We start from the raw sequence: 57,671 nt of genomic DNA on the forward strand, positions 1-57,671 counted from the left end.
CCATGAGCCATGAGCATCTTAAATGCAATAAGAAATAAGATTGCCCTAAGAGTGGTTGCAGTGGTAAGTCATCAGAAACCTTATGTCAGTAATCAATTAATTGCGGCATAAATTATATTAAAAAATACTTGCATGAGTCATAACAATCATCTCGACGATAGGAGAGATCTCTTGGTTATGCTAATTTGATTTATGGTTATTTCTTGATCAAGAGATCTCTCCTATCGTCGAGATGACGGCAGCGGCTCTCTTTTTTTCTTTTTATTCAGGAAACGTTCTAATAAAAACTTTTATATAAGTTTGGGGCATAATTGTATTTGTATGTTAGCTATTAAAAATTGTAAGTTCTTTGCGGATGGGCTGCAAGTTGCAGGTCAGAATGTCTTAATTGAAAATGGTGAGATCGTTAAAATCAGCAGCGAAGAGATTCCAGTCGGATATGAAATTGTAGATGCCGAAGGAAACTATTTAAGTCCTGGTTTTATTGACCTTCAGATTTATGGCAGTGGAAAGGACCTTTTTTCTGCTTACCCAACAGCAGACACGCTAAGTCAAATGGATTTGGATCTGCTAAGTAAAGGAACTACAAGCTTTTTAGCTTGTGTAGCAACTAACACTCCGGAGGTTGTTCATCAATCTATCGCTGCAGCAAAAGCTTATCGTAGCGAAGCCAGGGGTTTTCTGGGCTTACATTTGGAGGGCCCTTATATTAATGCAAAACGCAGAGGAGCCCATATTGAGAAATACATTTGCAAAGCCTCCCTTGATKAGGTAAAAAGGTTACTTGAATATGCAGATGGTACGGTAAAAATGATGACCATTGCTGCCGAACTTCAGGACGATGAGGTTATCAATTACCTGCTAGATAATAATATCGTGTTATCGCTGGGGCATAGTGATGCCAATTTTGAGCAAGCTACTGCAGCTTATGATATGGGCTTTAAAACCACAACGCATTTGTTTAATGCAATGCCTTCTATACATCATAGATCACCGAATTTGCCTGCCGCGGTATTTAGTCACCCTAAGGCAATGGCAAGCATTATTGCAGATGGAAATCATGTGGATTTTGAAATTGTAAAAATGAGCTACAAGCTGCTCCGTGAAAGAATTTTTTTGATAACTGATGCGGTTACTTCATGTAATATCGGGCCTTATCAGCATCAGCTTTCGGGTGAGAAATTCATTACTTCAGATGGAACTTTATCTGGATCTAACATAACAATGTTACAAGCGGTACAAAACTGTGTGGCGTATTGCGACATCCCATTGGCAGCAGCCTTGAATTTAGCCACACTAAACCCGGCAAGGCTGATTGAATTGGATGCTAAACTGGGCGATTTAAAGGTTGGAAATAAGGCGAATTTGGTCCTGCTTTCTGAAAAATTAGAGCTGTTAAAAGTTTTTGCAGAGGGAGTTGAACATTTGAGCCTTATTAATTAAAACAAATAGTTATTTTTGGAGTCATGAAGTATAAACGGATCCTATTGAAATTAAGTGGCGAATCGCTAATGGGCGATAAGCAGTATGGTATTGATAATGAGGTTGTAAAGCAGTATGCTGAAGACATTAAGGCGGTACATGCCAAAGGCCTTGAAATAGCAATTGTTATTGGTGGTGGTAATATTTTTAGAGGTTTAAGTGCTGAAAAATCTGGGATGGACCGTGCTCAAGCCGATTATATGGGTATGCTAGCCACAGTAATTAACAGTATGGCCTTGCAAGATGCGCTTGAAAAAGTAGGTCTTAAAACAAGATTGCTTACTGCAATAAAAATGGAGCAGATTTGTGAGCCTTTTATTCGCAGAAGAGCTGTACGTCACCTTGAAAAAGGACGTGTGGTGATTTTTGGAGCAGGTACTGGTAATCCTTATTTTACTACTGATTCTGCAGCTGCTTTACGCGCAATTGAGATAAAAGCAGATGTTGTTTTAAAAGGAACCCGTGTTGATGGTATTTATACCGCTGATCCGGAGAAAGATCCTGCAGCTACTAAATATTCAGAAATTACTTTTAAAGAAGTTTATGCTAATGGGTTAAACGTAATGGATATGACTGCTTTTACGCTTTGCGAAGAAAATAAACTCCCAATTATTGTTTTTGATATGAACAAAGCAGGTAATTTCATGAAAATCGCAAATGGCGATGGCATTGGTACACTTGTTAAAAACTAATAGCAATATTTTATATAAGTTTGGTTAAATTTTACACATCATGAATGACCTCATAAAGAAACAATTACAAGATGCTCAGGCTACCATGGAAAAAGCCATTTTGCACTGCGAGTCGGAACTGACGAAAATTCGTGCAGGAAAGGCTTCTGCTGGTATGCTGGATGGTATTATGGTTGATTATTACGGAAATCCTACTCCTTTAAGCCAGGTTGCAAGTATCAACACTCCAGATGCTCGTACATTGCTTATACAGCCTTGGGAAAAGGCTTTGCTAGTTCCTATTGAACGTGCAATTATGGAAGCAAACATAGGTATTAACCCTCAAAACGATGGTATTATTATCCGTTTGGTAGTTCCTCCTTTAACTGAAGAGCGTAGAAAGGATTTAGTTAAAAAGGTTAAAGAGGAAGCTGAAAGAGGTCGTATTACCGTTCGTAACATCCGTAAAGATGCCAACGAAAAGGTTAAGAAATTGAAAGGTGAAAGTGTTTCTGATGATGAGATCAAAACAGGTGAGGCTGAAGTTCAAAAAATTACCGATGCTTACATTGTAAAAATCGATAAACATGCCGAAGCAAAAGAAAAGGATATCATGACTGTTTAGGTCAGGATTATAATTTATACGTAAATTAAAGGGAATGGAAGTAATGCTTCATTCCCTTTGTTTATTTTTAACAAATTTTATTTATGAAAATCTTATTCAGCTATTTAAAAAACTATAAAGGTCTGATATTTCTGGCCTTGTTTCTGGCTGCAGTTAATCAGATATTTTCTTTTCTTGATCCCTATGTTTTTCGCCTGATCATTGATAAGTATGTAACGAACTATAAGCATTATACTACTGATGAGTTTATAAAGGGTGCCGGGGTACTTATTTTATTGGCTATGGGAGCAGCAATGGTTTCCCGCATCGCCAAGAATTTTCAGGACTATTATGTAAATGTGATTACGCAAAGACTGGGAGCTAAAATATATTCCGATGGTCTTGCTCATTCTTTGGAACTGCCATATCAGGTTTTTGAAGATCAGCGCAGCGGAGAAACATTAGGTATTTTACAAAAAGTTAGGATTGATACTGAGAAACTGGTTCAGGCGGTAATAAATGTTTTGTTTACAAGTATTATCGGGATCATTTTTGTGACGGTTTATGCCATCTCTGTATATTGGGTTATAGCTGTGGTGTATTTTTCTTCTATTCCTTTACTTGGGTTTTTAAGTTCGTTTTTAAGTAAACGGATTAAAAAAGTTCAAAAGAATATTGTAGCAGAAACAACATCACTTGCAGGTTCTACCACAGAATCGCTGCGTAATATTGAGCTGGTAAAAAGTCTGGGACTTGCCAAACAGGAAATAAACAGGTTAAATACTACAACCACGAAGATTTTAGGACTAGAGCTTAAAAAGGTAAAATACATCCGCAGTTTAAGCTTTATCCAGGGAACGTTTGTGAACCTGTTGCGTAACGGGCTGCTCTTTTTGATGATGTACCTGATCTTTGCAGGAAGAATTACGGTGGGTGAGTTCTTCTCACTATTCATTTACTCGTTCTTTATTTTTGGTCCTTTGCAGGAATTGGGTAATATCATTAATGTTTACAGGGAAACGGAGGTATCGCTAAATAATTTTGAGCGGATCATGTCTATTCCAAAAGATAAGAAACCTGATAATCCGGCATCAATTGCTAAAATCAAAAAATTAGAATTTGATGAGGTTAGCTTTAAGCACCAATCGGCCTCTACTAACGCCTTAAATAGCATTAATTTCGAAACGAACCTTGGAGAAACGATTGCCTTTGTAGGGCCATCGGGCTCTGGTAAAACTACGCTTGTTAAACTTCTGGTAGGGTTGTACGAGCCTAAGGAAGGAGCCATTAAGTACAATGGAGTTACGGCTACGAACATAGATCTAGATGAATTGAGAGAGAAAATAGGCTTTGTAACGCAGGATACGCAATTGTTTTCTGGAACAATAAGAGAGAATTTGCAGTTTGTAAGGCCTGAGGCAACCGATGAGGAGTGTATGAAGGTATTACATCAGGCAGCTTGTCAGAACTTATTGGCCAGAGCGGATAAAGGCTTGGATACCATGATTGGTGAAGGTGGAGTGAAGGTTTCGGGAGGTGAAAAGCAGCGTTTGTCTATTGCCAGAGCACTATTGCGCAAGCCGGATATCCTGGTTTTTGATGAGGCAACCTCATCGTTGGATTCTTTAACGGAAGAAGAAATTACAGCAACAATAAGAGAGGTTTCTGATATAGATAACCACATGACGATATTAATTGCCCACCGCTTATCGACAATTAAACACGCCGATAGGATCTATGTATTGGAAAAAGGGAATGTAATTGAACAGGGAACTCACGATGAGCTTGTGCTTCAGAATGGTTTGTACTATGCGATGTGGAGACAACAGGTGGGTGAAAGGTTCTCTATCGTTTAAGGTTAAACATTCTGCTCGTTTATTTCCTGTAATGTTAACTTGGTTAAGTTTTTTGTTTTGAGGTAGGTAACGCCCGCAACGAGAATGGTCATGCTGCCTCCAAATACTACGGCAGGCACTGTTCTCATCAGTTTTGCAGTTAAACCTGATTCAAAAGCACCTATTTCATTTGAAGAGCCAATAAACATACTGTTTACAGCAGACACACGGCCGCGCATGTCATCTGGAGTTAGCAACTGCATAATGGTAGACCTGATGATTACACTTATGCTATCAAATGCGCCTTCTGCAAAGAGAAGTGCAAGCGTTAAGTAGAAGTTTTTAGATAGACCATAGCAGATGATACTGGTTCCAAAACCGGTTACCGCAATCAAAAGGTTTCTCCATGGCTTGTTCATAGGAGAGAAGCGTGTCATCGCTAACATGGTAATAACAGCCCCGCCAGAAGCAGCAGCACGCATAAATCCCAGGCCTTCTGAGCCTACTTTAAGAATATCATTAGCAAATACAGGTAAAAGGGCCACTGCTCCACCAAAAAATACAGAGAACAGGTCCAGACTCATTGCACCAAGCATCATTTTATTTTTAAATACAAAATGGACACCTTCGGTAAGGCTTTTTACTATGCTTTCTTTTGGTATATAAGTTGGCGGGTGTGGTTTTAAAAAGAAGATACAGATCAGTGAAATAGAGATAAAGATAATAATGACACTGTAAGTTACGGTTATGCCATAGAATCCATAAATTAACCCACCTGCCGCAGGGCCAAGTATAGATGCCAGCTGCCAACTCGAGCTGTTCCAGGTGCTTGAGTTAGGATAAAGCTTTTTAGGAATGATCTGAGCCATTAAAGAGAATGTTGCTGGACTGAAAAAACCTCTTGCTATACCTATTCCAAACACCATCAAATACATGATTGGCACAATATAACTTGTTGGTACGTATGCGTGCATTTGCTTTGTAGTGGCAATTAGCATCACTAAAGAACAAAGGAATACTCCGAAGAATATTTTGAGTAAGAGGCCTCTTTTTTCTGATTTATCTGCAACGTATCCTCCGTACAGTGCAATACCAATTGCGGGTATGGCTTCGCAGAGCCCCACTAGTCCCAAGGCAAGCGGATCCTTAGTTAAATGATAGATGTGAAAGCCGATAATAACAGCTTGCATTTGATATGCGAACGTAAAAAAGAAACGCATTCCGAGGTAAGATCTGAACTCTCTATAACGAAGGGCAGCGTAGGGATCTGGTTTTTCTATGATTTCGGTATTGTCCAAAAGGAAAAATATTTTGAACAAATGTAGTTGATAGACAAATAAATTTTAAGATTATTTTTCTTGCAATTACATAATCTTGTCATAAAATGTAAGATATGCTTCTCTCATATCTTCAGCCTGATTAATTGCGGCTGATGCTGCTATGCCAAAAACACCGGTTTCCATAAGTGCCTCTATATCATCGGCGGTAACACCCCCTACGGCTAAAACAGGTAAGATAATACCATTTTGATTTAAGGTGGCCATTGTTTTTTTATATCCCTCTATACCAATATGAGGAGCATTGTTTGGCTTGGTTGTCGTATCGCGGAAGGGGCCAAAGCCGGCATAGTCTGCTCCCTCTTTTGCAAGTCTGATTAAACCTTCAACTGTGTTTGACGAGCCTCCGATAGTTACTGCTTCCCCTAATTGTTCTCTTAGTTTTGTGAAATCAGCGTCCATATCTTCTATATGGAAACCTTGTATATCGGCTTTGCCATTAAGGTGAATGTGATCTGTAACGATTAAGGTAGCCCCCCAATCGTCACAGATTTCAGCAATCACATTGATATCTACTAAAAGCTCATCGTCGTTTTTAATTAAACAGCGGTATTGAATCCACTTTGCCCCAGCCTCACAAGCTATTTGTGCCTGCTCGATATGGGTTAACGGCTCAATGTCGTGTGTAATAAAATGTAGTCTTTCGATGAACTTCTTCATAGGATTAAAATTTCAAATTTAGCGAAAGTAAGAAATTAGTTCCGGCCTGAGGGAAGTAAAAGTTCTCTGTTGTGGTTCCCCATGGGTAAATTGAACTGTAGGTATAACCATTGCTTTCGTACTTTCTGTTTAGAATGTTATTGGCAAGCAGGCCTATGTTTATGTTTTTGATTCCTTTTAAACTGAAGTCGTAACCAAGCCTTGCATTGTTTACCCAATAAGCATCGAGTTTACGGCTTTCGTTTTGAGTATTGTCCATGTATTGCTTACTCACGTATTTGCTTTGTAAGGCAATAGCAAAGCCAGCCACCAGTTTGTAAACCAGCTCTCCAAATATTACCGAGTTTGGCGAGAAAGAAATATCCGGGTTTGCATAGTTTGTAGCCTGTACATTAATCAGGTTAAAATCGTTATCATATTCTGATACATAGTCTACATAATTCTTGATCTTATTTCTGCTGAACGCTGCGTTTGCATTAACAGCAAAGTGAGAACTGATAATATAAGAAGCGTCTAGCTCCAGGCCAATCCTATAGCTCTTGTCTACATTTTGACGGTAAGCATCAGAATATTCGTTGATTTCGCCGGTAAAGATCAGCTGATCTTTGTAAAACATACCGTACGCATTTACGCCGACATTAAAATCTGTGTTTTTAAAGCGGTAGCCTGCCTCTATATTGTTTAGACGTTCTGGTTTAGGAACAGCCAGACCTTCTTTTAAATTGGTAAAATCATCGCGGTTTGGTTCTTTATTTGCAACACTAAATGAGGCGTAAAAGTTGCTTAACTCGTTTAGGAAATAGGTAGCTCCAACTTTAGGATTAAAGAAATTGTAGTTGTTATTGTAATCTAAACTTTTGCGATTCTTGTCAGTTCCTGAAATATCATATTTCACATTTCTGTACTGTAAGTCTGCAAACAAGCTTAACTGAGTTACCGGATTATAATTTACTTTGAAGTAGCTATTGAAGTCGTCCTTGTCTCCTTTGCCATCATAGTAATGATAATCGTTGGTTGATGTTGATGCATATTGAGCCCATATTACTTGTCCAAAATGTTTGCCTCTATATTGGTTATAAGCCCCACCCAGTGTGAAATTTAAATTAGATTCTGGTTGGTAGTTAAAGGCATAAGTAAGACCATAAAAGTTATTATCTAACCAACGACGACGAACAAGATCCGTTCTTTCAATAGTTGAACCGCCTGCTATAACATTTGGCAAACCATAGTTTTTAAGTTTCTGGTTGTTTTTATACTCTTCAAAATATCCTTCGCCCTGGGTTAGGTGTAATGCCCCGTTGAACGACAATTGTTCGTTGAACTGTTTTGCGTATAAAGCTTGATAATGGTTTTGTTTGTAGTTATCGTTCTGATCCTTATAAAGGAACTGATTGTATTTTCTGTTATCGGAATTGAAAAGGTTTAAAGAATCTGCCTGGGTGTTGTACAGATAGCCGAGATTATTGTTGTAATGTTCTTTTAAGCCCTCAATGTCGCCTCTAAGTTTAGCTTCAGGAACACCGTTCCAGGCTTGGTAAGTTTCTTCAGTTCCTGAAAATACGTTTACACGTAGTATATCGGTTTTTCCATGATATGCACCTGATAAGAAGTATGATTTAAGATTAGAGGCCGCACGGTCGATAAATCCATCAGATTTGATTCTTGATAAACGACCGTCAAAGCTCCATTTTCCATCAATAAGACCGGTACCTACTTTGACAGTATTTTTAAGGGTGTTGTAGCTTCCATAAGTGTTGTTTATTTCTGCGTAAGGGACTTCTGAGCTTGATGAAGTTTGGATGTTTAAACTTCCGCCAAATGCCCCAGCTCCGTTTGTTGAAGTTCCAACCCCGCGTTGGATTTGTACGTTGTCGACAGATGAAGCAAAATCAGGCATGTTTACCCAGAATGTACCTTGGCTTTCACTGTCATTATATGGGATCCCGTTTACAGTAACGTTTATCCTGCTCGCATCGCTGCCTCTTATTCTAATGCCTGTATATCCTACACCTGCACCGGCATCGGAGGTAACAACCACACCTGGTGTGTTGTTTAGGATGAAAGGAAGATCTTGTCCGAAGTTGTTTTGTTCAATGTCTGTTTTGCTAATGTTTTTATAAGTGGTTGCAGACTTTTCATTTGCACGGGTTGCGTTTACAATAACTTCGTCGGCAAGAAAAGCCGATTGAACTAATACAAAATCGAGCGTTTGATCGGCATTAATTGTGATGCTCTTTTCTATTGTTTGATAGCCAAGATAGCTTACTAATAACGTATAATTACCTGCTTTTAAATTGGTTAATTGATATTTTCCCTGTTTATCGGCAGTTGTTCCGGCAGATTTATTTTTTAGCTTAATAGTAGCGCCAGGTAATGTAGTATTTGATTTTTCGGATACGGTACCCGAAATGGAGAATTGCGCTTTTACCAACACCGGCAATAGCAACACAGCAAGCGCTGTGATCATTAATTTTTTCACTTTATTGTTTCTTTTAGTTAAACCACTGTAAGTAAGGGGTACTTACAGCCCAGTTAAACTCCATAACTCCAATCCCTCCGCCGGCATTATCCGGATCAGGTGCATATATCTGTAAACAGATATAATGGGTATGCTCTCAGCCTGTTTTCGTGTTTTTTACAAAACAAGGCACCCCTTTTTGATGGTACAAAGGTATTGATTTTTTTATCAGTGTAAAAATGTTTGAACTGCTGTAATTGCGTTATTTAATCTATCCTCTCCCTGACCGCCAACTTTAACGTATACTGCGTTCAAGGCTTTAAGCTCCTGATGCCATACCTGCATAAAATGTTCTCGTTTATGCGGGAAATCGCGAAGAGGATCTTCTTGCCAGGGTAGGTCAATATCCATCAGCAAGTATAAATCGTAATTGTATTTAGGGAGTGCATCAAGAACAATCTGAGGGGTTTCTCCAAAAACTTCATCGCTCCATATTTTTACAGTGATAAAGGTTGTATCACAGAAAACCAGGTCTTTTTCGGCTATGGCTAGTATGGAGTCTTCGAGTGCCAATTGCCCATGAAACATGTTTACCTCGTCCTGCAAATTGCATGGTTCGGTTAATGCCGCACAGTAATACCTTGCGTATTCAGGTACCCATAAGGTATCAAAGTGTTTTGCAAGCTGCTGGGTAATGGTTGATTTTCCAGTACTCTCCGGGCCAACAATGGCTATCTTTTTAATGGGTTTGTTCACGGTGGGTTTTCCTCCAATCTAAATAGCCTACAGAGGCAATATAAACATATAATGCATACATAACTGCTGTTGCATATAGGTCTTTTGAAACGTACATGCCAACATATATGATATCGACAAAAATCCAGATCAGCCAGTTCTGTAATACCTTTCTTGCAAGAAATATCTGGGCTATTAAACTACAGGCCGTACAAAAGCTGTCTAAAAAGGGGAACGAGGCATCTGTATTCTTTTTAAGTACAAAGCCCAGTATTAACGTAAAAATAATTACACCTAAAATGGAAAGCATAATTTCCTTTTTGGTAATGACTGTAATTGGTCGCGATGCTTCGGGATTATTTCTGTTCTTGCTCCAGAAATACCAGCCGTAGACATTCATCGCGAAAAAGTAAAACTGCAGACCCATATCGGCATACAGTTTTGATTCGAAGAAGATGAAAATATAGATAACTACACTTACTATAGCAATGGGCCAATTGTATATGTTGTTTTTGGCGGCAAGCCATACACATAGTATACCAGTGAAAACACCTAGCCATTCCAGTAAACCTGTTTGTAAAAATAACTGAGTGAAACTATCCTTTAGAACATCAAACATTTACCAAAAGTAAAAAAAAATCCGGCAGGAAGAATTCCATGCCGGATAGTAAACCAAACAAACTATTTATCTTTTATTGCGCTTTAGGTGATGAAGTAAAGCCTATTGATGTTCTTATGCTTACATCAGCGCTTGTGTTATTTCTTAAAACATATTCAACTCTTACACGGAGACTGGTTCCCTTTATGTAATCGTCCAAAAACTTTGAATTGTCTATATCTAACGCAAGTTCAGAGCCAATGTTCTCTTGTATATCACTTCTTGACGCAACCATGACCTCGCCACCGTTTTCATTTGATACAAAAAGCTTTACAGACTTAAACATGCCTAAGCTTTTGTTGCTAGGATTGCTGGCGATCATTTTTGCAGAGGCAATTCTAATTTCTTTTATATAATTGGTTCCGTTTTTATTTCCAAAAACATCATCAAAACTTGTTGCCGCAGATTTTGCAGAGATAGGCGTATCGCTTTTGCTTGAGGCAGGGATAACTATTGTTGCGGTGTAAGGAAATGTAGATTTAATAATAGATTGTACTGTTCCGCAACCAGCCAGAATTACAGTGATTGCAAATAAAAATGGTAATATCTTTTTCATAGTTGAGAATATGCAAATGTTATTCCATCACAAAAAAAGTGTTTTTATGCACCACGGCAGGTGATTTTGTAGTTAATTATATACAGATATTTGGAATAACTGTAGGTCTTTGTAGCTGTTTTTAAATTTTATAAAAACAATTTGTTTAATCTGTTTGTAGTTAACAAGCACTAGCTAGAATATGATATGGAACAATGATACTAACTAATTGATGGTTAAATAATATTGACTAACAGGAGTTGTGGAGGCTTCTTTAGTCAGCAAATTCAAATTCCTATGAAAAAGTTAAGTGTGAATTTTTTAGTAATTGCAGCGTTTTCGTTGTTGTTATTAGCTTTCGTTACCATTAAGGATGGCGGAATCAAAGGTAAAGTATCTCCTGATAGTGGTGCGGTGCAAGTGGTTGCCGTAGCAGGAACAGATACCATAAAAGGTGATCTTAGTAGTGGTAGTTTTACCATTAATAATGTAAAACCAGGTACCTACACCGTATGGGTTAAAGCTAAACCACCGTATAAAGACAAGTCAGTTGAGAACGTTGCTGTGGTTGATAGCACTGTAACCGACGTTGGGGAAATAAAACTTGAACAATAACTCTATAGATTAAACGCAGAGAAGGGGGCCATTTAGCCCCTTTTTCAGTTTATAAGGGTTTTTGAAAAAATACCTGATTTTTAACGTTCAAAAGCGTAACTTTGCATCCCGACAGAAGAGTCGGGGATCTTTAATGATATCAAAGAAATCTCTAAGACGATTCCAGTCTACAATAATTGCATTTTTTACCCTTATAACTTTAGACTTTTTAAAGCCTTATGCCTAAAGACACCTCGATACGCTCAGTACTAATTATCGGATCAGGACCAATTATTATTGGTCAAGCTTGTGAATTTGACTATTCAGGATCGCAAGCCGCCCTATCTTTGAAGGAAGAAGGGATTGAAGTTTCGATCATCAACTCCAATCCTGCAACCATTATGACCGATAAAGTAATCGGTGATCATGTTTACCTATGGCCATTGACAGTAGATTCTATTGAGCAGATCTTACAAGAACGTAAAATAGATGCTGTACTGCCTACCATGGGTGGTCAAACGGCTTTGAATCTTTGTATTGAGGCCTCTGAACGTGGAATTTGGGAGAAATATGGCGTGCGGGTGATTGGTGTTGATGTTGCTGCAATCGAAAAAACGGAAAACCGTGAAGCCTTCCGCCAGTTAATGGTTGATATAGGCGTAGGGGTTGCAACTTCAAAAATTGCCAACTCTTTCTTAGAAGGTAAAGAAGCTGCTCAGGAGATTGGTTATCCTTTGGTAATTCGCCCTTCTTATACCCTAGGTGGTTTTGGTGGTGGTTTTGTACACAAGAAAGAAGAATTTGACCAGGCTTTAAAACGCGGACTTGAGGCTTCTCCAACACATGAGGTATTGGTAGAACAAGCTGTTTTAGGCTGGAAAGAATACGAATTGGAGTTGTTGAGGGACAGTAATGACAATGTAATCATCATCTGTTCTATTGAAAATTTCGATCCAATGGGTATTCACACAGGCGATTCGATCACTGTGGCACCTGCCATGACATTGTCTGATCGTTGCTACCAGGATATGCGTAATCAGGCGATCAAAATGATGCGCGCGATCGGAAACTTCGCAGGTGGTTGTAATGTACAGTTCTCTGTAAATCCGGATAACGACGAGATCATTGCAATCGAGATTAACCCAAGGGTTTCGCGTTCATCGGCATTGGCCAGTAAGGCTACAGGTTATCCGATTGCTAAAATAGCTGCTAAACTTGCTATAGGTTATAACCTGGATGAGCTGGAAAACCAAATTACAAAAACTACATCTGCATATTTCGAACCAACACTTGATTATGTGATTGTGAAAGTTCCCCGTTGGAACTTCGATAAATTCAAAGGAGCGAACATGGAGTTGGGCTTGCAGATGAAATCTGTAGGTGAAGTAATGGCCATCGGACGTACTTTTATTGAAGCGGTACAAAAAGCTTGTCAGAGTTTGGAAATTGGCAGAGCTGGTTTAGGTGCTGATGGTAAACATAGCCGCAGTATTGAAGAGATTATGCATGGTCTTGAGCATCCAAGCTGGAATCGTTTGTTCCTGATTAAAGATGCCATGAGTATGGGTGTACCATTAGAGTCAATCCGTAAAGTTACACGTATTGATAAATGGTTCTTGTCACAAATACATGAATTGGTTCAGCTGGAAACAGAATTGAAACGTTATTCGCTAAATAATATTCCTAAAGATTTCTTCTTTACTTTAAAGCAGAAAGGTTTCTCTGATATTCAGATTGCTTATCTGCTAGGAAATGTAACTGAAGACGAAGTTTATGAGCGCAGGAAGTCATTAGGCATCAAACGTGTTTATAAAATGGTGGATACTTGTGCTGCTGAGTTTGCTGCACAAACACCTTATTACTACTCTACTTTTGAAGAAGAGAATGAATCCCTTCGTTCAGATAAAAAGAAAGTAATTGTATTGGGATCTGGTCCTAACCGTATTGGTCAGGGTATAGAATTCGATTACTCTTGTGTGCATGGTTTGCTCGCCGCGAAAGAGAGTGGCTTTGAAGCAATCATGATCAATTGTAACCCTGAGACGGTGTCTACAGACTTTAATATGGCTGATAAGCTATACTTTGAGCCGGTATTCTGGGAGCATGTACGTGAAATCATCGAGTTGGAGGATCCAGTAGGTGTTATTGTTCAATTGGGTGGTCAGACAGCCTTAAAAATGGCTGAGAAGCTCCAGGAAAACGGCATAAAGATCATTGGCACTTCTTATAACGATATGGATGTTGCTGAAGACAGGGGACGTTTCTCTGACTTGCTCAAAGAATTAGACATTCCGTATCCAAAATATGGTGTTGCAGAAAATGCTGAAGAAGCAATAGTTGTAGCAAATGAAGTGGGGTATCCGGTATTGGTTAGACCAAGTTATGTATTGGGTGGACAGGGGATGAGCATCGTGATCAACGATGAAGATCTTGAAAAGGCCGTTGTTAAATTATTAGGTGACCTTCCGGGTAACCGCGTACTGATTGACCACTTCCTGGACAGAGCGGAAGAAACCGAATCGGATTCGATCAGTGATGGCGAAGATGTTCATATTGTTGGATTGATGGAGCATATCGAGCCGGCTGGTATTCACTCTGGAGACTCTAGTGCTGTATTGCCACCTTTCAGTTTGTCTGAAAAGGTAATGAACGACATGGAGACTTACTCTAAAAAGATTGCGAGAGCCTTAAATGTAATCGGTTTGTTAAACATTCAGTTTGCAGTTAAAGACGAAAAAGTATATGTAATTGAAGCCAATCCAAGAGCGTCGAGAACTGTTCCTTTCATTGCTAAGGCTTATGATGTTCCTTACATCAACATTGCTGCTAAAGTGATGCTAGGTGTGAATAAACTGAAAGATTTTACCATCGAGCGTAAATTGGAAGGTTATGCGATTAAAGAGCCTGTTTTCTCTTTCTACAAATTCCCTGAGGTAACTAAAGAATTGGGACCGGAAATGAAGTCGACAGGGGAGTCCATCAGATTTATCAAAGACACTGAAGATCCTTACTTCAGACAGCTTGTTAAAGAAAAATCAATGTATTTATCTAAATAATATAAAGTCCCGAAAGGGACTTTTTTTATTAACTCCTTTTTTATTCTTTCCCCCAAATTCTAGTGTTAAGATCCAGTTCGCTAATAATTGCATACATAAAGCGAACGATGCTTAGGTCTTCATCTAATGATTTGGTGGTAAGCAGGCTTTTAAATACCGGAGGTTCAAAGTAATCCTTTTCTAAAGGGAAAGCTATGTAAACGTAAGAACCAATAAAAGATACAGAGATTGTAGCAGCGCTTTTGTCGTTTAGCTCGCATAATCTTTCCATCATTGCAGGAGTAAGAATATATCTGGCTTCTACCTGATCAGTTGAATAGGTAACAAAGGCCTTGTTAAATTCAATATTTTCCAGCTTTACAAGCTGTTTACTTGATGAGGAGAAGATCGGCATTTTATCGGATATCCAGGCGCCCAGCGCGCTTCCCATATCCTTTGGCTTAACTACTGTTAGGCCATTAAAATGTTTGTTGAAATCGGCACAAAATACGATTCCCTTTAAGATGGTGTGCCAATGCTCTTGTCGTCCGTTTTTTGTTTGTGTCTCGGTTTTGTATTCTGCATGAACTTCAGAAAAAGAGAACCTTGTTTTTCCTGCATTGCCATAAATTTGATCCTGACTCCTATATCTATCCGGGCGTTGAGTGAATAGCTGAGAATTAATGAAATCGCTTTCCGGTAACCCATACTTATATTCGATCTCTAAACTTGGATCTATGGACTTTAATACCGTAGCTACCACTCTTTGCTTAAATTCATGCCTATAGTCATTAAACTTTTGGCTGGAATTACTGAAAAGAACAATAGAAGTAATTATGGATGCGCCGCCACTTATGGCTCCCGCAATCATGAGGCTCCCAAGTAAAACGCCGATTGCTATAAGTATTACTCCACCTGCAAGAAACAGGTAGGCCTTTGTTTTTATATCGGAAACCTTTTTTCTCTGTATTTCGAGTTCATTAAGTATGATTTGTAAAGAGGCCCCTGTTGCAGTTTCTTCTGCCATTAGTTATTAAAAAGATCTTTTGCACTTATATTTTTTCGTTCTTCCTCTGTGTTTGCCAGTACAGCAATTGGCTGATAGTTCATCATTCCGGCAAAAATGCTTCCCGGGAACATCATAATTGCATTGTTGTAATCGGTAACTGAGGAATTGTAAGCTCTTCTTGCGGCTGCAATTTGTTCTTCGCTCTCTGTCCAGGTGCTTTGTAGGTTCAGGAAATTCTGGTTTGCTTTCAGATCCGGATAATTCTCTACGTTTACCATTAAGCCTTTAACGCTTGAGCCAAGTTGCTTATCCAGGTCTAATCTTTCCTCATTACTTAAGTTTGGGCTCGCGGCTTTGGCACGCAATTCTACCACTTTGGTTAACAGATCTCCTTCATACTGCATATACTGTTTTACAGTCTCAATTAAGTTTGGAAGTAAATCAAATCGTTTTTTAAGCATGGCGTCAATTGCAGAAAAAGCATTGGCTACCTGGTTCTTTTTGCCGATCAGCGAATTGTATATGCCGATTCCAAAAATTAGTAGCACAGCGATGATAATAGCGGCAATAATCATTATGATAAGGGTTAAGAGGTTAATTAATATTTAAATATATTAAAATTTAACATGCTCAAGCTAAAATTATTTACGAAAAAAATGGAATAAATAACCCTGTCTCGGAGAAGACAGGGTTTAATCAATCAATATTAAAAAGGAGAACCTTTTTAATTATTCTAAAAGTACAATTCCTTTGGCTTAAAATGAAAAAATCCTCGCTATCTTACGATAACGAGGATAATCATCCCTATTGTTTATTACCATTCATAAATGACTGATAACATGTAGGTAATTGCAATTAGTAGGCCAATCTGTTATATGTCTTCTTTTTTAAGGGTAACTGCCTTATATATAGCGGTATGTGTGATTTTACTGAAAATGTGCCAAATTTTTTAGAGGGAAAGAATATCCCCAATGTGTAGAAACTAAATGGCAAATATACACGGCAGTTCCACGCTTGGTTACCCAAATAGCAATGAAAATACGTCTTCAATCTTCCTTACAGGGGTCAATTCAATTTTAAATCGATCAAGAATAAGACCCTTTAAATTATAGTTAGAAATAAAGATCCGTTCAAACCCAAGCTTCTCTGCCTCAAGGATGCGTTGTTCAATTCGGTTAACTGCTCTGATCTCTCCTGATAGACCAACTTCTGCTGCGAAACAGATTTTAGAAGATATAGCTATATCTTCATGCGAGGAGATTATTGCAACCATAATGGCCAGGTCAATTGCCGGATCTTCAACTTTAATTCCACCGGCTATGTTTAAGAAAACATCACGGGTACTTAATCTAAAACCACACCTTTTTTCGAGTACGGCAAGAAGCATGTTCATTCTTTTAGTATCAAAGCCATTTGCAGATCGCTGAGGAGTTCCATAGGCTGCGGCACTAACCAATGCCTGTGTTTCGATTAACATTGGTCTTGCGCCTTCTAAGGTGGCCGAAATTGCGATTCCGCTCATTTCTTCATCACGTTGTGATAACAGAATTTCGGAAGGATTGGAAACTTGCCGCAAACCCGTACTGTGCATTGCRTAAATTCCTAGTTCGGCAGCGGCCCCGAAACGATTCTTGATAGAGCGCAAAATTCTATATACATGATGCCTGTCGCCCTCAAACTGCAAAACGGTATCAACCATATGTTCCAGAATTTTTGGTCCGGCAATGGTGCCGTCTTTGGTAATATGGCCAATTAAAAATACAGGGGTGTCAGTTTCCTTTGCAAACCGGAGTAATTCTGCAGTGCACTCTCTTACCTGAGATACACTTCCAGGGGTTGAATCAATATTGGCCGAGTGAAGTGTTTGTATAGAATCAACAATGATAATATTTGGTTCAAGCGTTTCAATTTGTTTAAAAATATTTTGAGTAGAGGTTTCAGTTAGAATGTAGCAATCAGCTTTAGGTGTGGTAGTAATGCGCTCAGCCCTCATTTTAATTTGCTGTTCGCTTTCTTCTCCGGAAACATATAGAATCTTTTTGCCAGAGATATTTAAGGCCAGCTGCAGCATCAGGGTAGATTTACCGATTCCTGGTTCACCTCCAATCAGTATTACAGAGCCGGCAACTAAACCTCCACCCAAAACCCTGTCGAGCTCAAGATCACCTGTTAAAGTTCTTTCTTCGCTTATCGATTGGATKTCATCAACTTTGGATGGTTTATTTAAGCGTTGGATGCCGGTGGATGTTTTCCAGGAAGGTACCTTAGTGCTTGTTTTCTCTATGATTTCTTCGACGAAGGTATTCCATTCATTGCATGAAGGACATCTCCCTAGCCATTTCGCTGATTCATACCCACAACTTTGGCAGAAATATGCTGATTTAGTTTTAGCCAATTGATTACAATTTAATTCTACTAATTTATGCTTAATTCTATTAAAACAAACAGGCCCGATCTCTAAGAAATCGGGCCTGTTTAGTTAATAAGTTAATTTTTACAATTTAATTTCTTCGTCTTTTGAAGAAAGAAAGTGAAACTCAGTCAAATTATAAGACGAGACTGATCTGATTTTAATTCGTTGTCCGAATTTAAAAAACCATTTCCACTGTAAAGAGATAAAGCCCTTTTTAATGAAAGCTTCAATATACGGGTGTACACAAAGCGTAATATTTTTTTCGTTTTGCTCCTGCAAAATATAGGTCAGGTTATTTTCAATGTCATCCATTAAAACAATACTGGCCTTAATTTCCCCCGTACCGTCACAGGTAGGGCATTTCTCACTGGTTACAATGTTCATTTCGGGCCTTACACGCTGACGTGTGATCTGAACAAGGCCAAACTTACTTGGCGGCAATATGGTGTGCTTAGCACGATCCAGTAACATCAGATCCTTAAGATAGTCGAACAACATTTTACGGTTAACAGGCTTGTGCATATCGATAAAATCGATTACTAMAATACCACCCATATCCCTTAAACGAAGTTGGCGGGCAATCTCCTTGGCGGCTTCTTTATTCACCTGCAAGGCATTGTCTTCCTGATTCTCTTTGCTGGCTGTTCTGTTTCCGCTGTTTACATCAATAACATGAAGCGCTTCAGTATGTTCAACAACAAGGTAGGCTCCTCCAGCTAAGTTTACTGTTTTACCAAAAGAGTTCTTGATTTGTTTCTCAATGCCGAAATGCTCAAAAATAGGTTCTTTATGTTTGTACAGTTTCACGATCTTTTCCATTTCCGGAGAGATTTCGTGAACATAGGAACGAATATCTTCAAACAGGCTATTGTCGCTTACATAAACATTTGTAAAGTCAGTGCTTAAAATATCACGGATCAATGTTGATGTCCGATCCATTTCTCCCCAAACTCGTTTAGAAGGTTCTGCATCAGGAAGCTTTTTAATAAAGCTTTCCCATTTAGCTACAGAATCCAAAAGGTCTTTTTGAAGTTCTGCAACTCCTTTTCCTTCAGAAACGGTTCTGATAATTACTCCAAAATTTTTAGGTTTAATACTTTCAATAATCTTTTTTAAACGATTACGTTCGGTATTGCTTTTAATCTTTTTTGAAATAGAGATTACATTAGAGAAAGGAACTAATACAATATATCTGCCAGCTATTGAAAGGTCTGAACTTAAACGAGGACCTTTAGTTGAAATTGGCTCTTTTGCTATCTGAACAGGTAAAACAAGATTCTTGCTTACTACTTCCGATATTTTGCCTGCTTTGTTAATGTCTCCCTCTAGCTTGAAATTATCCAGTAAAGTGCCATTAACAGAGCCATTACGCTTGATTTTAGTTAGCTTAATTAAAGATTGGACTTGAGGACCAAGATCAAAATAATGCAGAAATGCATCTTTTTCATAACCAACATCTACGAACGCAGCATTTAGACCCGGCATGATTTTTTTGATGCGGCCTAAATAAATGTCGCCAACGGCGTAATTGTTGTTGATCTGTTCTTTATGAAGTTCTACAAGTTGTTTGTCTTCAACTAAAGCTATGGTTACTCCCAGTGGAGAGGAATCTATAATTAATTCTTTTACCAAAAGCTACAGATTTTAAGGCATTAAATGCCTTATTAACACATGGACAAATAAAAAAAACATTGCAACGAAAAATAAGGCTAAGATCTTGTCGTAGCCTTATTTTCTATGCAAAACATTAAGAAAAATTATTTTTTCTTATGTCTGTTTTTTCTTAAACGTTTTTTGCGTTTGTGGGTAGCCATTTTATGTCTTTTTCTTTTTTTACCGCTTGGCATAATCTTGAATTTTAAATATTTTTTTTAATCTGTTTATTAATTTTTACTCTTTAGCTCCAATACTTTATCATCAATGAATTTAGATAATTTGGGATTGGCGGCTAGCTTTTTACTCTTAAGATAAGCATCAATAGCATCTGCATTTTTACCAAGGCTTTCGTAAGCTGTGGCTAAATAGAAGTACGCATCGGGAGTAGGCTTAATGGCGATAATGTTGTTAAATCTGGTTATGGCTTTATCAAACTGGCCAGATTTAATTGCGAATGTACCTAAACTCATATTCGCTTTCAAATTCTTTGGGTCTTTTTTTACCACATCCATCAATAACGCAATACCTTTCATTGGCATTCCCATTCCATTAACAATGGTAATTCCCAGGCCTGTCTTAGCATCAGCACTTGTTGAGTCAATACTTACGGCATTAGTATAAGCAGCATTTGCTCTTTGTAATAATGCAGGTTGTAATATACTGTCTCTTGAGTTGTCAAATGCCTTTAAAAAACGGTCTCCGGTAATTAACCAGCTGGCTAATGTTTTCTCTTGATTGGCTATAATCTCAAGGTATAAAGCGCTTGGTGCACTTTGATCAACATCATCCCACTTTTGCGCAAGCACTTTAGCGGCCGTAACCTTATCGGTAGAAGCTTTATATGTGCTCTCAAGTGAAGTAATTTCAGCGGCAAAGTTTGGACTGATCAGGGTTTTACCAGAAGCCGAAACTTCTTCCAAACTAATTGGCTGAGGGGTTTCCGATGTCATCTGCCCTGCGGCTGGAACATTCGTTGTCTGCTCTTTTGGCTTAACTAAACCTTTAATATCCCTTGTAAACAAAAAAGCTCCAAGCAATACTATTGCTCCAATTATGATAATTTGTCTTGAACGGATATTGTTTAGCATAAGTTGATTAAGCTTCTACGCTTACTTTTTTAGAGTTGTTTTTTACTTTGTCAACAAACACTTTTGCTGGTTTGAAACTTGGTACAAAATGCTCTGGGATAATAATTGCAGTGTTTTTAGAAATATTTCTCGCAGTTTTTTGCGCTCTCTTTTTTACAACAAAACTACCAAAACCTCTAACATATACATTCTCTCCTCCGATCATACTGTTCTTGATCACTTTGAAAAATGCCTCAACGGTTTCTTGTACATCTACCTTTTCAATTCCTGTTTTTGTTGATATTTCTGAAATAATATCTGCCTTAGTCATATTCTATTATTTATTTATAGTGTATTATATACTTTATAAGTGTTTTGGGGTTGCAAAAGTATTGCTTTTTAATGAGATAGGAAAATAAAAGATGATTTATTTGTTTCATATTGTATCAGAGAATTGCAAGTTTTGCCGAAAACAAATTAATAACGCCGTATTTTTGCGTCTATGGCTTTTCAAACAGAAATAGTAAAATGGTATTTAAATCATAAAAGAGACTTACCATGGCGGGGTACAACGGATGCTTATGTGATCTGGCTTTCAGAAATTATATTGCAACAAACCAGGGTAGAACAAGGATTGCCTTATTTTAATAGATTTTTAGAAAATTACCCAACAGTTACTGCGTTTGCTGCAGCTACAGAAACACAGATACTTAAACTATGGCAGGGGTTGGGTTATTATTCAAGAGGAAGAAACATGCTTTATACTGCCAAGCAGATCCAGGAAGTTTATGATGGGAAATTCCCTACAAAGTATGATGATCTAATTCGCTTGAAAGGAATAGGGGATTATACCGCTGCAGCCATTTCATCGTTTTCTTCGAATGAGATGAAAGCAGTTCTGGATGGCAACGTGTTTAGAGTATTGTCGAGATATTTTGGAATTGAAACCCCAATAAACAGTCCTGCCGGGAAAAAGCAATTCATAGAGTTGGCACAAAATCTAATAGCCGGACAAGAACCTTCTGTATACAACCAGGCCATTATGGAGTTTGGAGCGTTGCATTGCAAGCCTAAATCTCCTGCCTGCGAATCCTGCCCTGTTCAATCTGATTGTTTTGCCAGGAAAAATGATCTTGTAAATATGCTTCCTGTTAAAGAGAAAAAACTTAAAAAACGCACTCGTTATTTTAACTATCTGGTATGTTTTAATGGAGATGAAATCCTGGTAAACAAAAGGAATCCTGGAGACATCTGGCAGGAGCTGTATGATTTTCCTTTAATAGAAACTGACGACAATTACCTGGAAGCACAAGAACAATTCCTGACCATATTGAAGAATAATTTTGGCGACACCTGTACAATTACGCCATTAGAGCAGAAAAAACATTTATTGACCCACCAAACTATATATGTTCAATTTTTTGCTTTAGATAATTATATCATTAACTTTAATCAGAATGCAGAAATAAAATGGGTTTCATTAAGCGAGCTGGACGAATTGCCACAACCTAAAGTGATAACAAATTTTATAAGCTCTTATTCCGTAAATTAGATAAATCAGAATTCATGTCAGGTATTAACAAAGTTATTTTAGTAGGACATTTAGGAAAAGATCCTGAAGTCAGACATTTAGATGGAGGTGTAACCGTAGCAAGTTTCCCATTGGCAACATCAGAGACGTATAACAAAGATGGCAAAAGAATAGAGCAAACAGAGTGGCATAATATTGTTTTGTGGAGAGGTTTAGCAGAAGTAGCCTCAAAGTATTTGCAAAAGGGCAAACTGGTGTATATTGAAGGTAAGCTTCGTACCCGCTCTTTTGAAGACAAAGAGCGAGTAAAGAAGTATGTTACAGAAGTAGTTGCAGAGAATTTTACAATTCTGGGCAGAAAGAGTGATTTTGAACAAACCCCATCTACGGGCGAGAATAGTACGCCAAAAAGCGAAACGGATTACATTGATCCAAGCGACGCTTCAGGTGATTTGCCTTTCTAACTAAATATAAAGAACTAAATCTGTTACTCCACAGTAACAGATTTAGCCAGATTTCTCGGTTGGTCTACATTGCAGCCTCTTAATACTGCGATATGATAAGATAGCAATTGAAGCGGTATTGTGGCCAGTAATGGTAAGAATGCCTCACTGGCATCAGGTATCTCTATACAATAATCTACCATTTTTCTAACCTCAACATCTCCCTCGGTGACTATCGCCAAGACAATTCCTTTTCTGGCCTTCACTTCCTGGATATTGCTGATTACTTTCTCGTAAGATGAATTTTTAGTGGCGATAACAACTACTGGCATTTCCTCGTCTATAAGCGCTATGGGGCCGTGTTTCATCTCGGCGGCCGGATATCCCTCGGCATGGATGTAAGAGATCTCCTTGAGCTTTAAAGCTCCTTCCAGCGCTACAGGGAAACCACTTCCCCTGCCAAGGAATAGGCAATTTCTTGAATCMTTAAATTTCTCGGCAATTTCTTTTATAAGATCATTAGATTCAAGCGCCACTTGTATTTTATCTGGGATGCAATCTAACTCGGTAAGTAGTTCAACCAATTTTGAATTGGTAAGCGTACCTTTTTGCTGAGCCATATAAAAAGCCATTAAAGTAAGCACCGTAACCTGAGCAGTAAAGGCTTTGGTTGAAGCAACTCCAATTTCAGGTCCGGCATGTGTATAAACACCGGCATGTGTTAATCGTGGTATGGAGGCGCCCACAACGTTACATACACCAAAAATCGTCGCACCCCTCTCTTTGGCCATTTCAATTGCGGCCATTGTATCTGCTGTTTCTCCAGATTGAGAAATGGCAATCACGATGTCTTTTTCAGTAATTATTGGATTTCTGTATCTAAATTCTGATGCATATTCCACTTCTACAGGGATTCTTGCATATTCTTCAATCAAATACTCACCTACAAGACCAGCATGCCATGAAGTGCCACAGGCAACAATAATTATACGATCAATATTTTTTAGCTTGTCGGCATATTCTTTTATTCCGCCCAGTTGTACTTTACCTTCGTTTGGATAGATACGGCCTCTCATACAATCTCTGATTGAGCGCGACTGCTCAAAGATCTCTTTTAGCATGAAATGTTCATACCCACCTTTTTCGAGCATCTCAAGTTTTAACTCGAGCTCTTGAACATAAGGTGTTTGTACTACATTATCCAGGCGTTTTATCAATAACTCATCGCGTTTAATAAATGCAATTTCATTATCGTTCAGGTAGATCACATTTTTGGTGTACTCAACAATAGGCGTGGCATCCGAAGCAATAAAGTATTCTCCATCGCCAACTCCTATAACCATTGGACTTCCTTTTCTTGCAGCGATCAGTTGATCTGGATGCTCCTCGTCCATCAAAACAATTGCGTAAGCTCCACTAACCTCACGTAAGGCCAGTCGAACAGCTTCCAGCAGATCTATCTTTTCGTTTTTATAAATTTCTTCAATTAAGTGTACCAGAACTTCGGTATCGGTATCACTTTTAAAGTCGTGGCCCCTGGTTATTAGCTCTTCTTTGAGTGTAGCATAGTTCTCAATAATCCCGTTGTGAATTATAGTAAGCTTGCCATTGTTGGATGTATGGGGGTGCGAGTTTCTATCGGAAGGGGCTCCATGGGTAGCCCATCTGGTATGGCCAATTCCCGCTGTGCCAGATAAATTCTTACCTGCAGCAAAGTTCTCCAGTTCTGTAACCTTTCCTGCCTTTTTATAGATGTTTAATCCATCATCAGAAATAAGCGCAATACCAGCACTGTCGTATCCGCGGTATTCTAATCTTTTTAGTCCTTTAATAACTATTGGCCACGCTTCTCTGTGACCGATATAACCAACTATTCCACACATACATACTGGGTTTAAAAAATATATCCTCCGAAATTAATGATCTCGGAGGATATAAACACAATAGTGTATAAATAAATTTAGCTAGTCAATTCTGGTATAATAGATGTTTAACTTAATACCTTTTTCGCCCGTAGCCGGGGTTGCAGTGTTTATGATTGACCTTGCACCGGAAGTTAAAGAAGGGAAAACATTGTACTCAGTAAGTGAGCTAGGTGCCAGGTAAGTACCATAATCGACAGTCTTGTTGTCAATCAGAGCTTGCAGGTAACTAGTTACTGTAAATATATATCTTTTGTTAACCGTGTCATAGAATCCACCAAATGCTGCTTCAGAGCCTGCATAGGTAGCGGGCGGTGTCGGATTGGCTTGTGTAGGGCCTTCGTTGTCAGGAATATTTGCTCTCTGACCGGCTATATCAAGTCTGTAAAGAGATAGCCGCTGAGCAGCATTCCATGGCGATACATCTGTTCCGCTTTTAAGATTAACAACCAATTCTGCCCTGTTAATTACTACACGTGCATCTGCATTTCCAGCCTTTACCTTGTCTACAAAAGCTTTTAGATCAGGGAAAGAAATTTTATTCCTTACGCCAGAAAGTGCTTGCAAATATGTAACGTCAAAAGATGCCGTTGGCGCATCTAATTGTGCTTTAACAGGTGTTCCGGTGTAATCATGCTTAACCGTTGCCGCAATAGGGCCTGAACTTGATGAAATAGGGAAATTAACGGCTACAGTATCTTTCTCTACAACACTTGTTCCTACCTGTTTTTTGTAATAAATTTGAAGATTAGCATCAGTTCCGCCAAAATTAATAAACATTACACCTCCAGGGCCACTTGATGAGGTCTTGTTAACACTTACCTGCAGACCTTTAAATACTGCTGAGAATTTAGTGTTTGTTGCTCTTAGTGCTGAATCTACATTTAAAATGTGTTCCTGAATAAATGAATTACTAAGCTTTATCCTTAATTGAGGAACAACAGCCTTAAGCGTATCAGGTTTTCCTGTTACGATATCAGTAATTTTAAAAGGTGTTTTTGGCTTTATCTTAGTGGTAAGAGAGCCTACCACCTCAGTTTCTACAGGCCATACTTTGTTGCTTAAAAAGACCTTTTGCAAAGAGAGGTCATCTTTAAGCTGGTGCACATTAAGGCTATAAACCGAAGTTGTTGTATCACCATAAAATTGAGTTGAGTAAGGCAAAACGAGTACTGCCGAATCTACAGTTGGTATTCCTCCAAAGCTATAACTAGTTGAAGGAAGGCTTACCGTCATAGAAAGGCTTGCTTCGGTAGTTCCAAAAGTAGCATCTCCGGTAATGTAACCCAAAGGATGTCTTGCCAATCCAATTGATGCAGTAGCTGAATCAAGAACAGTTTTGGAATCAACCAGAACGGTATTGTCTAAAATACCTTTAATAGGAGAGTCGCCATCAGGTGTAAGGCCGATAGTATTGGCATCTTTACAAGATGCAAAAAGAAAAAGACCTATCAACAGGGTCAATAAGTCTAGTTTTATAAATTTCATATTTTAGAATACCTGAGTTTAAGCTATTGAAACCAATTCTTCATCCGAAATTTCTTCATATAATGAGTAGAAGTTTTCGAAATTTTCGGTTAAATTAAAAGCTAAAGTTGGCTTATTAGAATCTTTAACAAATTTTAACACATCAGCATTGATGTTTTCATCAGCTAAAACTAATGCATCAGAATACGTTACTGCTCCAATATGCAAGGCACTACAATCTGCTTTTTCAAATACTTTAGTATCCTCAACAGTCATAGAGTTCATTACTGCTTTTTTGTACAGATCAGTATTCATTGTTTCAGAGAAACAGTCCTCATAAATTGAATACACCACTTTTGAATTTTTAAAAGTAGGATCGTTTTTGTAAGTAGTTTTAATGTACGCAGGTACTAAGGATGTCATCCAGCCATGGCAATGAACGATATCTGGCGACCAGCCTAATTTTTTAACAGTTTCAAGTGCACCTTTACAGAAGAAAATTGTTCTTTCATCGTTATCAGCGTAGAACTTGTCTTCCTTATCCCTAAATACATACTTGCGTTGGAAATAATCTTCATTATCCAGAAAGTAAACTTGCATCCTTGCTGCCGGAATTGAGGCAACTTTAATGATTAACGGGTTATCATTGTCATCAATAATGATGTTCATGCCCGAAAGACGGATAACCTCGTGTAATCTGTTCCTTCTTTCATTAATGTTTCCAAACCTTGGCATTAAAATACGGATTTCAAATCCTTTATCCTGCATTGCCTGAGGTAACTGACGGGTAATTTCTGAAATCTTTGTGAGTTCAAGGAAAGGCGACATCTCGTGTGTAACAATCAGTAGCTTCGTTTTGGCCATCTCCATATTCGTAAATAAAAATTTATGTTAAAGAAAAGATTATCAAGGGGCAAAGGTAAGCAAAATAATAACATTTATCAATATAATACGCAAGATGTTTTGTTGGGAATAGATAAATAACCAACTTTGCCCCCTGAAATTTTATAAGCTGGTTTGGAAGTACTAAATACTATTGCGGCGTTAAAGTCGTTGCTTGGCCCAATTAAATTGGCCCAGCAGAAAATTGCTTTAGTGCCAACTATGGGTGCGCTGCATAAAGGTCATGTATCATTAATAAAGATGGCCCAAAAGCAGGCTGATATAGTGGTTTGCAGTATTTTTGTGAACCCTACCCAATTTACGGACCCTAAAGATTTAGAGAGATATCCGCGCCCGCTAGAGCATGATATGGCCATGCTTAAAGACGCCGGATGTGATGTGGTATTCATGCCTTCGGTAAAGGAGATGTATCCGACTGAAGAGAAATGGCATATTGATCTGGGCCCTGCCGAATTTCTTTTAGAGGGTGAATTTAGAAAAGGTCATTATCAAGGGGTTACCCAAATTGTAAAAAAACTGTTTGATGCTGTAAGCCCGGATGTCGCGTTTTTTGGACAAAAGGACTACCAGCAGGTGCTGATGATCCAAAACATGGTTGCCTACTTCAACCTTCCTGTTCAAATCATTTCTTGTCCGATTATAAGAGAAGACGATGGGCTTGCCATGAGTTCAAGAAATATACACCTTAGTGCTGCCGACAGAAAAAATGCGTTGGTATTAAGCAAGGCGCTTACCTACGTAAGTGATAATTTCAAGAATAAAAGCATTCCCGAGCTTTTAGAAAAGGCTAAACAGTTAATTGAAGAAACGCCCGGAGTTGAGCTCGACTATTTTACAATTGCCGATGGAAAAACATTACTTCCTGAGACAAACAAAAATGATCAGAATATTATAGCTCTTGTAGCTGCCAAAGTAGGGCAAACAAGGCTTATCGATAATATGATACTTAGCTGAAAAACGGGAAATCATTCATTCAGAAACTTTATCTAACTTTGCATTATGATTATCGAGATATTAAAATCGAAGATCCACCGTGTTAAAGTAACACAGGCAGAACTGAATTATGTTGGAAGTATTACCATTGATGAAGATCTAATKGATGCTGCCCAAATTATTGCAAACGAGAAAGTGCAGATCGTAAACAACAATAACGGTGAGCGTTTTGAAACCTATGTAATAAAAGGCGAAAGAGGAACAGGAACCATTTGTTTAAATGGAGCTACAGCCCGTAAAGTTCAGGTGGGTGATATTCTTATCATCATGTCTTACGGATCTTTACCAATAGAAGAAGCGAAAAAATATCACCCGATATTGGTTTTTCCTGATGATAATAACCATTTGCTAAAATAGGCTGTAATTACACTATAAAAAATAATACTATGCTACCATAGTAATTTGGTTGAGAAATACTAAATTTGGCTGTACGTATTTTTTTATTATATATAATTATGCTATTTCAACTAAGTGAAGAACAATTGATGATTCAGCAGGCGGCAAGGGATTTTGCACAAAATGAACTTAAGCCTGGAGTTATTGAAAGAGATGAACACCAGAAATTTCCGGCAGAACAAGTGAAAAAGCTTGGCGAGCTGGGGTTTTTAGGGATGATGGTTTCAGAAAAATACAACGGTAGCGGTATGGATGCAGTTTCATACGTGCTGGTAATGGAAGAACTGTCTAAAGTAGATGCATCGGCATCTGTAGTTGTTTCTGTAAATAATTCTTTGGTATGTTACGGTTTAGAAGCGTTCGGTTCTGAGGCACAAAAAGAAAAATATTTAAAGCCTTTGGCATCCGGCGAAAAGATCGGAGCCTTTTGTTTATCGGAGCCAGAAGCAGGTTCTGATGCAACATCGCAACAAACAACCGCAGAAGATAAAGGCGATTATTACCTGCTAAATGGCACCAAGAATTGGATTACCAATGGTAGTACGGCCTCAACATACCTCGTAATTGCGCAAACAAATAAGGCATTAAAACATAAAGGGATAAATGCATTTATAGTAGAAAAGGGTATGGAAGGTTTTACGGTTGGCCCAAAAGAAAACAAATTGGGCATCCGTGGTTCTGATACACATTCTCTAATGTTTAACGACGTTAAAGTGCCAAAAGAGAATAGAATTGGTGAAGATGGGTTTGGATTTAAGTTTGCCATGAAAACGCTGGAGGGAGGCCGAATTGGCATTGCAGCACAGGCGCTTGGCATTGCAGCCGGAGCATATGAGCTGGCGTTAAGCTACGCTAAACAACGTAAATCGTTTGGTAAGCCCATTGCAGAACATCAGGCAATAGCTTTTAAGCTTGCAGATATGGCCACCAGCATAGAAGCAGCAAGAATGTTGGTTTATAAAGCGGCATGGTTAAAAGACCAGGGGCAACCCTACACGCTTGCTGGCTCAATGGCTAAGCTGTATGCTTCAAAAGTAGCCATGGATGTAACGGTAGAGGCTGTTCAGATACACGGCGGTTATGGATTCGTAAAAGAGTATCATGTTGAGCGATTGATGCGTGACGCTAAGATCACCCAGATTTACGAAGGAACTTCTGAAATTCAAAAAATGGTAATCTCCAGAGAGATTATCCGTTAAATAATCGTAATCATTATCTTTGTTTTTATAAGCTTATTGAGTTTATAAAAATAAAGAAATATGCCCGAAATTCTCCTTTTATGCGTTATGTTAATCCCGCAAATTGTGGCTGGGATACTTGCGAAAAGTATGGGCAGGAAGTTTTGGTTCTGGTTTCTTATCTCCTTCCTTATTCCTATCATTTCATTAATAGTACTGTTGTTTTTAGAAGATAAAAGTGAGCAAAGCGGATATGAACTAGCCGACCACGTAAAAGAAAAAAATTAAAAAAAAATATAAATCAATATTAAAGCATGAAAGAGTCAAACTCATTGAATCAGGTAGCCGAATTTCACAGAACATTTAAGCACCCTATAGAGAATTCGCCAATTATTCCATCAAAACAAAGAAGTGACTTAAGGGTTTCGTTGCTGGTTGAAGAGGTGAAGGAATTGCAACAAGCAATTGAAGACAATAACCTGGTTGAGGTGGCAGATGCTTTATGCGATATACAGTATGTTTTAGCCGGTGCTATTTTAGAATTCGGACTTGCAGATAAGTTTAAAGATCTCTTTGATGAAGTGCACCGTTCAAATATGAGCAAGGCATGTAAGTCTGAAGAAGAAGCTAACCAAACAATAGCCCATTATAAGGCTAAAGATGATAGTGATTCCTATTTTAAAGAGGAAGATTCGTTGTTTTTAGTGTACAGAACTAAAGATAACAAGACATTGAAATCTATAAATTACTCTCCTGCTGATCTTCAAAGCATTCTTTAGAGAATTTAAAAAGAGTGTCTAAAAAGGTTTGATCCTGAAATGAATTCAGGATGACGATCTTACCTTTTTGGACACTCTTTTTTGAATTTAATCCTTGTCAGAACCTGCAATAGCTCCAAATATTGCTTTAATCAACGCAATTACTATAGCTAAAATTGCTGCTGCCCAAAATCCGGTAGTATTAAAACCAGCCATCAGGTAATCAACTAATAATATCATTAAAACAGTGATGATGAATGACATCAATCCTAATGTAAGGAAGTTGATTGGGAATGTGAAAAGGCGCAAAATAAAACCAATTGTGGCATTTGCCAGCGCAATTAATATGGCCGCAATAATTGCAGCTCCATAACCATCTACCTGTACCCCTGGTACAATTTTGGCCCCCAGAAATACTGCAAGACCCATTAATAAAATTTCCACAATTAGTTTCATAAAGCTTAATTTAGTGTTATGGTTAAAATTTTTGTTAGGATATTGATGGCATTTTGCGCCATTTCACCTGTTTGTTCGTGTACATCAACAAATAGTAAGCCACTTTTGATAGGTTTTTCGGCCGACAGTTCATCTATTGTGTTTGGTAATATAGACCAACCAGGGCTTTTGCAGCTTAAAAATGCACCAGCTGCCGACTCTGTTTTTTATGATGTGGTTTCGGTTTTGCAAACACCATCTGACAAAGATACAGCTATAAAAGAAATGCCCGTTAAGGGCCAAATAAGCCTTAATGGCGAGGAAGTGGTGTTTGTTCCTGAAGAGCCATTTGTTAAAGGCAGGGACTATTTAGTTATTACGTATTTGAATGCGCGCTTTGGCAATGCCGAAGATATTATGAAGGGCAAGGTGAATTACAGTATAAAACCTTTGCAGAAATTATTAACCAGATAATAACTTCCGTGAACAAGGTGTGAAGAAACGCTAATCCTGTGAAGAAGTTGAACAGAAGTAAAAAGGGCTTTCTTTTACAAGCAGAAGTGATTGTGTTATAGCATTTTTAATTTGCAAAAATATTTCTTACATTTGCACGGTAATAGAGGTAAGAGGGGGCAAAAGTCCCCTCTTTTCTATTACTGGTGAATTGGTTATGCAGATAGAAAAAAGAGTAACAGAATTAGTAGAAGAAAAAATTTCGGACAGACCGGAGTTGTTTCTTGTTGAGGTGAAAATGCTGCCAAATAATAAACTGATTATTCATGTTGACGGCGATGAAGGAATCACTATACAGGATTGCGCAGCCATTAGCAGACATGTTGGTTTTCATTTGGAAGAGGAAAACACCATTGATAAAGCTTATAATTTAGAGGTTTCGTCTCCCGGAGTTGGTGAGCCATTGAAACTGAAAAGACAATACGATAAAAACATTGGCCGCGATTTAAGTGTAAAGCTTGCTGGCGGCGAAATAAAAGAAGGCAAATTGCTTTTTGTAGATGACAAAGGCATCACTATAGAAGCAAAAGTGAAAGAAAAAGGAAAAAAGGCGGTACTGGTAGAAACAGGAATCGACTTTAATAGTATAACAGAAACAAAGGTTTTAATTTCATTTAAATAAGAATGAGCAATATTAATTTAATCGATTCATTTCAGGAGTTCAAGGACTTTAAGAACATCGACCGCCCTACAGTGATTAGTGTGCTGGAAGAGGTATTTCGCAGTATGTTGCGTAAAAAATATGGTACTGATGAGAATTGTGACGTAATTGTTAACCCGGATAACGGAGATTTAGAGATCTGGCGTACCAGAAAAGTGATGGAAGATGGCTTTTCTGAGGACGATGATTTAGAAATTGAACTTGCCGAGGTTAAACAGTTAGATCCGGATATGGAAGTTGGCGACGATTACATTGAACAGATCACTTTAGAGAGTTTCGGAAGAAGAGCTATTTTAGCAGCCCGTCAGACACTTGTTTCAAAAGTATTGGAACTTGAAAAAGACGAAATTTTTAAAAAATATAAAGACAGGGTTGGAGAGATTGTAACCGGAGAGGTTTATCAGGTTTGGAAAAAAGAAACACTGGTTCTTGATGATGAAGGTAACGAATTAATGATGCCTAAAACTGAACAGATCCCGGCTGATTATTTCAAAAAAGGTGATACCGTTCGTGCCGTAATCCTTAAAGTGGATATGGTGAACAGCACTCCAAAAATTATTATCTCGAGAATTGCCCCTGAGTTTTTACAGCGCTTATTCGAAATCGAAGTTCCTGAGATTTTTGATGGTTTAATTACCATTAAGAAAATTGTTCGTGAACCTGGAGAAAGAGCAAAAGTTGCTGTAGAATCTTACGACGATAGAATTGATCCGGTAGGAGCTTGTGTGGGTATGAAGGGTTCTCGTATACATGGTATTGTTAGAGAGCTTAAAAATGAAAACATTGATGTAATTAACTTTACCAATAACATTTCATTATATATCACCAGAGCACTAAGCCCTGCAAAAATCACCTCTATTAAATTAGATGATGAAACAAAACATGCTTCAGTTTATTTAAAACCTGATCAGGTTTCATTGGCAATTGGTCGCGGTGGTCATAACATTAAACTTGCTGGTAAATTAACCGGTTATGAAATAGATGTATATCGTGAAGCTGGTGAAGAAGATGAGGATGTGGATATAGAAGAATTCTCGGATGAGATCGATAGCTGGATCATCGATGAGCTAAAAGCTATCGGATGTGATACTGCTAAAAGTGTGTTAGCACTTTCCGTTGATGAATTGGTTAAACGTACCGATTTGGAGGAAGAAACCATCAAGGAAGTGATGAGTATTTTGAAATCAGAATTTGAATAATACAAAAACTCACGACCTACAGATGAAATAAATAAGAATAAACGTTACTTTTGTATAAGAATTAAAGAAAAAATAGGATATCAATGTCAGACGACAAACCAATAATTTTATTTAAAGCAGTTAAGGAACTTAACGTAGGGATAGCTACGGCCGTTGAGTTCCTGGAAAAGAAAGGCTTTTCTGTTGAGAATAAACCCACTACTAAGCTCTCTCGCGACATGTATAATGCGCTGTTAAAAGAGTTTCAGGGCGATAAAATCGTAAAAGAAGAAGCCAATCAAATTGTTATTGGTAAAATTCGTCGTGATGAACCTGAAGTAACTGAGAAAGTTGCTGAGGCACCTAGAAAAAATGTTGAATTCGAAAACGAAGGCGTTTTAATTAAGAATCTTCATTCGTATACTCCTCCAGCTGAGAAGCCTAAGGAAGAAGCTCCGGCTAAACCGGCAGCGCCAGAAACTCCTGCAGATAAAGCAGAAGAAGGCTCTTTACCTGGTGTTAAAATAGTTGGAAAGATAAATCTTGATGATTTAAATTCTAAAACACGTCCGGTTAAAGCGGAGGAAGCTCCTGCTCCGGCACCAGAGCCAAAAGCTCCTGTTGCTGAAGAAGCGCCTAAGGAAGTTGTAAAAGAAGAAAAACCTGTTGAGAAAGTTGAGCAGCCGGTTGAAGAGGTAAAACAAGAAATTGTAAAACCTGTAGAAGAAGTTAAGCCAGTAGTGGTTGAACAACCTAAAGCTGTAGAGCCACCTGTAGTGAAAGCTCCAGAGCCAGTGGCGCCTAAGGTGGTACCTGTTACTCCTCCTGCACCTAAGGTTGAGAAACCTGAGGAAACGGAAGTAATTAAAGCTCGCTCTGTAAAACTTTCAGGTCCGAATATCATTGGTAAAATTGTTTTACCAACTACACCTGATCGTAAATCTCAGCCAGTAGCATCTTCGGCCGATAGCGCTGATGCGAAAAGAAAACGTAAACGTAAAAAAACTCCGGGTGGACATCCTGGACAGGGCGGCCATGGCCAACCTGCCAGTGGTGGCGGTAACCAACAAGCTGGCGGACAGTCAGGACAACAAGGACAACCGGGTCAGCAAAGACCTGCGCCTCCAGTTGGCAACAGACCGGATTTTAGAAATAACACAAACAATACAGCCAACAGGCCTAACTTTAGGAACAGCAAACCAGGAGGCCCAGGAGGTCATAGCGGTCCGAAAGAAGAACCTACGGAAAAAGAAATACAAGATCAGATTAAAGCAACACTTGCTCGTTTAAGTGGAGCAGGTAAATCTGGTAAGTTTGCTCAGCGTGCTAAATTACGTCGTCAAAAACGTGATGATGTTGCCCTTTCAGCAGATGAAGCTGCAATGGAACAAGAGTTGCAGTCAAGAGTTTTAAAGGTTACTGAGTTTGTTACGGCAAATGAATTGGCCACAATGATGGATGAGCCGGTTACAAAGATTATCGCAACTTGTATGAGTTTGGGAATGTTTGTATCGATTAACCAACGTTTGGATGCTGAAACCTTAACAATCGTTGCTGATGAGTTTGGTTACGAAATTCAATTCGTTAAACCAGATGATGAAAGTGATATTGTTATTSAAGAAGAAGATTCTGAGGAGGATTTATTGCCAAGAGCGCCTGTTGTAACCATAATGGGACACGTGGATCATGGTAAAACATCATTACTAGATTATATCCGTAAAGCGAATGTGGTTGCTGGTGAGGCGGGTGGTATTACCCAACACATTGGTGCTTACATGGTAACTACACCAACAGGTAAACAAGTTACTTTCTTAGATACACCGGGTCACGAAGCCTTTACAGCGATGCGTGCACGTGGTGCTAAGGTAGCCGATATTGCAATTATTGTTGTAGCGGCGGATGATGCTGTGATGCCTCAAACAAAAGAGGCCATCAACCATGCGCAAGCTGCCGGAGTTCCATTAGTGTTTGCCTTTACAAAAATTGACAAACCGGGTGCAAACTCAGATAAGATACGTGAGCAATTATCTATAATGAATATTCTTGTTGAGGATTGGGGTGGAAACTTCCAGTCGCAAGAGATATCTGGTAAAAGCGGTTTAAATGTAGACTTACTATTAGAGAAAGTTTTATTAGAGGCTGAGTTGTTAGACTTAAAAGCGAATCCGAATAAGCGTGCAACAGGTAGTGTAATTGAGGCGACTCTGGATAAAGGGCGTGGTATCGTTACAACGGTTCTTGTACAGGCTGGTACATTGAAAATAGGCGATCCGATTTTGGCAGGTAGTTACAGTGGACGTGTAAAAGCGTTATTTAACGAACGTGGACAAAAAGTAGATAAAGCTGGCCCATCAGTACCAGTTCAGGTATTGGGTATGCAAGGTGCACCAACTGCAGGTGATAAATTCAATGCACTTGAAAGTGAAGTTGAAGCAAGAGAAATTGCAAACAAACGTTTACAATTGATGCGTGAACAGGGTCTTCGTACTCAGAAACACATTACTCTTGATGAGATTGGCCGTCGTTTAGCGATCGGTAACTTTAAAGAGCTTAACCTGATTGTTAAAGGTGATGTGGATGGTTCAATTGAAGCACTATCTGATTCATTACTGAAACTTTCTACTGAAGAGATTCAAATTAATATCATAAGTAAAGCGGTAGGTCAGATCTCTGAATCTGATGTGTTGTTAGCTTCTGCTTCTGATGCGATCATTATAGGTTTCCAGGTTCGTCCATCATCAGGTGCGCGTAAATTGGCAGAGGCTGAGCAGATAGATATCCGCTTGTATTCTATCATCTACGATGCGATCAATGAGATCAAAGCGGCGATGGAAGGTATGTTGGCTCCAGAATTTGAAGAGAAGATCACTGCTAACGTTGAGATCAGAGATACCTTTAAAATTACTAAGGTGGGTACAATTGCCGGATGTATGGTGTTAGACGGTACAATTACACGTAACAGCAAAATCCGTATCGTTAGAGATGGTGTGGTAATTTACACAGGTGAATTGGCTTCATTGAAACGTTATAAAGATGATGTTAAAGAGGTATCTAGAGGTTACGAATGCGGATTGAATATCCAAAACTTCAACAATATTGAAGTAGGCGACATTGTTGAAGCTTACGAACAAGTAGAAGTTAAAAGGAAATTGTAATCATTAAATATATCAAATTAAAAGCGGCTTGAGTTTTTTAAGCCGCTTTTAATTTGATATTACTGTTTCTAAAACTAAAAGTCCAGTCGTTAAACTGGCTGAATTGTTGAAATTATTAAACTTTACTATTTATCATTTTTGTAAATAGAAGTCGAGTTGCGTATATGCCAAGGATGGCCATCTGTTGCAACTGCAATCGTCATTCCGCCCCCGGGAAGACCAAACCAGTCGCTGCCAGTCCATCTTCGGATTTCATAACCACCCCCGGTAGGAGCAGATCCATTTATTACACAAACGATTGGTAAACCCGAGATGTCTTTCATGTAATTACAGGCCGCGATAGAAATAGCGTTCATGCCTGATGAACCAGCTTGCACCCAAAAGTTCCCACTATGATAAAGTAACCTTCCTGTATTATCAACAATAAATGGAAATGCATTTGGCCCAGCTGGTAATGCAATTTTCTTCGCACCGATCAGGGGCAGGTAATCATCCCAGCCTGATCCATTCCACTTCATAACCTTGTTACCGTATTGATCTTTATACGTTTTACTGACAATAAATAACTTTCCAGAACTGTTTGCGGCTATATCAATCGCTTCTCCAGGTGACTGTATGGGTTCAGGGTAAACTGCCCCCCAATATATTTTCTTATCAGCCGTTATAAAGTAATATTGACCAGCTATCTGGAATTGCGGCAAATGTCTTTGAACAATCTTCTGATAGCGATGGGGATGAACTAATTAACCTGGAGCAGATTAAGCATAATTACTTTTTTAATTCAACATTATATAACAGATCAGAATTTGATTGGATTGTTAAAATTGAACTAGATTATGAGATTACAAAAGATTTTTCCTGCTATTTAAAGGGACATTATTATCAATCAATAACAGACCAGCAAAAAAAGATAATGATAATGTAGGAACCAAGATATAATAAGACATCAGCTGTGACATTCGGTCTGGCTTATTCTTTCGATTAAGTGGGTATAACATCAAGGTATGTATCTTTTTTTGACTACTGAAGGTCTGCTAAAGTTGAATCATAAGTACTTTTAAAATTACTAAGTTAGGTACAATCGTCGGATGTATGATATTCTATGGTTCACTTGCGCATAACAGCAAAATCAGATCGTTAAAGCTGGAGCGGTAACTTGCAAAAGGAGTCAACAACATTAAAACTTTTAAGATGATGTTGAAGAGTTATTGAGATTGCGAGTGTGAATGGATTTTCATAACAATTTTTTGTTAAGTAAAATATTTAAAGCCCCCTCTTAAACCTTAAAATGCTAGTCAGAATATGATTTTATAGTTATATTTGCTTTTTGCAACTTTTAAATATAAATGTCCTTAGCCCCTATCGTTTTATTTTGTTACAATCGAACCCAGCATTTACAGAGAGTAGTAAATTCTTTGCTGGCTAATGTTGAAGCCGGCTCTAGTAATTTAATAATTTATAGTGATGGAGCAAGGCAGGCAAAAGATGAAGCGTCTGTAAATGAAGTAAGGGCATATATTCATCAGATATCCGGATTTCCGAGTATTAGGATTGTAGAGCAACCAATTAATCTTGGCCTGGCCGAAAACGTTATTAGAGGTGTTACCGAAATCGTGGCTCAGTATGGTAAAGTCATAGTTGTGGAAGATGATATGGAAGTTGCACCGTATTTCCTCAGTTTTATGAATGACGCTTTAGTGCGGTATGAGAATGATGACCGGGTTGCATGTATTTGTGGTTATCTATATCCTGTAAAGAAACAACTGCCAGATTCTTTTTTCATTTATGGCGCCGATTGTGGTGCATGGGGTACATGGAACAAGCAGTGGCAATTGTTTGAACCAGATGGTAAGAAGATATTGAATATTATTTTGCAGAATAAATGGACATGGAGGTTCAATTTTGATGGCTCTTATCCTTACATAAAAATGCTGGAAGATCAGATTGCAGGAAGAAACAATTCGTGGGCTGTACGTTGGTATGGTGCTGCATTTATAAAAAATAAACTGACCCTGTATCCGGGAAAATCATTAGCTCAGGATATTGGCTGGGACAATAGTGGTGTTCATTGCGCTTCTGATGATTCACACAATGTTGAACTTTATTTAGAGCGTATTTCGGTTAATGAAATACCTGTAGAGCATAATAAAAGGGCATATTTAGCCTTTAAAGAGTTTTTTATATCATTAAACAACTGGTCACGTTTCAAACAGATTAGAAAGCGCTTTAAGCGTTGGGTAAAGTATCGTTTTACAGGTAGGTAAGTCTACATCATAAATATGTTAAATTTTTGTACGTTATTTAATTCCATATATCTTACCCGCGGGTTAGTCATGTATAATTCACTGGCTAAACATTGTAAGGATTTTCATTTATACATATTTGCATTTGATGATGTTTCATATTCTATACTGAATGAGCTGAATCTTGAAAAAGCGACGATTATTTCGTTGGGTACTTTTGAGAATGAGGAACTTTTGTCAATAAAACCTACCCGTACAACTGCTGAGTATTGCTGGACCTGTACTCCGGCAACAGTTGAATATTGTTTGGATACTTATGAATTGCCATCGTGTACTTATATAGATGCTGATCTGCTTTTCTTTGCAGATCCAACTGTTTTATTTGACGAGCTTGGCGAAGATGATTCAGTAATTATTACCGACCATCGTTATACGCCTGAATACGACCAAACGGCTACAAGCGGTAAGTACTGTGTTCAATTTGTTTACTTTAAAAATGATAAACAAGGCAGAACTGTTTTAAAGTGGTGGAAAGATGCCTGTATAGAATGGTGTTATAATCGTTTCGAGGATAATAAGTTTGGAGATCAGAAGTATCTGGATGATTGGTGTGAGCGTTTTAAGGGGGTACATGAGCTTCAACATTTGGGCGGTGGCGTAGCACCATGGAATGCACAGCAGTATACTATATCTACTGTTGGAGATCGTTTATTTGGAAAGGTAAATGGAACGGATGAAACCTTTGATTTGATATTTTATCATTTTCATGATTTAAAATATTGTGAAAAAGACGCCTTCCACCTGGGTCATTATGAGTTGACTCATGGACATTTAACTAACATCTATAAGCCATATGTTATTGCCTTAAAGGAGGTGGAGAAAGAATTACGTTCGATTTCAAAAGACAATTTATTTCATGAAATCAAAGAAATACCGCGCATTAATAAATCATTACGAAGAATGTATAGATTCCATGTTTTTGGGCATTTAAATAATTATTATAAAACGAGATACTTAATTAAGTAATGGCATATCAAATCAGTTTAAAAACCTTTACAGATGCACGTGGCAATCTCACGGTAATTGAAAAAGTGATTCCTTTTGATGTAAAACGTATATTTTACATTTATGGAGTTGATGACTCTGTTCGTGGAGGACATAGGCATCATAAAACTATACAAGCAGCAATTTGTATTCAGGGAAGCTGTATTATAACGAATAATGATGGGGAGAAGGAAGAGGAGTTTACACTGGATACACCGGATAAATGCTTAATTCTAGAGCCCAAGGATTGGCACCAAATGAAGAATTTTACTGATGATGCTATTTTAATGGTTCTTGCTTCGGAGTATTTTGATGCAGAAGACTATATCTATGAGAATTACATATGATAGATTATGAAAATTTAAAGAAATTAAATCAGCCATTTTTTGATGCTTTCAGGGAATCATTTAATAATACTCTGGAGGGTGGCTGGTATATTTTAGGAAATAATGTAGCAGTGTTTGAAAAGGAGTTTGCTGCTTATTGTAATACGTCTTATTGTGTTGGACTGGCTTCCGGGCTTGATGCGCTTTCATTAGCGCTAAAATGTTTCGATTTCAAACCAGAAGACGAGGTTCTTGTTCCATCAAATACCTACATCGCGACAATACTGTCAATTATTCAAAATGATTTGAAACCGGTATTGGTTGAACCTGATATTGCTACATATAATATTGATCCAAAGTTGATCGAAGAGAAGATCACTTCTCGAACAAAGGCAATAATGGTTGTCCATTTGTACGGAAAGGTTTGTGATATGGATCCGATTATACACCTTGCCAATAAACATCAACTGAAGATTATTGAGGATTGTGCTCAGGCGCATGGAGCTCAATATAAAGGTAAGAAGGCCGGTAACTTTGGTGATTTCGGAGCCTTTAGTTTCTACCCTACTAAAAATTTGGGTGCTTTGGGCGATGCCGGGGCTATAACAACAAATGACGCAGGTCTTTCGGATCAAATTAGAACATTGAGAAATTATGGTTCCAGGATAAAATATGTAAACGAACTTGTGGGGTATAATTCAAGGCTGGATGAAGTGCAGGCTGGTTTCTTATCTTTAAAACTTAAGCATTTGGATGATATTAACAGCCACAAAAGGAAACTGGCTTCGTATTATCTGCAAGAGTTGGGGTCAGATTTTGTTCTACCTAAGGTGGACCCTGATTTTTTTGATGTTTATCATATCTTTAATATCAGACACCAGAGAAGGGATCAGCTCAGGGATTATCTGCTTCAGAACGGAGTAAAAACAGAAATCCACTATCCTGTTGCACCTCATAACCAGGAAGCAATGAAAGGCATTATTGAAGGTGAATATCCAATTTCAACAGAGATACACAATACGACTTTAAGTTTACCTATTTCTTATTTTCATAATGAAGAAGATATTGTGAAAGTAACTAAGCTTTTAAATAATTTCTAAATACATATTGCTGCCATGAATTACCATTTAATGATCGATGATAAATTTATTAATGATTTTATTATTGATGGAGAAAAAACTGCACCGGGGAATAACATTTATATTATTGACTGGCCCCAGGAAAAGGTAAAACACGTTAAATCTGATAAGGCAATTTTTGCTCCTTATGGTACCGAGTTGTTTTTAGAAACGGTAAAAAATATAAGTGAGGGTGATAAAGTTTTTATTCATTGGGCCTCTGATGCAGCCATTAATTTTGTGCTCAAATTACCAGAAAATATTAAGATAGGATTATTTTTCTGGGGAGGTGATATCGTGGAAATTCCATATTCAATGTTTAAGAAAACAATATATGGGGCGCAAAGTCTGAATTATTTTGAAAAGCATGAAGAGCGACCAAAGGTTAAATGGAACCTCTTAAAGATAAAACGCTTCTATAAAACTTTAGCTAACAGATATTGGAAGTATAAAGCAAATGATCAAAAAGTTTGGGAAATCAGGAAGGCTTTTTTTGGACGTTTGAATTATTTTTTAAGCTGGAATATTATAGATCATCAATGGATACTTGAGCACTATACAACCCAAGCTTCGTATACTTATTTTTTTTATAATTTTAATCCATCTGAAGGCTCAAATATTACCTCAAAGCCAAGCCAAGAAGATAGACCAATTTCTTTACTACTTGGGAATTCTGATACAGTGACAAATAATCATTTGGAGATGTTGGATGATTTAGAGAGATTTAAAGGAGAAAATATCAAGTTAATCATTCCACTCAATTATGGAAATAAAAAATATGGAGATCTTATAGAGCAGAAGGCGGTTAGAATGTTTGGCGAGGATAAGGTGGTTTGTTTGCGCCATTTTATGAATCGTGAAGCTTATTACCGAATTTTGGACGAGGTAGATGTTGCAATCATGAACCATTATAGAACACAGGCTGCTGGGAATACTTTGGCTCTTTTATATCGGGGTAAAAAGGTTTTTATTAATGAAAAAAGCAGTACATATAAGTTTTTAAAGATTAATGATGTGTTTATAGGTAATTCAGCAAAGATTTCGCAATTATCTTTTAATGAATTCATTCACCCCTTGTCTGATGATATTAGAAAGAAGAATGTAGAAAATATAAATGAACTATTTAAGGTAAGTGTAAAAGAAGACGTTTTAAGTAATTTATTAAAATAATCCTAAACTGTGAAACAACCTTATGAAATATTACGATGGGATACCGACTTTTTTGGCTATCCTGTTGCAAAAATCCATAGGAATAATTTATCCGATCAAGAATTAATTGAATGTTTGGCTTTCCTAAAACAGGATGTACGATTGGTCTATTACGCTTCTGCAAATAAAATCCAAGATAATACTCTTCTGCTAAAGGAATTTAATGGTTTATTGGTTGATAGAAAGACGACCTTTTATAAAGAAGGTTGTTTATCCAACGCATATTCTGATAAATACACCTTTGAGTATAATGATAATTTTAATTTACATGAGCTGTTACAATTGGGAATTGCAAGCGGTATTTATTCAAGATATAAAATTGATCCTAATATAGAAGAGATTAAATATGAGGCATTATATAAAGAATGGATGATTAATTCTATTGAAGGTATCTTGGCAGATAAAGTGCTTGTATATGTCGATGATAATACGATTCTAGGAGTAATCACGTTAGACTTAAAGAGTAATCATAATCTGGTTAATATTGGGATTATTAGTGTAAGAGAGAGTGCCAGAGGCAAGGGGATTGGGAAAACATTATTAAGAGCCGCTGAGGAGTTCGCTGTTAAAAATAAAGCTTCAAAAATTCAAGTTGTTACACAAGGTGCAAATAAAGCTGCATGTGCTTTATATAATAGTTACGGTTACAGAATAGAAAAGGTAGAATATTTCTATCATTTTTGGTTATAGAAAGTCAATTACAATGATCCCATTTAATAAGCCTTATTTGACAGGAAAAGAAACTCATTATATCTACCAGGCGGTTATGTCGGGAAAACTTTCCGGTAATGGCCTTTTTACTAAAAGATGCCAGCAGTTAATAGAACAACGATACAACTTTCATAAAGTATTGCTTACCACAAGTTGTACTGACGCATTGGAAATGGCGGCTATACTACTTGATATTCAGCCAGGCGATGAGGTCATTATTCCTTCCTATACCTTTGTATCTACTGCAAATCCTTTTATTTTAAGAGGTGCCAATGTTGTTTTTGCGGATAGTTCTGAAGAAAGCCCGAATCTTGACATTGATTTAATTGAAAGTTTGATTACGTCAAAAACAAAAGCGATAGTTCCTGTGCATTATGCAGGGATGGCTTGTGATATGAATAAATTAATGCAGGTGGCAAAAGAACATAATTTATTTGTAGTTGAAGATGCTGCACAAGCAATAGATTCTTATTGTTCTGGAAAGGAATTAGGAGGCTTCGGCCATTTGTCTGCCTTCTCTTTTCATGAGACCAAGAATATCATAGCAGGTGAAGGAGGAATGTTGGTGGTTAATGACGAACGATTTGCAGAACGGGCTGAGATTATATGGGAAAAAGGAACTAATAGATCTTCTTTTTTCAGAGGGGAGGTTGATAAATATGGTTGGGTAGATATTGGCTCTTCATTTTTGCCTTCGGAGATTACAGCGGCATTTTTATATGCGCAACTCGAAAATCTAGATGAAATTCAATCAAAAAGAAAGTACCTGTGGAATTTATACTATGAATATTTAGAAGAGGTGCAAGTAAAAGGGTTATTAAAGTTGCCTATTGTGCCGCTCTATGCTACAAATAATGCTCATATGTTTTATGTGGTCTGTAAAGATTTTGAAGAACGGAATGCTTTAATTGAGCACCTGAGCAAAGATCAAGTACATGCAGTATTTCATTATATTTCTTTGCATACATCGCCTTACTATGCTCATAAACATGATGGGAGAATACTTAATAATGCAGATTATTATACTGAAAGACTTGTTCGGTTGCCCTTATTTTATGAGCTTGATGAAAAGCAGATTTATCATATAACAGAATCGATCAAAGCATTCTACAGAAACGATTAGTTAAAAATTATTCAGAGAACGTCTGCATATCTATTAACCTTCTATAAAGTGCATTATTGCCCATTAATTCATTGTGGGATCCTTGTTCTACAACAGTACCGTTATCTAAAACTATAATTAGATCTGCATTTTGTATTGTTGACAGGCGATGTGCAATGATTAGGGAAGTACGGTTTTCCATAAGCTTATATAATGCATCCTGTACAAGTTTTTCTGATTCTGTATCGAGGGCAGAGGTTGCCTCATCTAAAAGCATTATTGGAGGGTTACCTAGTATTGCTCTTGCAATGCACAACCTTTGTCTTTGTCCACCCGATAAACGTATACCCCTGTCGCCAATAGATGTCTCATAACCATTATCAGTAACCATGATGAATTCGTGAGCATTAGCAATTTTTGCCGCTCTCATTACTTGTTCTTTCGTGGCATCTGGTTTTGCAAAGGCTATATTGTTAAAGATAGTATCATTAAATAATATGGATTCCTGATTAACAAATCCCATCTGACTTCTTAGTGAATCTGTATTTACTTCGCTGATATTAATGCCGTCGATAGAAATGGTACCTGATTCTGGTTCTATGAATCGGGGAAGTAAATCCATTAGTGTTGATTTTCCACCTCCTGATGGCCCTACTAAAGCAACAGTTTTGCCCTTTGGTATTACTACATTTACATGTTTTAGGATCTTTCTATCACCGTAAGAGAATGATACGTCTTTAAAACTGATAGTGTTTTCAAATGATTTGATCTTGATCGCATTCGGTTTGTCAACGATAGCAGGTTTTTCATCTATCAAGTCCAGGACACGCTTACCTGCCGCAAGACCAGTATGTATGCCACTAAAAGCATCGGATAATGCTTTTGCGGGACGTGTTACCTGAGAAAACACAGCTATATAAGCTATAAACTCTGCAGATTTTAAGGTTGCTTCTCCAGCTAATATAAGTGATCCGCCGTAGTACACGATTCCGGCTACCATTAGTACTCCAAGAAACTCAGAAACGGGAGAAGCAAGTTGCTGTCTTCTGGCCATTTTTCGGGTAATATTTGAGTAGGTTACATTCTCCTGGTGAAATCTGTCTTTTACATATTCTGTGGCATTGAATGCTTTAACGATCTTGATCCCACTAAGCGCTTCATCTAGATATCCCAGCATGTTTGCAAATGTTTCATGTGCCCTGGTTGCCTGTTGCCTTAATCTCTTTACAATTTTTGCAATTATAAGTCCGGCTAAAGGAATGATCAATAAGGAGAAAAGGGTAAGTTTTACAGAGATAGAGAAAAGTAAAACCATATAGACAATTAGTGTTACCGGCTCTTTAAAAACTACTTGTAATGTATTGGTAACAGTAAATTGCACTACTTGTACATCTGATGAAACTTTTGAAATAATATCTCCCTTTCGTTGACTGTTAAAATAACCCAAATGTAGATTCATCACATTATTGAACACCGTTTTACGAAGATTTAGCAACGTGTGAACACGAAGATTCTCCATAGTGAAAGCGGAGAAATATTTAAAAATGTTAGAAAGAAACACAGATGCTACAATTACTAAGCATATATATTTTAGAGTCTGCTGTTCACCATGAGTGTGTATAAGGTAATCAGTTAATTCCCTAAAATGAGCCATAACATCAAACCAGGATTTTTCTGCTACTTCAGCTGTTTTTGCTACTTCAGTGGTAGAAATGGCTGTTTTTTTGTTAAAGAGGGTGTCTAATAAAGGGGCTAGTAAAGCTAAATTTAGTGTGTTAAAAAGGATATATAATAGGGTAGTGATAACGTAAGGAATTGCAAATTTTTCAATGGGTTTTGCAAAGGATAATAATCTAAAGTAGGTTTTCATTAAATGCTTAATTATAAGGGCAAAGGTACGTTATTTAGTCTTACTATATAATTGTACTAGGAAATGTGTGTTGTTTAAGTCGCTGAGGCACTCTTAAAAGAATTTGCTATCTGCTTTTTTCGATTCTTTAAATTTTCTGATCATATATCTTATATAGACTATATTCCCAAGATATTGCTTTACTAATTTCGGTTTGTCTTGTCTGAATAGTTTGTCTTCTGCATAAGAAGAAAAGCCTTCCATATTGTAATAGGTGATATCCACATTTTTGTAAACCTTTTTGAAATCATTATCTCCCCAGCACTGAATGTTGAGTAAGTAGTCTGCAAACACAGGGTAGCTTAAGGAGTATTGATATTTATTAAAAACAGCTTTGGGATAAAATATACACTGGTGGCAAAGATTCTTTTTAGCCACCTGGTATTTTGTAAAGGCCCCTCCAAGTAAATGGTTCTTATTTTTACCATTGCCATAATAAATGGTATTCTCCTCAATCAGGAAATTTTCCATTTGATTGAATGTAGGTAGTAGCCGATCATCTGCACCTAAAAATAGAACCCATTTTCCTTTAATGTATGTTACCGCTTTATTCATTGCATCATATATGCCATGATCTTTTTCACTAATTAAGGTATCAACATGTTCTTCATATTTGCTAATTAGTGATAGGGTATTGTCAGCACTTAAGCCATCGACAATTATTAGCTGGTATGTCGTTTTTACGTTTTCTATTATAGATTTAAGACAAGTTTCAATATATGTGCCGGCATTATAGGTGGCTATAATTATTGTTAATGTTGGATTGGTGTTTTTATTCTCAATATCAGCAAAGGCTGCATCTTTTATCATGTTCAAATATATTAAAATGACAGTGTAATATAAAACGGTGTATATTTGTATTTCATGTACCAAAACACTTCAATTGACATAGTAATACCTTCTTTCAGGTTAGATGAGGATGTACTTTTAGATATTTTCAATATTGAAAGACCGGAAGGGTTTTTAGTGGATTTTTATATTGTTGCGGATAATCCTTTGTTAGTTATACCTGATGAAATTGTAAAATTAGCCACTGAGAATAAAATCAACCTGGTTAAGAATGAAATTAATCTGGGGTTTTCTAAAACTAGGAATAATGGTATTAGATTGGGGAAGGGTAAATGGATTTTGTTATTGGACGATGATATTGTACCCTCGAAAAAACTTTTGGTAGCATATGCGGAAGCAATTAAAAAGAACCCGGATTCTATTGGTTTTGCAGGAGTAACTAATTTTCCATTACCATTTAATGCTGCAACCCGGGCTATGGATATTAATGGCACGACAGGACATTTTAAGGCGGCTTTAGATAACAAGCCCTTGGTGTGGGTGCCAACTGCTAATGTTATGTTAAACAGAGCAAAAATGGATATGACTTTGTTTAACGAAAAGCTGGATAAAGGTGGAGAGGATATAGAATTTCTGCTTAGGAATAGCTTATTGTATAATGAAAAGTATGTTCCTGTACCTGATGCAGTTGTGGAACATCCGTGGTGGAATAATGGAGCCATCCAAACTGAGCGGATTTTTAGATATGGACGTGGCGCAGCCGATATCGCGATACTTGATACAATTAAGTCTTATACTTACCATGATTTCCTGAATACCTCAGAGTCTCTTCTTATTTTGTTGATTTGTTCGCCTTTAGTCGCGATTTTTTATTCCATTAATGAATTGGTTTTGCTGATGGCCCTGATTCTTTTTGCAGAGGTTTTAACTAACCTCATTAAGGTCTTTTATAAGTCAAAAGTCTTTTCATTTTCTGTGGCTTTAAATCTTTTTTGGATCAAGAACTGTTATGAGTCAGGATATCTGTTTGAAAGTTTATCAAGAGGCCGAGTGTCAGGTTTTGCCGAGCGGATTGAAATGGGATTTACTAAGGAAAACCCGAAATGGTTCAGATTAAATAAATGGAAGATTGTAAAAATGATCCTTCTGTTGGTACTGTTTTCTATAACTCGGTTATAATTCCATTTTTACAACGAATAATCTTTTTTCTGACAGCATTGAGGTATTTTTTGAAATTAACGTCCTCGTTATGCCTGGAATTTATTCGATGATAAAGGTGAAAGCAAACTGCTTTTAATTTTAATTGTCTTTGTCTGATTCCAAGGTTTGTTAACCTTGCAGCTAGTTCAATGTCTTCATGGCCCCAGCCTTCCAGGTCATTATTGTAACCATTTACTGCAATAAAATCGTGCTTCCAAAACGAGAAATTGCAGCCCCTTAGATTGTTAGATCGAAAATGATTGCCTTTAAAGAAGCCTGAAAAAATAGGCAAATAACTAGCATTTATTTTACTGCCTACCCCTTTGGTTAGAGAACTGATGCGAATGTTCTTGGTACTTATGATGGTGTTGGTTAAGTCTGCTGAAAGCATTGATCTGCTTCCCTTTATATAGTAACCATGCTGAGCTTCTTCTATATGATCGGCAATAAATTTTGGATGTAAAATAATATCGCCATCTATTTGTATTATGTAATTGCCAGATGCAGAAGAGATGGCTCTATTCATAATAATGGTTTTTCTGAAACCAAGATCTTCTTGCCACAGATGTTTAACGGGTACCTTTATTTGTTGCTTAAATTCTTCTATTGTTGCTTTTGTTCTGTCATCTGAACCATCATCAGCAATAATTATTTCATTTGGGAACACCCTTAAATTTAAAATGCTCTTAAAAACGAGCTCGAGTGCCTTTGGCCAATTATATGTTGATATAACAAGAGTTACAGAAATTTTGTTATTCATGCCTATAAATATTTGTCTATACCGGATTCACAATAAACTTTTTTAAGCGCTATAGTCTCCTTAAATAATATCTCGTTTTCTGCTAAAGAAGCTCTGGAATTTTCCTTATGATAGATATGAAATGCAACTGCGCCAAGCTTAAGGAACCGTTTTTGCAATCCTATATTTAAAAATCGGGCAATAAACTCCTTGTCCTCCGGACCCCATCCAATAAAACTTTCATTATACCCATTTACCTTTATTGCATCAGAACGCCAGAACGCCATGTTGCATCCATGAATTTCATATAATTCGGCACCTTTGATTTTGTATTTTTTTTCGAAAAGAGGCCACAAAAAGGGAATACGAACGACACTGAAAAAATTAGCAATGTTTTTACTGAAGATGTTGATTTTGGAAATCTCCTTGCTGATTAGCTTAGCGGAGAGTTCTTTATTAAGGTAACCGCGGCTTGCCCTTACAAAGGTGCCCGGCATTGCGAAGTTTATATGGTCTTCAATAAATTTTCTGTGAATAATGATATCTCCATCTATTTCGATAATATAATCGCTTTTTGCACCTGCAATAGCTTTATTTAAGATAAGGGTCTTCCTAAATCCGTGATCCTCCTGCCAAAAATGTAATACAGGAATCTTAAATAGCTTTTTGTATTTTTCAATTATTGTTTTAGTCTCCTCGGTTGATCCGTCATCAGCAATGAGGATTTCATCAGGCATTTTGGACTGCAGTAAAACACTGGACAGGACCAGATCCAATGCTGCAGGCCAATTGTAGGTAGAAATTAATAAAGCAGCCGTAATTTGTTTTTGCATTAGGTAGATTGGGATAAAGGCTCAAATTTACAACTTATGTGCCCTAATTTATAATTCAATGAAATTTGCTCCTTTCTTGTATAATATTGATGTGTGAATTTATTCGGGCTTTAATACGGTTGATGAGACCTGGAGTTTTTTCCAGTGATTGGATTTTTTTTCATACAAGAAAAACTTTGCCAGTTTGTACTTGTCTTTAAGATAGGGTGCATATTCAACTCCGAATGTTCTATGCGGGATATCCGGATCCTTTGACAAACAATCATTGATTGCAGCTGTGTATACGGTAGGTCCAGTCATCTTATGTACATCGTGTGGGAATTCGTTTTTTCTGATGTTCTCAAGCATCAGTTCCATAGTCCTTTGAAGGAAAGGGTGACCAGATTCAAAAAACAATGCCCATTGTACATAACAAATAGGATTCTTTTCAGGAGATAATACTGCTACGTCATCTGGTCTGATAAATTGATCGAAATTCTGTTTAACATTGCAGTCAATATCTAAATATATTCCACCTTTTTTTAACAGGATTGCATACCTGAAAAAGTCTGCTTTTGCCGCACCGATATTAAGTTTTTGATATAGTTTAAATGTTTCATTATCAAATTCTTCTGAGAGGAATTTCTCGATCCTTTCATCGTCATAAAATTCATACTGGTAGTCGGGATTTCTTTTTAAGAATTTATAGATATGCCAACGCGTAATTAGAGGCAGGTTCTTTGATTTGAAAGTTTGATGTATGATTTTTGGTATTGACATTTTAGAATAAAAAAGATGTTAGGAATAAGACGTTAAATAATGAATAAATTCTATTTCTTTGTATCAAAGATAGTTTATTAATGGATACCAATTATCCCCTTTTAAAAGGAATTGAGCAGGGAAACTTTTTGGCTTTGGCAAGAGCCTTAACATTGGTTGAAAATGATATTGCACCCTCTGCAGATATCTTGCGAATGCTTAATGTTAAATCAGCAGTTCCGATAATTGGAATTACTGGTCCCCCGGGTGCAGGAAAAAGTACCCTTGTAAACGCAATAACTGAACAGTTTGCTAAGCAGAATAAAAAAATAGCCATTCTGGCAGTTGACCCCACTTCTCCGTTTAATTTTGGTTCATTACTCGGTGATCGTATAAGAATGTCACAGCAGTTTAACAATCCTAATGTATATATCAGATCTGTTGCAACAAGGGGCGCATTGGGGGGAATCTCCGCAAAAACCATTGAAATGATTGATGTGATGCGGGCGGCTGATTTCGATATGATTATTGTAGAAACTGTTGGAGTTGGGCAGTCTGAAATTGAAATTGCCGGACTTGCAGATAAAACAGTAGTTGTTTTAGTGCCGGAATCAGGAGATGAAATCCAAAGTATAAAGTCGGGAATAATGGAAATAGCTCAGGGGTTTGTTGTAAACAAAGCAGATCGGGAGGGAGCTGATGTGTTTACTAACACCTTGAAGAAGTTAGTTTTGCATCAAGAGATTCCAGTTTTTAAAACTGTTGCAGATAAAAAGGAGGGCATAGAGGAACTCTGCGAATGGTTGACAATTCCTGTTGAATCTGATGGAAAACAGAAGGCATGGTTACTAGCTGAAAAGGCATTTAAGATAATAGCGCACTATCGAATGAAAAATGTTGATAAAGTTAAACTTCATTCAGAACTTGTAAAAGCATTGAAAAGACCTGATTTTAACATTTATAAGTTTACCGATCAATGGATTTAGCTGATTTTGTCTTAAAAACAGGACTTTTCTGTATACAGGAATAGGACAATGTTTAAAAAATGTTAATTGTTTTTGACAACATATAACTTTTGTTTTACATACTGAGGTTAGACTCTCTGATTATAAAAGCTATCGTAATGGCCGTTAACGCTGTTTTTGCGCTTTTTATGCAGTAATGAATTGAGGATTCATTTTTATTGATATTTTTTTAATGCAAAACATAAATACTATTCGTATTATGTTTGCATAATTGTCGGTATTTAATAAATTTGGAACAGAGTTTGTACAAGTGTTTTGAGAAATTAAAAATTTGTTTAATTTTGCTACACAAAAAAAACATACAATTAAAATTTGTTTAACCTTAAAAAAGAAAATTATGAATTATTCTACTTTAAAAAAGAGTCTAGCAGTTTCTTTTGTTGCGTTGATGGGAGTAACCTCTCTAGCTAACGCTCAAGATTCTACTGGAACTTCTTCTTCGGCCAAGGTATTTGGTGGAAGGGGTCAGTACAGATCTTGGTCTTTCGGAATCAACGGTGGTGTTTTATCTCCATTTGTTGCTATCGGTGGTACTAATGATTTCAATAAGATGGACGTTAACTTAGGTTACGGTATCTCACTAAGAAAACAATTAGGTCATGCATTTGGTATTGAAGGTAACATTTTCCGTGGAAAAGTTTCTGGATCAAGCAAAAACGCTTCAGCTTCTCCTAAAGAATTTGAAACTGAAATTGGCTATTCTGCTGACATCAGAGGTGTTGTTAACGTTGCTACTGTTGACTTCTTACGTCGTGAGAACTCAGTTAACTTCTTCGTTACTGCTGGTTACGGTTTAATCGCTTATGCTCCTAAAGTTGATGGTATCGACTGGAAAGATAAAGCTATAGGTAATGTTAATGACAGACACGATGCTAAAACTTATGTTAAAGAAGCTTATATCCCAGTAGGTGCTGGTGTTAAATTCAAAGTTTCTGAGCGTGTATCATTTAACTTAGGTTATACTATGCACTTTATTGATGGAGATAACTTTGACGGAACTTATGCAAACGGTGCTTCTAACAAAGATAAATTCTCTTACGGATATGCTGGATTAGAATTCTCTCTAGGTTCTAAATCTAAACCGAACTTGGATTGGGTTAACCCACTTGCTTTAATGTATGATGAATTGAAAGATCCTTCATTACGTCAAGAAGTTGAAGCTTTAAAAGCTCGTGTTGCTAATGTTGAGCAAGCTGTTGAAGGTTTGAAAAAAGATTCTGATGGTGACGGTGTTTCTGATCAGTTTGACAAATGCCCAGGAACTCCTGCAGGTACTGCTGTTGATGGTTCAGGATGTCCTCTACCTAAAGTAACTGAAACTGCTCCTGCTAGCAACGTTACTGGTTTCGAAACTATCCAATTTGAATTTAACTCATCAGTTTTAAAAACTGAAGCTTACCCTACTTTAGATAAATTATCTTCAGTATTGCGTGAAAACGGTGGTAAAGTAGCTGTAAACGGTTACGCTTCAAGCGAAGGTACTGCTGCATACAATTTGAAATTATCTAAAGACAGAGCTAATTCTGTTAAAACTTACTTAGTTAACTCTGGTGTTAACGCTAGTCAAGTTGTAACTAAAGGTTTTGGCGAAGCTAATCCAATTGCTTCTAACGATACTGAAGAAGGTCGTATCCAAAATCGTCGTGTTGAAACAGCTAGAAACTAATACTTTCTAACAACAATACTTAAAAAAGGGTCCCAAAATTTGGGACCCTTTTTTTATTTGTAGGCCGATGCTATTTTAATAAAATGCATCTATTCAAAATATTTTCAATTACTTCCCAATTAAATTAATTCTGGTTTTATAATTGAGGGATAAAAGGTTGATAAATTATTTAAGACTATTTTATCTAAGTTTGTAGTAAGATGTATTTTTTTAGAAAAAGAGACCCTAACAGGCCCACTAACATTAACATTAAAATAATGCATATTATTAATGCAACTGCTATTATTGTATTTGTTGCAGGCATTTTATGGAAATTAATTGATTGGATTTTATTGAAATGAATAGAATAATAAACACAAAAAATGCTCCGGCCCCTATTGGCCCTTATAGTCAGGCAGTAATAGCTAATGGCTTTTTATTTTTATCTGGGCAAATTGCAATAAACCCCGAGTCAGGAGAGGTTGTACAATCCTCAATTGCAGAAGAAACACATCAGGTTATGAGAAACATTAAGGCTGTTTTACTAGAAGCTTCTTATAGTTTTGAGGATGTTGTTAAGACAACTATTTTTTTGTCAGATATGGCACTATTTGCCGAGGTAAATGAAATATATGGGTCGTTCTTTCATAAGAACTTTCCTGCCCGGGAAACAGTAGCAGTAAAAGGATTGCCAAAGGGAGTGAATGTGGAGATATCTATGACAGCTTATAAAGGATAGGTTTTGCCAAAATCTAATCTCAGGTATTTTTTTGCTGGTATTTTATCTTTTGCGATCTGGGGATTCTTTTCGATTCCACTAAGAAATCTTAAAGAATTTCCTTCTGAAGAGATTCTATATTATCGAATTTTTACTTCCCTGGTTTTTATTTGGATTGCCATTTTTATTTTCAGACGTAAGTATCTGAAGAGTGATATTGCTTACTTATCATCGGTAACTCCTAAGGAAAGGAAAATAGTGGTTGTGCAGATAGTGGCATCCACTATACTTTTAACCTCGAACTGGTATACCTACATTTATGCGGTAAATAATGTCAGTTTACAGTCTGCAGCATTTGCTTATATGGTTTGTCCGTTAATTACGGCATTTGGCGGCTTTATTCTTTTAAAAGAAGAGTTATCAAGATTAAAGCTCTTATCATTGGCAATAGCCTTATTTAGCATTATTCTGCTCGCTACCGGATCTTTTATTGAAGTGGCGTGGTCTGTTGTTATTGCAACTTTATATGCTTTCTATTTGATTATACAGCGCAAAATGAAAAATCTGGATAAGCTAAACGTTCTGGCAATCCAAATTGCACTGGCCGTACTATTGATGATGCCATTATATATAAGTAAACACGAATCTTTTCCAACTGATTTATGGTTTTGGGGAAACATTACGATAGTTGCAGTGGTATTTACTATTATTCCTTTATTTATGAGCCTATATGCTTTGATAGGAATCCCTTCATCAACTCTTGGAATAATTATTTATGTTAATCCGCTTATTGCGTTTGCCGTGGCTATTTTTTATTTTAATGAACATATTGATTCCCATAAGCTTTCGGCCTATTTGTTATTATTAGTTTCGGTTATTGTGTTTAATTGGAGCATAATAAAAGATATATTTACATTTAATAGAAAAAATATTTAAAGCCTTGTTTGTTTCTACATTAGATACGACTATAGAATTTCTTAAAGGCGTTGGGCCTAAACGTGCTGAACTTTTTCAAAAAGAGTTAGGTATTTTTACTTATGAAGATCTCTTGAATTTTTTTCCCTTCAGATATATTGACAGGACTAGGTTTTATAAGATTAATGAATTAGATCCTGAATTGCCGTATGTGCAAATACTTGGCAGGATAACCAGTAAGGAACAAATAGGCGAAAAACATAAGAAACGCCTTGTTGCCCGACTTACTGATGATACCGGCTCAATTGAACTGGTATGGTTTCAGAGTTTGAAGTGGGTTGATGAAAACGTTACTAAGGGCAAAGTTTATATTGTATTTGGGAAACCCACTGTGTTTAATGGTTCATTTAGTATTTCGCATCCCGACTTGGAGAACTACCCTAGACCAGCAACTATAACAGGTAATTTAAGGTTACAACCCGTATATCATTCTACTGAGAAACTAAAGAAGTTTTTTCTGGATAGTAAGGGGATCCAAAAACTACAGACCTTATTAATTGAACAAAACCTTAAGGAAATAGTAGAAACCATTCCTTCCCATATTCTGGAAAAATATCAAATGGCTGGCAGGAAAGAAGCATTGCTAAATATTCATTTTCCTAAAGACGTTAAGTCGCTGAAATCTGCTGAGCGGAGATTAAAATTTGAAGAGCTGTTTTTTATTCAACTTCAATTATTGCATAATAAGCAGCTACGGGAAATGAGATTTAAAGGTCATTCATTTGATATAGTGGGAGAAAGAATAAATACTTTTTATAAAGAGATTCTGCCATTTGAATTAACAAATGCACAGAAACGGGTGATAAAGGAGATTAGGCTTGATACGCAGAGAGGAATTCAGATGAATCGACTCGTACAGGGAGATGTAGGCAGTGGAAAAACAGTTGTTGCGCTTATGAGTATGCTGCTTGCAAGTGATAATGGTTATCAGGCCTGTATGATGGCTCCTACAGAGATATTAGCACGTCAGCATTATCAATCTATTGTAGATCTGTTAAAGGATCGGTTAGTGAAAGTTGCTATTCTTACAGGCAGCAGCACAAAGAAGCAAAGAACACAACTTCATAGTGAGCTTGAAGCTGGTGAGATTGATATTCTGGTTGGTACCCACGCATTGATTGAGGATAAGGTTGTGTTTAAGAATTTGGGACTTGTGGTAATTGATGAACAACACCGGTTTGGTGTTGAACAACGAGCAAAGCTTTGGAGAAAAAACCTTACCCCTCCTCATATCCTGGTAATGACGGCAACGCCAATTCCCCGTACGTTGGCTATGACATTGTATGGGGATCTCGATGTGTCTATTATTGACGAATTACCTGTTGGAAGAAAGCCAATTGAAACAAGACATCTTTATGAAGGGCAGCGCCTAAGGATGTTTGGGTTTATGAAGGAAGAGATTAAGAAGGGTCGCCAGGTTTATATTGTATATCCTTTGATAAAGGAGAGTGAGAAGTTAGATCTTTTACATCTTGAGGCAGGGATTGAGCAACTTAGCTATCACTTTCTTTTACCCGATTATCAAATTAGCATAGTGCATGGAAAGATGAGTAACGCAGACAAGCAATTTGAAATGCAGCGCTTCATTGATCACAAAACACAAATCATGGTAGCCACAACAGTTATAGAGGTTGGTGTAAATGTGCCTAATGCTTCGGTAATGGTTATTGAAAATGCGGAACGATTTGGGCTTTCACAGTTACATCAGTTGCGTGGAAGAGTAGGTAGAGGGGCAGAGCAGTCCTTTTGTATTCTAATGTCGGGGAATAAGTTAAGTCCGGATGGTAAGCTGCGTTTAGAAACCATGGTAAAAACAAATAACGGATTTGAGATTTCGGAAATAGATTTACAGCTAAGAGGGCCTGGAGATATTTCCGGAACACAGCAAAGTGGTGTACTGGAGCTCAAGCTTGCTGATCTTGCTAAAGATCAGCAGATACTACAAGAAGCACGTAATACTGTAATTGAAACCCTTTCTACGGATCCTAATCTGGAAAATCCTCAAAATAGTCTCCTAAGAACTTACCTCTCTAAAAGAAGCAGAGGGATAGCATTTGATAAAATATCTTAATCCTCATCACTTCCAGGTAGTGATCCTGAACCTGAATAAGCACCTTTACGTATAATAGGTGTTTTAAGATATTTGTAAAGTTCATCAAGATGCAGTAAGCTCCCGTTTGTAAGATTACCCAGAAATATAATAACAATGTTTTTCTGAACATCACGCACATAAATATGTCTGAATCCATGCCACCATCCTGTGTGATATACTACTTTACGGCCGTTATCTCCGTCAAATATTCGCCATCCATACCCGTAATTAAAGTGCCCGTTGATAGCTTTGTTGTGACCTGTATAGGCGGAATCAAGACTTGCTTTTTTTAGTAGCCTGCCATTTTTTAAAGCTTTGTCATATAGGACCAAATCATGCAGTGTACTATAGATCCCTTTATCACCTACGGGGCCATCCAGAAAATTTTGCGCTACAGAGTATCTCCAAGAACGGTCATGTCCCACAACATCTACTGGTATTTTCGGATAAACAGTGGTTGAATAAACATGAGTATGCTTCATTCCAGCCGGTTTAAAAATGTTCTCCATCATGTAGTCGGAATATGGCTTACCTGTTACTTTCTCTATAATTGCTGCCAGAACCATATAGTTGGAGTTGTTATAGTGAAATCGATTATCCGGTTTAGTATACGGATTTGGTTTTTTCTCTGCAATAACCTGCATCACTTCCTGGTTGGACACTCCTTTTTTCATGTCGCGTTTTTCTTTACGCCATATGTCATCGATGAAATACACATAGTTCATCATTCCACTACGGTGTGAAAGGAGGAGCTTTACTTTGATTCCATCGTATGGAAAGTTAGGGTAAAACTTTTTTACATCATCATTTAAAGAAAGTTTGCCTTGTTCGACCAATTGCATGATAGCTGTACCGGTAAAAGTTTTAGTTACCGAAGCTAGTTCGAATTCAGAGCTTATCTTTAAGCTATCACGATGAAGATAATCGGCCCAACCAATTGCTTTTTCATAAAGGATTTTCCCATCCTTTGCAA

At 37.4% G+C, this 57,671-nt stretch carries 53 protein-coding genes (1 of these 53 running past the window's edge); 30 read left to right on the forward strand and 23 right to left on the reverse strand.

What is annotated here, in order from left to right; translation table 11 throughout:
* The first annotated feature begins 321 nt into the window (after positions 1 to 321).
* From nagA to AC1DDK_RS23605, 4 genes are all read left to right on the forward strand, one after another.
* Positions 322 to 1,443: an N-acetylglucosamine-6-phosphate deacetylase gene (gene nagA / locus AC1DDK_RS23590; RefSeq protein ID WP_477634102.1), complete on the forward strand. Its 1,122-nt coding sequence runs from the start codon at positions 322 to 324 to the stop codon at positions 1,441 to 1,443.
* 23 nt (positions 1,444 to 1,466) lie between these two features.
* Positions 1,467 to 2,174, forward strand: a complete 708-nt coding sequence (gene pyrH / locus AC1DDK_RS23595; protein WP_172659226.1) for a UMP kinase — start codon at positions 1,467 to 1,469, stop codon at positions 2,172 to 2,174.
* Between the two features lie 40 nt (positions 2,175 to 2,214).
* On the forward strand, positions 2,215 to 2,778 hold the full coding sequence (frr, locus tag AC1DDK_RS23600) for a ribosome recycling factor (protein ID WP_048907907.1): 564 nt from the start codon (positions 2,215 to 2,217) through the stop codon (positions 2,776 to 2,778).
* An 83-nt stretch (positions 2,779 to 2,861) separates the two neighbouring features.
* Entirely contained in the window at positions 2,862 to 4,613 is a 1,752-nt protein-coding gene (locus AC1DDK_RS23605; protein ID WP_172659225.1) for an ABC transporter ATP-binding protein, read from the forward strand.
* 2 nt (positions 4,614 to 4,615) lie between these two features.
* Here AC1DDK_RS23605 and AC1DDK_RS23610 read toward each other — a convergent pair whose 3' ends face one another.
* The 6 genes from AC1DDK_RS23610 to AC1DDK_RS23635 all read right to left on the reverse strand — a co-directional run bounded on the left by AC1DDK_RS23610 (position 4,616) and on the right by AC1DDK_RS23635 (position 10,996).
* A complete protein-coding gene (locus AC1DDK_RS23610; RefSeq protein WP_337718231.1) occupies positions 4,616 to 5,890 on the reverse strand; it encodes an MFS transporter in 1,275 nt (424 codons plus the stop codon).
* A 66-nt stretch (positions 5,891 to 5,956) separates the two neighbouring features.
* Positions 5,957 to 6,589, reverse strand: a complete 633-nt coding sequence (locus AC1DDK_RS23615) for a thiamine phosphate synthase (RefSeq protein WP_337718232.1) — start codon at positions 6,587 to 6,589, stop codon at positions 5,957 to 5,959.
* Between the two features lie 4 nt (positions 6,590 to 6,593).
* Positions 6,594 to 9,068 carry a TonB-dependent receptor gene (locus AC1DDK_RS23620; RefSeq protein ID WP_477612027.1) on the reverse strand — a complete coding sequence of 825 codons (2,475 nt, stop codon included), beginning with the start codon at positions 9,066 to 9,068 and terminating at the stop codon, positions 6,594 to 6,596.
* 207 nt (positions 9,069 to 9,275) lie between these two features.
* On the reverse strand, positions 9,276 to 9,803 hold the full coding sequence (locus AC1DDK_RS23625; protein WP_288884034.1) for an AAA family ATPase: 528 nt from the start codon (positions 9,801 to 9,803) through the stop codon (positions 9,276 to 9,278).
* On the reverse strand, positions 9,787 to 10,401 hold the full coding sequence (gene pnuC, locus AC1DDK_RS23630) for a nicotinamide riboside transporter PnuC (protein WP_337718235.1): 615 nt from the start codon (positions 10,399 to 10,401) through the stop codon (positions 9,787 to 9,789). Before pnuC ends, AC1DDK_RS23625 begins: the two co-directional genes overlap by 17 nt.
* A gap of 73 nt (positions 10,402 to 10,474) precedes the next feature.
* Positions 10,475 to 10,996, reverse strand: coding sequence for a hypothetical protein (locus tag AC1DDK_RS23635; RefSeq protein WP_172659221.1), 522 nt, complete (start codon positions 10,994 to 10,996; stop codon positions 10,475 to 10,477).
* Positions 10,997 to 11,272: 276 nt separating this feature from the next.
* Between AC1DDK_RS23635 and AC1DDK_RS23640 the strand changes: the two genes are divergently transcribed.
* Both AC1DDK_RS23640 and carB read left to right on the forward strand, forming a co-directional pair.
* Positions 11,273 to 11,590 (forward strand): peptidase associated/transthyretin-like domain-containing protein, encoded by a 318-nt coding sequence (locus AC1DDK_RS23640; protein ID WP_172659220.1) that lies wholly within the window; start codon positions 11,273 to 11,275, stop codon positions 11,588 to 11,590.
* Positions 11,591 to 11,808: 218 nt separating this feature from the next.
* Complete coding sequence (gene carB / locus AC1DDK_RS23645) at positions 11,809 to 14,625, forward strand: carbamoyl-phosphate synthase large subunit (RefSeq protein WP_048907899.1); 2,817 nt, start codon at positions 11,809 to 11,811, stop codon at positions 14,623 to 14,625.
* A gap of 40 nt (positions 14,626 to 14,665) precedes the next feature.
* On the opposite strand, the gene AC1DDK_RS23650 is transcribed toward carB, so the two are convergent.
* The 6 genes from AC1DDK_RS23650 to AC1DDK_RS23675 form a co-directional block, all read right to left on the reverse strand.
* Positions 14,666 to 15,631, reverse strand: a complete 966-nt coding sequence (locus AC1DDK_RS23650) for a DUF3137 domain-containing protein (protein ID WP_337718237.1) — start codon at positions 15,629 to 15,631, stop codon at positions 14,666 to 14,668.
* On the reverse strand, positions 15,631 to 16,188 hold the full coding sequence (locus tag AC1DDK_RS23655; protein ID WP_172659218.1) for a LemA family protein: 558 nt from the start codon (positions 16,186 to 16,188) through the stop codon (positions 15,631 to 15,633). Before AC1DDK_RS23655 ends, AC1DDK_RS23650 begins: the two co-directional genes overlap by 1 nt.
* Positions 16,189 to 16,631: 443 nt before the next feature.
* The gene (radA, locus tag AC1DDK_RS23660; RefSeq protein ID WP_477634103.1) at positions 16,632 to 18,008 is read right to left on the reverse strand and encodes a DNA repair protein RadA; all 1,377 of its coding nucleotides are present in this window, start codon (positions 18,006 to 18,008) and stop codon (positions 16,632 to 16,634) included.
* A 99-nt stretch (positions 18,009 to 18,107) separates the two neighbouring features.
* Entirely contained in the window at positions 18,108 to 19,658 is a 1,551-nt protein-coding gene (locus AC1DDK_RS23665; RefSeq protein ID WP_477634104.1) for an Rne/Rng family ribonuclease, read from the reverse strand.
* A 251-nt stretch (positions 19,659 to 19,909) separates the two neighbouring features.
* The gene (locus AC1DDK_RS23670) at positions 19,910 to 20,770 is read right to left on the reverse strand and encodes a tetratricopeptide repeat protein (protein ID WP_172659215.1); all 861 of its coding nucleotides are present in this window, start codon (positions 20,768 to 20,770) and stop codon (positions 19,910 to 19,912) included.
* Between the two features lie 7 nt (positions 20,771 to 20,777).
* Positions 20,778 to 21,080 carry an HU family DNA-binding protein gene (locus AC1DDK_RS23675; RefSeq protein WP_008240139.1) on the reverse strand — a complete coding sequence of 101 codons (303 nt, stop codon included), beginning with the start codon at positions 21,078 to 21,080 and terminating at the stop codon, positions 20,778 to 20,780.
* Positions 21,081 to 21,251: 171 nt separating this feature from the next.
* Between AC1DDK_RS23675 and mutY the strand changes: the two genes are divergently transcribed.
* On the forward strand, positions 21,252 to 22,301 hold the full coding sequence (gene mutY / locus AC1DDK_RS23680; protein WP_337718240.1) for an A/G-specific adenine glycosylase: 1,050 nt from the start codon (positions 21,252 to 21,254) through the stop codon (positions 22,299 to 22,301).
* Positions 22,302 to 22,315: 14 nt separating this feature from the next.
* Positions 22,316 to 22,744 (forward strand): single-stranded DNA-binding protein, encoded by a 429-nt coding sequence (locus AC1DDK_RS23685; RefSeq protein ID WP_048907892.1) that lies wholly within the window; start codon positions 22,316 to 22,318, stop codon positions 22,742 to 22,744.
* Positions 22,745 to 22,767: 23 nt separating this feature from the next.
* Here AC1DDK_RS23685 and glmS read toward each other — a convergent pair whose 3' ends face one another.
* From glmS to AC1DDK_RS23700, 3 genes are all read right to left on the reverse strand, one after another.
* Positions 22,768 to 24,606 (reverse strand): glutamine--fructose-6-phosphate transaminase (isomerizing), encoded by a 1,839-nt coding sequence (gene glmS / locus AC1DDK_RS23690; RefSeq protein WP_477634105.1) that lies wholly within the window; start codon positions 24,604 to 24,606, stop codon positions 22,768 to 22,770.
* 81 nt (positions 24,607 to 24,687) lie between these two features.
* Positions 24,688 to 26,133, reverse strand: coding sequence for a DUF4270 domain-containing protein (locus AC1DDK_RS23695; RefSeq protein WP_172659212.1), 1,446 nt, complete (start codon positions 26,131 to 26,133; stop codon positions 24,688 to 24,690).
* An 18-nt stretch (positions 26,134 to 26,151) separates the two neighbouring features.
* Complete coding sequence (locus AC1DDK_RS23700) at positions 26,152 to 26,976, reverse strand: glycogen/starch synthase (RefSeq protein ID WP_337718242.1); 825 nt, start codon at positions 26,974 to 26,976, stop codon at positions 26,152 to 26,154.
* A gap of 153 nt (positions 26,977 to 27,129) precedes the next feature.
* On the opposite strand from AC1DDK_RS23700, the gene panC reads away from it, so the two are divergent.
* From panC to AC1DDK_RS23720, 4 genes are all read left to right on the forward strand, one after another.
* On the forward strand, positions 27,130 to 27,969 hold the full coding sequence (panC, locus tag AC1DDK_RS23705; protein ID WP_172659211.1) for a pantoate--beta-alanine ligase: 840 nt from the start codon (positions 27,130 to 27,132) through the stop codon (positions 27,967 to 27,969).
* 45 nt (positions 27,970 to 28,014) lie between these two features.
* Positions 28,015 to 28,365, forward strand: a complete 351-nt coding sequence (gene panD, locus AC1DDK_RS23710; RefSeq protein ID WP_477634106.1) for an aspartate 1-decarboxylase — start codon at positions 28,015 to 28,017, stop codon at positions 28,363 to 28,365.
* A 98-nt stretch (positions 28,366 to 28,463) separates the two neighbouring features.
* Complete coding sequence (locus tag AC1DDK_RS23715; RefSeq protein ID WP_288884432.1) at positions 28,464 to 29,603, forward strand: acyl-CoA dehydrogenase; 1,140 nt, start codon at positions 28,464 to 28,466, stop codon at positions 29,601 to 29,603.
* A 293-nt stretch (positions 29,604 to 29,896) separates the two neighbouring features.
* On the forward strand, positions 29,897 to 30,361 hold the full coding sequence (locus tag AC1DDK_RS23720; RefSeq protein WP_068886808.1) for a pyrophosphohydrolase domain-containing protein: 465 nt from the start codon (positions 29,897 to 29,899) through the stop codon (positions 30,359 to 30,361).
* 87 nt (positions 30,362 to 30,448) lie between these two features.
* On the opposite strand, the gene AC1DDK_RS23725 is transcribed toward AC1DDK_RS23720, so the two are convergent.
* A complete protein-coding gene (locus tag AC1DDK_RS23725; RefSeq protein WP_172659207.1) occupies positions 30,449 to 30,796 on the reverse strand; it encodes a phage holin family protein in 348 nt (115 codons plus the stop codon).
* 18 nt (positions 30,797 to 30,814) lie between these two features.
* Between AC1DDK_RS23725 and AC1DDK_RS23730 the strand changes: the two genes are divergently transcribed.
* From AC1DDK_RS23730 to infB, 4 genes are all read left to right on the forward strand, one after another.
* On the forward strand, positions 30,815 to 31,249 hold the full coding sequence (locus tag AC1DDK_RS23730) for a hypothetical protein (RefSeq protein ID WP_288884430.1): 435 nt from the start codon (positions 30,815 to 30,817) through the stop codon (positions 31,247 to 31,249).
* 196 nt (positions 31,250 to 31,445) lie between these two features.
* A complete protein-coding gene (gene rimP / locus AC1DDK_RS23735) occupies positions 31,446 to 31,910 on the forward strand; it encodes a ribosome assembly cofactor RimP (protein ID WP_288884024.1) in 465 nt (154 codons plus the stop codon).
* Between the two features lie 2 nt (positions 31,911 to 31,912).
* Positions 31,913 to 33,148, forward strand: coding sequence for a transcription termination factor NusA (gene nusA / locus AC1DDK_RS23740; RefSeq protein ID WP_048907881.1), 1,236 nt, complete (start codon positions 31,913 to 31,915; stop codon positions 33,146 to 33,148).
* An 83-nt stretch (positions 33,149 to 33,231) separates the two neighbouring features.
* Positions 33,232 to 36,282 carry a translation initiation factor IF-2 gene (gene infB / locus AC1DDK_RS23745; protein ID WP_477634107.1) on the forward strand — a complete coding sequence of 1,017 codons (3,051 nt, stop codon included), beginning with the start codon at positions 33,232 to 33,234 and terminating at the stop codon, positions 36,280 to 36,282.
* Positions 36,283 to 36,407: 125 nt separating this feature from the next.
* Here the strand turns inward: infB and AC1DDK_RS23750 are convergent, their stop codons facing one another.
* Positions 36,408 to 36,983 carry a hypothetical protein gene (locus AC1DDK_RS23750; protein WP_288883994.1) on the reverse strand — a complete coding sequence of 192 codons (576 nt, stop codon included), beginning with the start codon at positions 36,981 to 36,983 and terminating at the stop codon, positions 36,408 to 36,410.
* Positions 36,984 to 37,628: 645 nt separating this feature from the next.
* On the opposite strand from AC1DDK_RS23750, the gene AC1DDK_RS23755 reads away from it, so the two are divergent.
* The 7 genes from AC1DDK_RS23755 to rffA all read left to right on the forward strand — a co-directional run bounded on the left by AC1DDK_RS23755 (position 37,629) and on the right by rffA (position 44,056).
* On the forward strand, positions 37,629 to 38,546 hold the full coding sequence (locus AC1DDK_RS23755; RefSeq protein ID WP_288883996.1) for a glycosyltransferase: 918 nt from the start codon (positions 37,629 to 37,631) through the stop codon (positions 38,544 to 38,546).
* Positions 38,547 to 38,615: 69 nt separating this feature from the next.
* Positions 38,616 to 39,551, forward strand: a complete 936-nt coding sequence (locus AC1DDK_RS23760) for a glycosyl transferase (protein WP_288883998.1) — start codon at positions 38,616 to 38,618, stop codon at positions 39,549 to 39,551.
* Positions 39,551 to 39,916, forward strand: coding sequence for a sugar 3,4-ketoisomerase (locus tag AC1DDK_RS23765; RefSeq protein ID WP_068886790.1), 366 nt, complete (start codon positions 39,551 to 39,553; stop codon positions 39,914 to 39,916). Before AC1DDK_RS23760 ends, AC1DDK_RS23765 begins: the two co-directional genes overlap by 1 nt.
* Positions 39,913 to 40,995: a DegT/DnrJ/EryC1/StrS family aminotransferase gene (locus tag AC1DDK_RS23770; protein ID WP_288884000.1), complete on the forward strand. Its 1,083-nt coding sequence runs from the start codon at positions 39,913 to 39,915 to the stop codon at positions 40,993 to 40,995. Before AC1DDK_RS23765 ends, AC1DDK_RS23770 begins: the two co-directional genes overlap by 4 nt.
* Positions 40,996 to 41,025: 30 nt before the next feature.
* A complete protein-coding gene (locus tag AC1DDK_RS23775) occupies positions 41,026 to 42,183 on the forward strand; it encodes a TDP-N-acetylfucosamine:lipid II N-acetylfucosaminyltransferase family protein (protein WP_288884001.1) in 1,158 nt (385 codons plus the stop codon).
* A gap of 9 nt (positions 42,184 to 42,192) precedes the next feature.
* Positions 42,193 to 42,912, forward strand: a complete 720-nt coding sequence (locus AC1DDK_RS23780; protein WP_288884002.1) for a GNAT family N-acetyltransferase — start codon at positions 42,193 to 42,195, stop codon at positions 42,910 to 42,912.
* A gap of 13 nt (positions 42,913 to 42,925) precedes the next feature.
* Positions 42,926 to 44,056 (forward strand): dTDP-4-amino-4,6-dideoxygalactose transaminase, encoded by a 1,131-nt coding sequence (rffA, locus tag AC1DDK_RS23785; RefSeq protein WP_288884004.1) that lies wholly within the window; start codon positions 42,926 to 42,928, stop codon positions 44,054 to 44,056.
* A 7-nt stretch (positions 44,057 to 44,063) separates the two neighbouring features.
* On the opposite strand, the gene AC1DDK_RS23790 is transcribed toward rffA, so the two are convergent.
* Positions 44,064 to 45,905: an ABC transporter ATP-binding protein gene (locus AC1DDK_RS23790; protein WP_288884006.1), complete on the reverse strand. Its 1,842-nt coding sequence runs from the start codon at positions 45,903 to 45,905 to the stop codon at positions 44,064 to 44,066.
* Positions 45,906 to 45,998: 93 nt separating this feature from the next.
* Entirely contained in the window at positions 45,999 to 46,754 is a 756-nt protein-coding gene (locus AC1DDK_RS23795) for a glycosyltransferase (protein ID WP_288884008.1), read from the reverse strand.
* A gap of 54 nt (positions 46,755 to 46,808) precedes the next feature.
* Between AC1DDK_RS23795 and AC1DDK_RS23800 the strand changes: the two genes are divergently transcribed.
* Complete coding sequence (locus AC1DDK_RS23800; protein ID WP_288884010.1) at positions 46,809 to 47,912, forward strand: glycosyltransferase family 2 protein; 1,104 nt, start codon at positions 46,809 to 46,811, stop codon at positions 47,910 to 47,912.
* Here the strand turns inward: AC1DDK_RS23800 and AC1DDK_RS23805 are convergent.
* From AC1DDK_RS23805 to AC1DDK_RS23815, 3 genes are all read right to left on the reverse strand, one after another.
* Positions 47,896 to 48,693, reverse strand: coding sequence for a glycosyltransferase family 2 protein (locus AC1DDK_RS23805; RefSeq protein WP_172659196.1), 798 nt, complete (start codon positions 48,691 to 48,693; stop codon positions 47,896 to 47,898). The genes AC1DDK_RS23800 and AC1DDK_RS23805 overlap by 17 nt on opposite strands.
* Positions 48,694 to 48,695: 2 nt before the next feature.
* Positions 48,696 to 49,505, reverse strand: coding sequence for a glycosyltransferase family 2 protein (locus tag AC1DDK_RS23810; protein ID WP_288884012.1), 810 nt, complete (start codon positions 49,503 to 49,505; stop codon positions 48,696 to 48,698).
* A gap of 99 nt (positions 49,506 to 49,604) precedes the next feature.
* The gene (locus AC1DDK_RS23815) at positions 49,605 to 50,264 is read right to left on the reverse strand and encodes a glycosyltransferase family 32 protein (protein ID WP_288884014.1); all 660 of its coding nucleotides are present in this window, start codon (positions 50,262 to 50,264) and stop codon (positions 49,605 to 49,607) included.
* An 80-nt stretch (positions 50,265 to 50,344) separates the two neighbouring features.
* On the opposite strand from AC1DDK_RS23815, the gene meaB reads away from it, so the two are divergent.
* The 6 genes from meaB (at position 50,345) to recG (ending at position 56,677) form a co-directional block, all read left to right on the forward strand.
* On the forward strand, positions 50,345 to 51,229 hold the full coding sequence (gene meaB, locus AC1DDK_RS23820; protein ID WP_172659193.1) for a methylmalonyl Co-A mutase-associated GTPase MeaB: 885 nt from the start codon (positions 50,345 to 50,347) through the stop codon (positions 51,227 to 51,229).
* A gap of 376 nt (positions 51,230 to 51,605) precedes the next feature.
* Positions 51,606 to 52,934 (forward strand): OmpA family protein, encoded by a 1,329-nt coding sequence (locus AC1DDK_RS23825; protein WP_477634108.1) that lies wholly within the window; start codon positions 51,606 to 51,608, stop codon positions 52,932 to 52,934.
* A gap of 200 nt (positions 52,935 to 53,134) precedes the next feature.
* A complete protein-coding gene (locus tag AC1DDK_RS23830) occupies positions 53,135 to 53,275 on the forward strand; it encodes a DUF6728 family protein (protein WP_317171623.1) in 141 nt (46 codons plus the stop codon).
* A complete protein-coding gene (locus AC1DDK_RS23835) occupies positions 53,272 to 53,652 on the forward strand; it encodes a RidA family protein (RefSeq protein ID WP_288884017.1) in 381 nt (126 codons plus the stop codon). Before AC1DDK_RS23830 ends, AC1DDK_RS23835 begins: the two co-directional genes overlap by 4 nt.
* 3 nt (positions 53,653 to 53,655) lie before the next feature.
* The gene (locus AC1DDK_RS23840; RefSeq protein WP_172659190.1) at positions 53,656 to 54,567 is read left to right on the forward strand and encodes an EamA family transporter; all 912 of its coding nucleotides are present in this window, start codon (positions 53,656 to 53,658) and stop codon (positions 54,565 to 54,567) included.
* Positions 54,568 to 54,571: 4 nt separating this feature from the next.
* Positions 54,572 to 56,677, forward strand: coding sequence for an ATP-dependent DNA helicase RecG (gene recG / locus AC1DDK_RS23845; protein WP_337718244.1), 2,106 nt, complete (start codon positions 54,572 to 54,574; stop codon positions 56,675 to 56,677).
* Here the strand turns inward: recG and AC1DDK_RS23850 are convergent.
* Positions 56,674 to 57,671: the 3' portion of a serine hydrolase domain-containing protein gene (locus AC1DDK_RS23850; protein WP_172659188.1), read on the reverse strand. Its footprint extends 232 nt past the window's final position; only the last 998 of its 1,230 coding nucleotides appear in the window; its start codon lies beyond the right edge, outside the window; it ends in the stop codon at positions 56,674 to 56,676. The genes recG and AC1DDK_RS23850 overlap by 4 nt on opposite strands.

The sequence above is a fragment of the Pedobacter sp. 05T44 genome (assembly GCF_056395985.1).

Coding starts and splice junctions, on each gene's coding strand:
- AC1DDK_RS23715 (WP_288884432.1), top strand. CDS start 28,464: ATGCTATTTCAACTAAGTGAAGAACAATTGATGATTCAGCAGGCGGCA.
- AC1DDK_RS23835 (WP_288884017.1), top strand. CDS start 53,272: ATGAATAGAATAATAAACACAAAAAATGCTCCGGCCCCTATTGGCCCT.
- pyrH (WP_172659226.1), top strand. CDS start 1,467: ATGAAGTATAAACGGATCCTATTGAAATTAAGTGGCGAATCGCTAATG.
- AC1DDK_RS23810 (WP_288884012.1), bottom strand. CDS start 49,505: ATGCAAAAACAAATTACGGCTGCTTTATTAATTTCTACCTACAATTGG.
- AC1DDK_RS23790 (WP_288884006.1), bottom strand. CDS start 45,905: ATGAAAACCTACTTTAGATTATTATCCTTTGCAAAACCCATTGAAAAA.
- rimP (WP_288884024.1), top strand. CDS start 31,446: ATGCAGATAGAAAAAAGAGTAACAGAATTAGTAGAAGAAAAAATTTCG.
- frr (WP_048907907.1), top strand. CDS start 2,215: ATGAATGACCTCATAAAGAAACAATTACAAGATGCTCAGGCTACCATG.
- AC1DDK_RS23730 (WP_288884430.1), top strand. CDS start 30,815: ATGGTTAAAATTTTTGTTAGGATATTGATGGCATTTTGCGCCATTTCA.
- AC1DDK_RS23685 (WP_048907892.1), top strand. CDS start 22,316: ATGTCAGGTATTAACAAAGTTATTTTAGTAGGACATTTAGGAAAAGAT.
- AC1DDK_RS23725 (WP_172659207.1), bottom strand. CDS start 30,796: ATGAAACTAATTGTGGAAATTTTATTAATGGGTCTTGCAGTATTTCTG.
- carB (WP_048907899.1), top strand. CDS start 11,809: ATGCCTAAAGACACCTCGATACGCTCAGTACTAATTATCGGATCAGGA.
- AC1DDK_RS23760 (WP_288883998.1), top strand. CDS start 38,616: ATGTATAATTCACTGGCTAAACATTGTAAGGATTTTCATTTATACATA.
- AC1DDK_RS23695 (WP_172659212.1), bottom strand. CDS start 26,133: ATGAAATTTATAAAACTAGACTTATTGACCCTGTTGATAGGTCTTTTT.
- nusA (WP_048907881.1), top strand. CDS start 31,913: ATGAGCAATATTAATTTAATCGATTCATTTCAGGAGTTCAAGGACTTT.
- AC1DDK_RS23650 (WP_337718237.1), bottom strand. CDS start 15,631: ATGGCAGAAGAAACTGCAACAGGGGCCTCTTTACAAATCATACTTAAT.
- AC1DDK_RS23755 (WP_288883996.1), top strand. CDS start 37,629: ATGTCCTTAGCCCCTATCGTTTTATTTTGTTACAATCGAACCCAGCAT.
- AC1DDK_RS23605 (WP_172659225.1), top strand. CDS start 2,862: ATGAAAATCTTATTCAGCTATTTAAAAAACTATAAAGGTCTGATATTT.
- AC1DDK_RS23800 (WP_288884010.1), top strand. CDS start 46,809: ATGTACCAAAACACTTCAATTGACATAGTAATACCTTCTTTCAGGTTA.
- AC1DDK_RS23825 (WP_477634108.1), top strand. CDS start 51,606: ATGAATTATTCTACTTTAAAAAAGAGTCTAGCAGTTTCTTTTGTTGCG.
- AC1DDK_RS23770 (WP_288884000.1), top strand. CDS start 39,913: ATGATAGATTATGAAAATTTAAAGAAATTAAATCAGCCATTTTTTGAT.
- AC1DDK_RS23635 (WP_172659221.1), bottom strand. CDS start 10,996: ATGAAAAAGATATTACCATTTTTATTTGCAATCACTGTAATTCTGGCT.
- pnuC (WP_337718235.1), bottom strand. CDS start 10,401: ATGTTTGATGTTCTAAAGGATAGTTTCACTCAGTTATTTTTACAAACA.
- AC1DDK_RS23700 (WP_337718242.1), bottom strand. CDS start 26,976: ATGGCCAAAACGAAGCTACTGATTGTTACACACGAGATGTCGCCTTTC.
- AC1DDK_RS23640 (WP_172659220.1), top strand. CDS start 11,273: ATGAAAAAGTTAAGTGTGAATTTTTTAGTAATTGCAGCGTTTTCGTTG.
- AC1DDK_RS23805 (WP_172659196.1), bottom strand. CDS start 48,693: ATGAATAACAAAATTTCTGTAACTCTTGTTATATCAACATATAATTGG.
- AC1DDK_RS23670 (WP_172659215.1), bottom strand. CDS start 20,770: ATGCTAAACAATATCCGTTCAAGACAAATTATCATAATTGGAGCAATA.
- mutY (WP_337718240.1), top strand. CDS start 21,252: ATGGCTTTTCAAACAGAAATAGTAAAATGGTATTTAAATCATAAAAGA.
- AC1DDK_RS23765 (WP_068886790.1), top strand. CDS start 39,551: ATGGCATATCAAATCAGTTTAAAAACCTTTACAGATGCACGTGGCAAT.
- AC1DDK_RS23830 (WP_317171623.1), top strand. CDS start 53,135: ATGTATTTTTTTAGAAAAAGAGACCCTAACAGGCCCACTAACATTAAC.
- AC1DDK_RS23675 (WP_008240139.1), bottom strand. CDS start 21,080: ATGACTAAGGCAGATATTATTTCAGAAATATCAACAAAAACAGGAATT.
- AC1DDK_RS23615 (WP_337718232.1), bottom strand. CDS start 6,589: ATGAAGAAGTTCATCGAAAGACTACATTTTATTACACACGACATTGAG.
- rffA (WP_288884004.1), top strand. CDS start 42,926: ATGATCCCATTTAATAAGCCTTATTTGACAGGAAAAGAAACTCATTAT.
- AC1DDK_RS23795 (WP_288884008.1), bottom strand. CDS start 46,754: ATGATAAAAGATGCAGCCTTTGCTGATATTGAGAATAAAAACACCAAT.
- meaB (WP_172659193.1), top strand. CDS start 50,345: ATGGATACCAATTATCCCCTTTTAAAAGGAATTGAGCAGGGAAACTTT.
- AC1DDK_RS23815 (WP_288884014.1), bottom strand. CDS start 50,264: ATGTCAATACCAAAAATCATACATCAAACTTTCAAATCAAAGAACCTG.
- AC1DDK_RS23775 (WP_288884001.1), top strand. CDS start 41,026: ATGATCGATGATAAATTTATTAATGATTTTATTATTGATGGAGAAAAA.
- AC1DDK_RS23655 (WP_172659218.1), bottom strand. CDS start 16,188: ATGATTATTGCCGCTATTATCATCGCTGTGCTACTAATTTTTGGAATC.
- AC1DDK_RS23720 (WP_068886808.1), top strand. CDS start 29,897: ATGAAAGAGTCAAACTCATTGAATCAGGTAGCCGAATTTCACAGAACA.